The sequence below is a fragment of the Streptomyces sp. Wb2n-11 genome, from assembly GCF_001049855.1.
Classification (GTDB): Bacteria; Actinomycetota; Actinomycetes; order Streptomycetales; family Streptomycetaceae; genus Streptomyces; species Streptomyces altiplanensis.
Map to the genome: position 1 here is coordinate 3226268 of NZ_CVPB01000001.1, position 57671 is coordinate 3283938.

Sequence of the window (57671 nt, forward strand, 5' to 3'; positions counted from 1 at the left end):
CGGTTACGACCTGCGCCGGGACTTCTCCGTCAAGCTGCTGTTCGTCACGGGCGAGATGTGCACGCCGGCGCTCGCCCACAATCTGGAGACGGTCTGGGGCGCGGACGTCTACAACATCCTGTACGGGTCCCAGGAGGCCTTCGTCATCGCGACGGCCTGCCGCAACAAGCGCATGCACCTGTCCCAGACGAACTACCTCGTCGAGGTCGTGGACCCGGAGTCCGGCGTCTCCCAGGGCCCTCGCGGCCAGGGCGAACTGACCGTGACGATGCTGGTGGACGGTGTGAAACCGCTCGTCCGGTACCGCACGGGCGACGCGGTGGCCGTCGAGGAGTCGGACTGCGGCTGCGAGATGCCGGGCGACCTCGTCCGGATCGTCGGGCGCACCCTGGACCGGCTCGAACTCGGCGGCCGGCGGTTCACCGCGGGGCAGATCGAGACGGCCGTCATGACGGGGGTCACGGGGTCCGCCGGATACCAGGTCGTGATCGAGCGGGACGCCTCGGGCCAGGACCGCCTGACCGTGCGCCTCGAACTGCTCAAGGACCTGGTGGAGGCCCCGGGGAGCCTCGCCGACACGGTGCGGACACGCGCCGCCGAGGCCCTCGGGGTGCCCGTCGCCGTCGAACTCAGCGAAGGCCTCGACCCGATCGTGAGCACGGGCGCCTTCGTCAGCTGGAAGGCCGCACGCATCGTGGACCGGCGCAGCGCGCCCGACCACGAGACCCGGGTGGCCCGGAAGATGGCGGAGAACCGTGGCTATGAGAGCTGACGCGGTGGCGCCGCCGCTGCCCGGCGCGCTCGCCGAGGAGTACACCGCGCGATGGAGCGAGCTGGCCCGCCGGTGGGCGGCCCGGCCCGGGACCACGCTGGGCACGCTCGGCCCGGCCGGGACCTCCAGTGAGCTGGCGGCCCGCTTCCTCGCGGCGGAGCACGGCCTCTCGGTCGAGCTGTTCACCACCTTCGACGACGTTTTCGACCACCTCGTCGGGCGGAAGGTCGAGTTCGCCCTCGTCCCCAGCGCGTACGGGGGACTCACCCGCTTCCACTGGCACCGGGACCTGCGGTTGCGGGCGTTCTTCCCGCAGGCCACACCGGAGTACGGGATCGCGGCGGGGGCCGCCGGCTCCCCCGCGCCGGGCGACGGTCCGCTCGTGGTCGCCGCCATGTGGGAGGTCCGCCGGATCTACGCCGAGGTGGTGCCCCCGGAGCTCCGCGACCGCGAGGTCGCGTGGGTGGACGTCTCCTCGACCCAGCAGGCCGCGGAGGTCGTCGCCGGGGGCGGCGCGCAGCTCGCGGTCACCAACGCGCCCGGAGTACGGGCGCAGGGGCTGCGCTGGGTGGCCCGGCGTCCCGGCGCGGAGATCATCTGGACCCTCTTCGGCCGCGCGGAGGACGCGGAGGACGGGGAGGGCCCCGAACGCACCGGCGCCGCCGGCTAGCCGGCCCACCACGCGCGACAACCACCAGACGCAGCCGACACGGGAGATGTTCGACGTGCCACGCAAAACCCTGCTCCACCGCGCCACGGTCCAGGAGGGCCTGGGCCGGGCCTCGCTGCCCCGCCGCAGCGTGCTGCTCGACGGCGACCGCATCGAGGCGGTCCTGCCGGAGGGCCTCGCCCCGCTGCACTCGCCCGAGGTCGACGTACTCGACCTCGACGGGCGCACCGTGATGCCCGGCATGACCCTCGGGCACACCCACATCGCGTACCTGAACATCCTCGACGGGCGGGAGATGCTCTTCAAGTACTCCGTCCCCGAGGTCACCCTGGCCGCCGCCGAGAACACCACCGCCCTTCTCGGCCTCGGCTACACGGCCTTCGTCGGCGCGGGTTCGGTCGCCGGGATCGACATGGCGCTGCGCAGGGCCGTCGACTCCGGCCGCCTCCTGGGCCCCCGGATCACCCCGTGCAGCCGCGACCTGATGGTGTCCGGGCCCCCCGAGCGCCGCAATCCCGAGGTCAGGAAGCGCATCCCGTCGGACCTGATGCGCCTGGCGGACACGCCGGAGGAGATGGCGGAGTACGTCGCCGGGGAGATCGCGCAGGGCGCGGAGATCGTCAAGGTCTTCTCGTCGGGCGACGACACCTTCCCCAACGGCCGCTCCCACGAGCTGCTCTTCACCGCCGAGGAGCTGGTGGTCGCCGCGCGCACGGCCCACGAGCACGGGGCCAGGGTACGGGCCCACTCGCGCGGCCTGGAGGGCATCCGCAACGCGATCGCCGCCGGGGTCGACGTCATCGACCACGCGACGTACGCCGACGACGCGGCGCTCGACGCGATCGCCGAGCGGGGCATCTTCGTGGTGCCGAGCCTGTACCAGCCGCACATGCTGCTGACGACCGGGACCGAGCACGGCAAGACCCCGGAGTACCTGGAGACGCTGGAGTTCGAGGCCGAGGTGGCCAACACGCTGCGCATCCTGCCGCTCATGGTGGAGCGCGGCATCCCGGTCGTGGCCGGGGACGACTTCGGCTTCGCCTGGACCCCGCACGGCACGTACGCCAAGGAGCTGGAGCTGTACGTGACCATGGCGGGCATCCCCGCCCCCACCGTGCTGACCTGGGCCACCGCCAACGGCGCCCGGCTCGCGGGGCGCGGCGACGACGCGGGGACGGTCCAGGCGGGCCGGCTCGCCGACCTGGTCGTCACGGACGGCGACCCGGCGCGGGACATCACCGTGCTCAGCCGCCCGGGAGCGATCGAACTGGTGCTCCTCGGCGGCGCCGCCGTCGCGGGCGACGCCGGCGCCTTCCGGACCCGGGTCCCGGCAGGGGCCGCGTGATGGCCCGCACCCGGCCCGCACTGCCCGTGCTTCCGGTGCTCGCCGTCGGCGCCTTCGCCATCGGGACCGACACCTTCGTGGTGGCCGGTGTGCTGCCGGAGGTGGCCCGGGGCCTGGGGGCCGGACTCGCCGACGTGGGGTGGGTGAGCACGGTCTTCGCGCTCACCTACGCCGTCCTCGCGCCCGTGCTCGGCGCGCTCACCGGCCGGGTCGAGCGGCGCACCGTACTGGTGGTCTCCCTCGTGGTCTTCACACTCGGCAACGCGGCGTCCGCCCTCGCGCCGAGCCTCGGGACGCTGCTCGCCGCCCGGGTCGCGACCGCCGCGGGCGCCGCCCTCTACATCCCCGCCGCCTCCGCGTCGGCCGCCGCGCTGTCCCCGCCAAAGAGGCGCGGGCGCGCCATGGCCGTCGTCCTCGGCGGACTGTCCGCGGCGACCGTCGCGGGGGTGCCGTTCGGGACCTGGCTGGCCGCCGACCTGGGCTGGCGCTCGACGTTCTGGCTGCTCGCCGGGGTCGGCGCGCTGTGCGCCGCGGCGGTCGCCGGCGGACTGCCCGAGGTGCGGCTGCCCGCCGCGCCGGGGCTCGCGGCGCGGCTGGCCCCGGTGCGCGACCCGCGCGTGCTGTTCACCGTGCTCACCACGCTGCTGTTCATGACCGGCGGCTACCTCGCGCTGACCTACATCGGTGCGGTGCTCGCCCCGGCGACCGACGGCTCCGGTACGACGCTCGCGTTGCTGCTCCTCGTCTTCGGGGTGTTCGCGGTGGGCGGCACGGTGCTGGGCGGGCGCGCCACCGACCGGTGGGGGCCCACCCCCGTCCTGCTCGGCTCCGTCGCGGGGCTCGGCGTCGTCCTGGCGGCGCTGCCGCCGGCCCGGGGCGGGCTGTTCACCGCGGCCGTCGCCATGGCGGCCTGGGGGGTCACCGCGATGGCCACCCAGCCGCCGCAGCAGCACCGGCTGTTCGCGATCGCACCGGCCTCGGGCCCGCTGCTCCTCTCCCTGAACTCGTCGGCCACCTTCGCGGGGATCTCCCTGGGCGGGTTCGCCGGCGGCCTGGTCATCGAGCACGGCGGCGCGGACGGCCTGGACCTGCTGGGTCCGTACGGGGCCGGTCTCTCGGTGCTCGCGCTGGTGACGGCCCTGATCGGCGTACGGGTGAAGGCGCCGGCCCAGCCGGCCGGGCCGGCCCGCGGGGCGCCCGAACCGGCGGGGAAGACCGGCTGACCGGAGCGGCCCCCCGGAAGCGGCCTCTCGTAATTCCCCGGAATTGGCCACACCCGGGGGACCACCCGCTCCTTACCGTCAGTCGCGTCATCAGCGGACCACCGCACCGGACATGACCACCGGCACCGACACCGACACCGACACCGACACCGACACCGACACACCAACGAAGGATCACAGCCCATGGACAGCACCGCCGCCGGCATCCGCACCCTGACCGTCACCATCGACGCCCGGCTGTCGGCGCACGTTCCCGGCTATGTGCTCGGTCTGATCGCCGTGCCGGACATCGACGTCGTCGAGGACGCCCCGGCGGTGGCCGCGCAGCTCACCGCCGCCGAGGACAGCCTGCACGCCGAGCGGCTCACCAAGGCGGACGTCTCCGCGCTGCCGGCGATCGCCGCCTGGCGGGACGCCTACCGCGCCGTCGGCGTGAACCCCAACCGCTTCCCCTGCGCCGCCGAGTCGGTCCTGCGCAGGGTGGCCAAGGGGGACCGCCTCCCGCGGATCAACTCCCTCGTGGACCTGTGCAACGCCGTCTCCCTGGACAGCCGCCTCCCGGTGGCCTCGTGCGACGTGGGCGGCATCGAGGACGAACTGCACGTCCGTCTCGCCCACGGCACCGAGACCTACCTCCCGCTCGGGGCGCCCGAAACTCCCGAGCAGCCCGAGCCGGGCGAGGTCGTCTACGCCGACGGCCGGGGGCGCGCGCACTCGCGGCGCTGGAACTGGCGGCAGGGAGACGTGGTCAAGACCGGCACCGGGCGGCGCCGGATCCTGCTCACCGTGGAGTCGGCGCACGAGGGCGGCCGTGACGACGTCGAGCGGGCGCTCGGCCGGCTCACGGACACGCTCGCCGGGCTCGGTGCCGAGGCGGGGCGCCCTCTGGTGCTCGACCGGTCCACGCCGTCGGGGGAGGTGTTCGGAGCCCCGTCGGCCGCGACGGTCCGCTGACCCCGCACGCGTCGACGCGCGTGACTCGTACGACTCGCATGAGGAGCACCGCATGAACCGTTCCATCCTGGTGGTCTACCGGCCCGCCGCAGGCCGCTATGCCGCCCAGTTCCGCAGCGTCGTCGCGGCCGCCACCGATCTCGGCGTCCGGACGGTGGTGCTGCTGCCCGCCGGTGAACAGGCTCCCGAGGCCGCCGGCCTGCCCCAGTACCACGCGGACCTGGAGGACACCGCGTCCGTGCGCGCCGCGGTGGACCGGATCGTCGCCGAGCACCGCATCGAGCGGATCTTCCCGCTCTTCGAGGGCGACGTGCTGCCGGCCAGCCGCTGCCGCAGGGACCACGGCATCCCCGGTCTCACCCCGGACCAGGCGCTCAACTTCCGCGACAAGAACGTCATGCACCGCAGGGCCGAGGAGCTCGGGGTGCGGGTCGCCCGCTCCTGCCGCCCCGACACCGTGACCACGGTCGCCCGGTTCGCCGACGAGGTGGGGTACCCGGTCGTCGTCAAACCGTACGCCGGCTGGGCCTGCGGCAACACCTACCGGGTCGACAGCCGCGAGGAACTGGACCGCGTCTGGGAGGAGATGGGGGACGACCGGCACGAGTACCGGGTCGAGGAGTTCGTCCGCGGCACCGAGTTCCACGTCGACTCGCTGTTCCAGGGCGGCGAGGTCGTCTTCGAGCAGCTCTCCCAGTACACGTACTCCGTCCTGGAGTACCGCGACGAGCCGGGCGGCACCATCTCGCGCAAGTACGGCCTGTCCCCGCGCGAGCAGCGCATCCTGGAGCTGAACGCGGTGGTGCTCCGCGGCTTCGGGCTGAGCACCGGTGTCGTGCACGCCGAGTTCTTCCTGCTCGACGACGGCGAGGTCGTCTTCGGCGAGGCGGGCGCCCGGGCGGGCGGCGGCTCGATCGTGCCGGCCATCGAGGCGGGGCGCGGCATCAACCTCGCGGGCGAGTGGTGCAGGCTCGAACTCGACCCGGACCACCGGCCCGCGGCGCGCCTGGGCCCGGAGGTCGGCACCGAGTACCTGGCCTCCGGCGAGTACGGCCGGATCACCGCCATCACCACCCCCGCCGAACTGATGGCGCTCGACGCGGTGCTCGACGCCGACGTGTGGAAGAGCGTCGGTGACGTCCTCGCCCCGCCGACCCGCTCCAACGACGTGCTCGGCTGGTACGTGTGCGAGGGCACCGGCTTCGAGGACGTACGGACCCGCTTCAAGACCGTGCGGGACGCCTTCCGCGTCGAGACCGAGCAGGCGTAGTCATGTGGTGGACGCGGTTCAAGGAACTGCCGCTCCCGTTGCGGGTGCTCTTCCTCGCCTCCTTCGTCAACCGCGCGGGCATGTTCGTCTTCCCCCTGCTCGCCGTCTACCTGGTGCGCGGCGAGGGCCTCACCCCCGGCGAGGCGGGGCTGCTGATCTCCGTCGGCTCCACCGGGCTGCTCGTCGGCAGTCTGCTCAGCGGGCCGTTGTGCGACCGGCGCGGCCGCCGTACGGCGCTGCTCACCGCGCTGCTGCTGAACGCGGCGGGCTATCTCGGCCTCGCCGTGCTCGACGGACCGCCGTGGACGTACGCGGGCCTGCTCTTCGTCGCCCTGGTGGGAATGGGCATGTTCAGCCCGGCGTCCAACACTCTCGTCGCCGACCTCACCACGCCCGAACAGCGCCCTTTCGCCTACACGATCAGCTACGTCGGCAACAACCTGGGGATGGGCGTCGGCCCGCTGCTCGGCGGTGTCGCGGCGGCCTACTCGTACCACGTCATGTTCGCGGGGAACATCCTCGCGGGCCTGGTGTGCGCGGTGATGATCGCGGTCTGGGTGCCGAAGGACCGCGTGCGCGGCACCGCGGAACGCAGGGAGAAGAAGCGTTCCGGGCCGCTCGGGCACGGCCACGTGCTGCTGATCGTCCTGGTCTCCTTCTTCTACGTCGTGCCGCTGATCGGCCTCGAATACGCACTGCCGCTCGCCGTCACCACGGTGCTGCACGACTCGGCGAGCCTGGTCGGCGCCGTCTACACGATCAACAGCGTCGTCGTGGTGAGCCTCGGCCTGGTCCTGGAGAAGCACATCCGGGGGCACGGCACGAAGTTGCTGCTGCTGGTCGCGGGAGCGCTGTGGACGCTGGGCCTCGCCATGATCGTCGTCGGGTTCTCGCTGGCGGCCATCCTGCTGTCCACGGTGGTCTGGACGCTCGGCGAGATCATCGTGTCCGTCGTCGTGCCCACGTACATCGCCGACCACGTCGACAAGCGCCGGGTCGGCAGCTTCATGGCGCTGAACGGCTTCGTGCTCGGCCTCGCCCGGCTCGTCGTACCGGTCGGCCTCGGCGTGATCTGGACGGCCCACGGCCATCAGCCCGTCTTCCTCGTCCTCCTCGCGGCGCCGCTGGCCGGCATGGCGGCCTTCGCGCTGCTGCGGATCAGGCCCCCGGTCACCGCGAAGGACCCCGAATCCACTCCGGTTCCCCCGGCCGCCCCTGCCCAGGCGGCGGATGCGCCGGTCCCCGGCACCTAGGGGGCCCGGGACGGTATCCGCCGTCCCGGCCTCCGCACCGGTTCCACTCCACTCAAGGAAAGTGTTCATGTCTCAGACGAAGTTCCTGCTGTCCGAAGACCGCACCCCCACCACCTGGTACAACGTGGTCGCGGACCTGCCCAAGCCACTGGACCCGATGCTGCACCCCGGCACCCGGGAGCCGCTCACCGAGGCCGACCTGGAGCCCCTGTTCCCGGCCGCGCTGATAGCCCAGGAGTTCTCCACCGACCGCGAGGTGGACATCCCCGGCGCCGTCCTCGACGTGTACAAGCAGTGGCGGCCCAGCCCGCTGGTGCGGGCCCGCCGCCTGGAGAAGGCGCTGGACACCCCGGCCCGCATCTACTTCAAGAACGAGGGCGTCAGCCCGGCCGGCAGCCACAAGCCCAACACCGCCGTACCGCAGGCGTACTACAACAAGCAGGCGGGCGTGGAGCGGCTCACCACCGAGACCGGCGCCGGTCAGTGGGGCAGCTCCCTCGCCCTCGCCTGCCAGTACTTCGGCCTCGTCTGCGAGGTCTACATGGTCAAGGTGAGCTACCAGCAGAAGCCCTACCGCCGCGGCCTGATGGAGACTTTCGGCGCCAGCGTCACCGCCAGCCCCAGCGAGCTCACCGAGGCGGGCCGGGCCGCGCTCGCCGCCGACCCGGACTCCCCCGGAAGCCTGGGCCTGGCCATTTCCGAGGCGGTGGAGGCGGCCCTCGGCAGCGGTGGCACCGCCAAGTACGCGCTCGGCTCGGTGCTCAACCACGTACTGCTGCACCAGACGATCATCGGGCAGGAGGCCCAGCTCCAGATGGAGCTGGCCGAGGACTACCCGGACATCGTGATCGGCGCGGCCGGCGGCGGCTCCAACTTCGGCGGCCTCGCGCTGCCCTTCCTCGGCGAGCAGCTGAGGGGCGGACGCTCCGTGCGGGCCATCGCCGTCGAGCCGGCGTCCTGCCCGACCCTGACCGAGGGCAAGTACGACTACGACTTCGGTGACACCGCGGGCATGACGCCCCTCACGAAGATGCACACCCTCGGCCACGACTTCGTTCCGCCGAGCATCCACGCGGGCGGTCTGCGCTACCACGGCATGTCGCCGATCATCAGCGCGCTCAAGGAACTCGACTTCCTGGAGGCCCGCGCCGTCCCGCAGACCGCCTGCTTCGAGGCCGGGGTGACCTTCGCCCGGAGCGAGGGCATCGTGCCGGCGCCGGAGTCCACGCACGCCGTGCGCGCGGCCATCGACGAGGCGCTCGCCTGCAAGGAGTCCGGCGAGGAGAAGAGCATCCTGTTCTCCCTCTCCGGACACGGCCACTTCGACATGCAGGCCTACATCGACTACTTCGCCGGGAAGCTCAAGGACTGACCGGTACGAGGAGGGGCGGGCCCGACCGGCCCGCCCCCGCACCGCTAGCCAGTGACTCATGGGGGAGTTTCATGCAAGGCGTACACGGAGCAAGGCCTGTCATCCTCGGTATATCGGGGTCCGAACGTGCCGGGGGGAACACGGATCTGGCACTCGACTACGCGGGTGAACTGGTGCGGGAACGGAATGCCGTCTTCCGCCAGGTGCACCTGCGCGACCACCGCATCTCACCGTGCAGCCCGTGCGGTGACTGCAACAACCGGACCGACCCGTGCGCCCTCCAGGACGACATGCCCGCCGTCGTCGAGGAGATGAAGCAGGCCGACGGGATCATCTACGCCGTGCCCGTGCACGGCTTCGGTCTCGCCCATCTCATGCAGATCTTCATCGAACGGGCGGGCGTCGGCTATCTGCGGTTCGACCGGCCGCTGGCCAACAAGGTCGGCGGGATCATCGTCACCGGCCGCCGCTACAGCGACGCCTCCGTGCACAACCAGCTCGTGGACAACCTGCTGCTCAACCGGATGATCATGGTGGGCAGCGGCTTCCCCGCGCTGTTGCGCAACACCTCGCGGGAGCCGGGCCTGAACGACGCCGAGGGCCTGGACGCGCTGGAGCGCATGGTCCACCGGATGATCGACATGACCCTGCTGCTGCGCAGGGTCCGGGCGACCACCGGGGAACCACTGCTGCCCCTCGACGACCGCAACGAGCGGGTCGTACGCGAGCGTTCGGCGTCCTGAGACACACCACCCGCACCACCCACCCGCACCGCCTACCGAGGAGAGCTCTCCCCATGACCACCACCACTCCCGCCCTCGTCGGCATCGACTTCGACGCCATCCCCTGGGAGAAGTGGCACAAACCCGGCGCCGACGGCCGGGTGAAGATCGCGTACACCGGAGGTCTGCGGGTGCGCCTGATGGAGCTGCCCGCGGGCTTCAACGAGGAGGAGTGGTGCGAGCGCGGCCACCAGGGCTACGTGCTCCAGGGCGAGTTCACCATCCACTTCGACGACCGTTCGGTGCCGTGCCGCCCCGGCATGGGCTTCATCATCCCCGGCGACGAGCGGCACCGCTCCCAGGGCTCCGACGGCGAGCCCACCGTCGTGTACGTGATCGACGAGGTGCCCGCGCCATGACGGGCACGGCACGGATCGAGGAGCTGCGCGGTTCCATCGACGGCCTGGACCGCCAGATCGTCGCCCTGCTCGCCGCCCGCACCCGGGTGGTGCGGGAGCTGACCGAGTACAAGCGCGACGAGGAGACGGTGCGCTCGCCCGGCCGAGTCGACCAGGTGATCGCCAAGGTGCGCCGGCTCGCGGAGGAGCAGGGCATGCCGCCCGGCATCGCGGAGGCCACCTACCGCACGCTCATCGCCGAACTGACCGAGCTCCAGCTCGACCGGCTCGCCGAGCGACGGGCGGCGGCCCGGGAGGGCGTGACGTGACGCGCCGCCGCCTCGCGGACCTGCGCACCGCGCTCGCCGGACTCGATCCGATGCCCGGGGAGCTGGTGCGGGAGCGGGAGGAGGTCCCGGCCAGGTTCGGGGTCTCCTCCCGGTACGCGGCGTGGGCCGGGACACCCGCCCCGCCGCCGACGGGGCCGGGGCCCGCGGTCCTCTTCGAACGGGTCACGCCCAGTGCCGCGGGTGCCGAGGCACGGGCCGTGCTCATCGGCCTGTACGGCACCCGCCGCCGGGCGGCCGCGCTGCTCGGGACCACCCCGGCGCAGCTCCCGCACCGGCTGCTCGACGCGGTGGCGTCACCCGTGCCGCCGGTGAGGATCCGGGGCGAACGCGCCCCTGGCCGTACGGAGCTCGCGCCGGACCTCACGGCGCTGCCGGTGCCGGTACTCACCGACGCGGACGCGGGCCCCTACCTGACGCTCGGCGCGGTCCTCGCGACCCATCCGGAGACCGGGGTGCGCAACCTGTCCATCCACCGGATGTGCGTACAGGGCCCCGACCTCCTGTCGATCTGGATGGTGCCGGGACGGGACCTGGAGGCCGCCCATCTGGCGGCCCGGCGCCAGGGCCGGCCGCTGCCGGTCGCGATCCACCTGGGTCTCGGACCGGCCGTCCTGCTCTCCTCGTGCTGCCCGGCCTCCCTGGTTCCCGGGGGAGTCGACGAACTCGCCGTGGCGGGCGCGCTGGGCGGCGCCCCGGTGGAGCTGACGTCCTGCCGGACGGTGGACGCGGAGTGCATCGCGCACGCCGAGTACGTCCTGGAGGGCGAACTGCTGCCCGGTCCGGCGCCGGAGAACCCCCGGGGGCCCTATGCCACACCGGAGTTCCTCGGTTACCAGGGCCGGGCGCACCCCGGGCTGCCGGCCGTCCGGATCTCCGGGATCACGGCGCGCGAGGGAGCGATCCTGCAGACCGTCTCGGGCCCGGGGCACGAGCAGTCGGTGCTGCTCGGCTTCGGAATGGAGGCGGCGGTCCTCGGAAGGCTGCGGCAACTGGGCACACCGGCAAGGGCAGTGCACTGTCACACGGCGGGCGGCGGCCAGCTCATGGTGGTGATCCAGTGGCCGGCCAAGCGGTCGGCCGCCGACGACGAGGCGGTGCGCAAGGCCGCGGAGTCGGTCCTGGAGGAGTTCCGGATGGCCAAGCTCGTCGTCTCCGTGGACGAGGACGTCGACCTGGAGTCGGACGCGGACCTGTGGTGGGCGATGAGCACACGGCTGCAGGCCGACCGGGACATCTCGGTCCTGCCGGACCGGGAGGGCTTTCCCCTGGACCCGACGCAGTCCCCCGCGTACTCGGACACCCTGTCCGCCGAAGGCCGCACGGCGAAGGCCCACTTCGACTGCACCGTGCCGCACGCGCACCTCGCCCGCTTCCACCGCCCGCGCTTCACGGAGCCGGAGGGGCCGGAGGGGCCGGAGGGGCCGGAGGGGCCGGAGGCAGGTCCCGCCGGCGGCCCGCCGCCTCGCGCACCGCGGCGGCCAGCAGGGCGACGCCCTCGGTGATGCGGGGGGCGGGCAGGGCGGCGTACCCCATCAGGAACGTCGGTTCGGCCGGCGGGTCCTGGACGAAGTAGCCGGACGCGGGGTAGATCCGGACCCCGCGCCCGGCCGCCAGGCGGACGATCGTGTCCTCCGGAACGCCCCGCGCCCCGGTGAAGGTGACCAGGACGTGCAGGCCGGCCGCCTCGCCGGAAATGCGGACCTCCGCGCCGAAGTGCTCGTACAACGCCCCCAGGAGGCGGCGTCTGCGCTGCCGGTACAGGCGCGTCATGCGGCTGATGTGGCGGGCGTACGCACCGGTGGAGATGAAGTCGGCGAGCGCCTCCTGGGCCACCGTGGGCGTCAGCCGGTCGGTGATCCACTTGATGCCGAGGAAGGGCTGCACGAGGTGCGGCGGCAGTACCGCGTAGCCGATCCGCAGCGCGGGGAAGAGCGTCTTGCTGAAGCTGCCCACGTAGACGACGGTGTCCCGGTGGCGCTCGGCCGCGAGCGCGGGCAGCCGCTCGGCGGTGAACGTGAACTCGTTGTGGTAGTCGTCCTCCAGGACCGTCGCACCGTGCTCGTGTGCCCACTTCAGGAGCCCGCGCCGCCGCCCCTCGGACATGATGAACCCGGTCGGGAACTGGTGCGACGGCGTGACGTACACCAGCTTCACCCGCCCGGGATCGTGCCCCTGGGCCCGCACACAGGCGTCGATGTCGGCCACCCGCAGCCCCTCCTCGTCCACGGGGACCGGCACCACGGCCGCCTCGGAGCAGCCGAACACCTGGCGCAGCACGGTGTGGCTGGGGTCCTCGATCACCACCACGTCACCCGGCCTGACCAGCATCCGGACGAGGATGTCCAGGGCCTGGGTGGCGCCGCCGGTGACCATGATCCGGTCGGGGTGCGCGTCGAGGGCCCGGCTCTGCCGGACGAGGGCGGCGATCTCCGTACGCAGCGTCGGGGAGCCCTCGGCCGGGCCGTAGCCGAGCGCGGCGACGTCGGCACGGCCGTACGCGTCGTGCAGGGACTGCCGCCAGCGGGCGACGGGGAAGTCAGCGAGCGCCGGAGTGCCGTGCCGGAAGTCGAGTGCGACGCCCGGGTGGCGGGTGGGCGGCGGCTCCCAGGGCTGCCACAGCGCGTTGCCGCCGTCGGTGGCCCGAGGCGGCTGCGGGGCGAGCACCGTGGGCGCCTTCCGGGGCGGACGGGGCGAGCCCGCGCCGCTCGCGGGACCGGCGACCCTGGTGCCGGAGCCGCGCCGGGCCGTGAGGATGCCCTGGGCGCGCAGGAGTTCGTACGCGCGGGTGATGACGGTCCTCGACACGTCGAGCTGCCGGGCGAGCTCGCGGGACGCGGGCACGGCCTCGCCCGGCCGCAGCCGGCCCGACCGCACCAGGGCGGTGACCTGGTCGCACACCTGCTGCTGCAGTGGTGTGCCGCCGTCCCGGTCCAAGGCGATGAGCAACTCCGACGCCCCCACGTCCCCCTCCGTCTCCCCCGCCTGCGCCTCCACCTCCGCCGAGTCTGCCACGGGGGTGCGGCTTCGTTCCTCGGCTCTGTCCGGCCGGCCGGACGGAACCGGAGCCGTACGCCGTGCGGCGGGGCGGGAGTTCAGTCCGCCACGCCCCGCGGACGCCGCACGCCCGGCGGCCCGGCAGCAGTGCCGACGCGGCCCCGTACACGGCTTGTCCGACGGTTCGGGGCCGTACGCCAGGGGAGTCCGGGTCCGGGTACGCGTCGGCGGCCGGCGACGACCATGAACCCCCCGAGGACCGCGGCGAAGACGGTGACACCGTCCGCCAGTCCCACCACGTCGCTGAGACGCCCCGCCACCGGCATTCGGAGCCGCGTTGGCCTCGGCCGGATCCCACGGCGGAACGGCGGAGTCGAGCGGGGAGGGGCCACCGGGCCGGCCCGTGCCCCGGCCTGCGCCCACCAGTACGGCGGAGACGGCCGGGAGACCCGCTTCCCCGGCCTGCTCACCCCGGCGGCGCAGCGGGCCCTGCGACGCCGTCACCGAGCAGCACCACACGCAGAACCCGGCGCGGCTCCCACCGACGGCGCACGGCTCACCCCTGCGCACAGTCGCTGCGCGAGCGGCCACTCCCCGGGGTGCGAAAAAGCAAAAGCCCCAGGTCACGGCGAGTGAGTCCTGAGGCTTCCACAGAGCCGCCTTCGGGATTCGAACCCGAGACCTACGCATTACGAGTGCGTTGCTCTGGCCAACTGAGCTAAGGCGGCGCCGCTGCCGACACGATGGTGCGATCAGCAGCGGGCACAAGTCTACACAGTTTCGAGGGGTGCTCCGCACAGCCCCGTGCGGGCCGCCTTCGCGCAGGTCAGAGAGGGGTCAGGAGCACTTCTTGGCGTTCTTCGGAGGTGTGCCCTCCAGGAGATAGGTGTTGATCGCCGTGTCGATGCAGTCGCTGCCGCGGCCGTACGCCGTGTGGCCGTCGCCGTCGTACGTCAGGAGGGTGCCGGAGGCGAGCTGGTCGGCCAGGGACTCGGCCCACTTGTACGGGGTCGCCGGGTCGCGGGTGGTGCCGACCACGACGATCGGGGCGGCGCCCTCCGCCTCGATGCGGTGCGGGGTGCCGGTGGGCGCGGTCGGCCAGTACGTGCAGTTCAGGGAGGTCCAGGCGAAGCCCTCGCCGAAGACCGGGGACGCCTTCTCGAAGGCGGGGAGCCCGGTGCGGACCTGGTCGGGGCCGGTGAAGGCCGACGGGAGGTCCAGACAGTTCACGGCGGCGTTGGCGTACATGAGGTTCGCGTAGCTGCCGTCCTCGGAGCGCTCGTAGTACGTGTCGGCCAGCGCGAGCAGGCCGGCGCCGTCCCCGCCCATCGCGCGGGTGAGGCTCTCGCGCAGCTGCGGCCAGCCGGACTCGTCGTACATCGCGGCGATCACACCCATGGTCGCCAGGGACTCGCCCAGGGGACGGCTCTCGCCGGTGGGGACGGGCTCGGCGTCGAGCTCGTCGAAGAAGCCCTTCAGCCGCTTGCCCGCCTCGTCCGGCGTACCGGTGCCCAGCGGGCAGTCCTCGCGCTTGACGCAGTCCGCGGCGAACGACTGGAAGGCGGTCTCGAAGCCGGCCGTCTGGTCACGGTTCAGGTCGCGGGCGGGCAGGGACGGGTCCATCGCGCCGTCGAGTACGAGGCGGCCGCTGCGGCCGGGGAAGAGCTCGGCGTACGTCGCGCCCAGGAAGGTGCCGTACGACGCCCCGACGTAGTTCAGCTTCTCGTCGCCCAGCACCGCCCGCAGGATGTCCATGTCGCGGGCCGAGTCGACGGTGGAGACGTGCGGCAGGATCTCGGCCGAGCGCTTCTCGCAGCCGGCCGCGAAGTTCTTGAAGGACGTGACCAGCTTGTTGGTCTCCCCCCGGTCGTCGGGGGTCTGGTCGACCTGGGTGTACGCGTCCATCTCCTTGCCCGTCAGGCACTCGACGGGCTCGCTGCGGCCCACGCCGCGCGGGTCGACGGCCACCATGTCGTAGCGCGCGCGGACCGGCGCCGGGTACCCGATGGCCGCGTACGCCTGGAGGTAGCCGATCGCGGAGCCGCCGGGGCCGCCCGGATTGACCAGGAGGGAGCCGAGGCGCTTGCCGGGCCCGGTGGCCTTCTGCCGGGAGACGGCCAGCCCGATGTCGGACTTCTCCGGCTTCTTGTAGTCGAGGGGTGCCTTCACCGTGGCGCACTGGAAGCCGGGGGCACCGCACTCGCGCCACTTCGGTTTCTGCGCGTAGTACGGCTTGAGGGCGGCCGGGACCGCTTCCTGCGACGCGGAAGCCGAGGCACTGGGCGACGAACCTCCCGACGAGCATCCGGAGACGAGCAGCCCGGCGGTCACGAGGGCGGTGGCGGAGGTCCGGATCAGGTGCCTGGTGTCCATCCTCGGAGCGTAGTGCGGCGATGACGGATTGTGCGGGGAGCGGCTCGTACGAGTGAGTCGGTCAACCTCGGCGGTGGGGGTCAGCCGGCGCGCAGCGCCACCGTCATCGCCTCCACCGCGAGCAGCGGCGCGACATTGCGGTCCAGGGCCCGGCGGCAGGCGATGATCGCCTCTATCCGGCGCAGGGTGCGCTCGGGGGTCGAGCTCCGCGCGACGCGGTCGAGGGAGTCCCGTACGTCCTCGTTGGCGAGGGCGACCCGCGAACCGAGCTGCAGGGCCAGTACGTCGCGGTAGAAGCCGGTCAGGTCGGTCAGCGCGAGGTCGAGGCTGTCCCGCTGCGTACGGGTCGAACGGCGCTTCTGGCGGTCGGCCAGCTCCTTCATCGCCCCCGCGGTGCCGCGCGGCATCCGGCCGCCGGACGCCGCGCCGAGCGCCGCCTTCAGGTCGTCCGTCTCCTTGGCGTCGACCTCCTCGGCGACCTGCTTGGCGTCCTCGCCCGCCGCGTCGACCAGCTCCTGGGCCGCCTTCAGGCAGCCGCCGATGTCGGCGACGCGCAGCGGGAGTTTGAGCACGACGGCGCGGCGGGCCCGCGCGCGCTCGTCTGTGGCGAGCCTGCGGGCCCGCCCGATGTGGCCCTGGGTGGCGCGCGCGGCGGTCGCGGCCGTCCCGGGGTCGATGCCGTCGCGCCGCACCAGGACGTCGGCGACGGCCTCCACGGACGGGGTGCTGAGCGTGAGGTGGCGGCAGCGGGAGCGGATGGTCGGGAGCACGTCCTCCAGGGAGGGCGCGCACAGGAGCCAGACCGTACGGGGAGCGGGCTCCTCGATGGCCTTGAGCAGCACATTGCCCGCGCCCTCGGTGAGCCGGTCGGCGTCCTCCAGGACGATGACCTGCCACCGGCCGCCCGCCGGGGACAGCTGGGCCCGCCGGACGAGCTCGCGGGTGTCCTTCACGCCGATGGAGAGCTGGTCGGTACGGACGATCTCCACGTCGGCGTGCGTGCCGACCAGCGTCGTGTGACATCCGTCACAGAACCCGCAGCCCGGAGCCCCGCCCAGCGCCCGGTCCGGGCTGGTGCACTGCAGGGCGGCGGCGAACGCGCGGGCGGCGGTGGACCGCCCGGAGCCCGGCGGCCCGGTGAAGAGCCAGGCGTGGGTCATCTTCGACGCGGCGGGGGCGAGGGTGGCCCCGGAGCGGTCGGCGACGGCGGTCACGAGCGCGTCGGCGTCACGGGCGGCGGCGGCCAGTTGCGCCTGAACCCGCGCCTGCCCTACCAGGTCGTCCCATACGGCCATGGTGCTACCGCCTTCGCCGTGCGCTTGCGTTCTCGTGAAATCCCGACCGTCCCCATTGTGGCCGACCCCACCGACACCGGGGCCCCGGTCCCCCGGACCCCGGTCCGTCCGGCATTCGAGGACCGGGGGCCGGGGCCGTGGGACCGGGGATCGGAGACCAGGGCGGTGTCCCGCCGGGGGCTCAGCGGCGGCGGCCGCCCCGGCCCCACCGGTCGCCGTCGTCCTCGTCGGCGTCCGGGCCGCCCAGCAGTTCGTCCGCCAGCGACGGCAGGTCGTCGAGCGGCGTCTCCTCCGCCCAGTCCGACCGGCGGCGCCCACGCGCGGAGGCGCCCTGGCCCGCACCCGTGTGCGCCGCATCCGGATCCAGCCACGGCAGCTCGCGCGTACGGTCGTTGTCGTCGCCGCCGCGGTCGTCGGGCTGTTCGTCCCGGAAGAACCCCGGCGGCACCCGGTCCGAAGGCTCGTCCCGTACGGACGGCAGCGCCGCCGTCTGATCCGCGGGCCCCGCGTCACGCACCGGCGGCAGGACGGCGGTCTCGTCCATCGGCCTTGTGTCGCGCACCGGCGGCAGCACAGCGGTCTCGTCCATCGCGGGACCAGCCGGAGCAGCCGGAGCAGCGGGCGGCGTCGCGGAGGGCGCCGCGTCCTCCTTGCGCATGTCGACGCGCGGCCGCTCCACCGTCTGCGTCACCTCGTCGAGCCGGACGACCGGCGTGGGCACCGTCGTCTCCACGTCGGACGGCGGCTCGGCCGCGGCGGCGGCCGCCGACTCCGCGAGCCTGCGCGCCTCCTCCGCCCGCAGCAGTGCCTCCTCGGCCCTGCGCTGCTTCTCACGGCGGCGTTCCTCCGCCTCCGCCCGCAGCCGGGCCTCCTCCTCGGCCCGCTTGCGCAGCCGTTCCTGCTCGGCGGCCCGCGCCTTCTCCTCGGCCTCGCGACGCAGCCGCTCCTCCTCAGCGAGCCGGCGCGCCTCCTCGGCCCGTCGCCGGGCCTCCTCCGCCTGCCGTTCGACCTCGCGCTGCCGCGCCTCCTCGATCTCGCGGCGCTTGCGCTCCTCCTCCTCGGCGCGGAGCTTGGCCAGCTGTTCCTGCCGCTCGCGCTCCAGACGCTCTTCCTCCGCCTTGCGCGCGGCCTCTTCCTCGGCCCTGCGGCGCGCCTCTTCCTCGGCGGCCTTCCGCGCCTCCTCCCGCGCCTTCACCTCGGCGTCGGAGAGCGGCAGCATCTGGTCGAGACGGTGGCGTACGACCGTGGTGACCGTTTCCGGGTCCTGGCCGGCGTCCACCACCAGGTAGCGACCGGGATCGGCGGCGGCCAGGGTCAGGAAACCGTGGCGCACGCGCGCGTGGAACTCCGGCGGCTCCGACTCCAGCCGGTCCGGCGCCTCCGTGAACCGCTCGCGCGCCGTCCGGGGCGAGACGTCGAGCAGAACCGTCAGATGCGGTACGAGCCCGTCCGTCGCCCAGCGCGAAATACGGGCGATCTCGGTCGGCGACAGGTCACGGCCCGCACCCTGGTAGGCCACGGACGAGTCGACGTACCGGTCGGTGATCACGACCGCTCCGCGTTCCAGCGCCGGGCGTACGACGGAATCGACGTGCTCGGCGCGGTCGGCGGCGTACAGCAGCGCCTCGGCGCGGTTCGACAGGCCCGCGCTCGACACGTCCAGCAGGATCGACCGCAGCCGCTTGCCGATCGGTGTGGCACCGGGCTCGCGCGTGACGACGACCTCGTGGCCCTTGTTGCGGATCCACTCGGCGAGCGCCTCGACCTGGGTGGACTTGCCGGCCCCGTCGCCGCCCTCCATCGCGATGAAGAAACCGGTCGCGGCGGGTGCCTGGCCGGGCTCGCCACCCTTGAGCGCCTCGCGCAGGTCGCGGCGGAGCGGGACGCCCTGCCGGTCGTCGGCCTTGGCGAGCACGATCGCGGCCACCGGCAACAGCAGCGCGCCGACGAGCATCAGCGTGAAGGCGGCGCCGCCGTGGGCGAAGACGAAGCTGCCGCCACTCAGGTGGTGCGGGCCGATCGCGGCGGCGAGCACCGGGGCGAGGACCACGCCGAGGGCCACATAGATCCGTACGACGGCGTGCAGGTGCTCCGTGGTGCGTCCCCGCCGGAACTCCTCGGTCTCCTGGTCGAGCAGCGTGTGCCCGGTGTTCGCGGCGACTCCGGCGGAGAAGCCCGCGAGCAGAGTGACCATGAGCACGGTCGCCGTGTCGGGCACCAGGCCCATGGCGAGCAGTGCGACGCCCGTGACGGCGATCGCGAGCGACAGCAGCCGGCGCCGGGACAGCGTGGGCAGCACCTTCTGCGCGCTGCGGATGCCGATGACGGTGCCGCCGGTCAGGGCGAGGAAGAGCAGGGCGAAGGTGACGGGACCGCCGCCGAGGTCCTTCGCGTGCAGTACGGCGACGGCCGCCGCGGCGGCGACGGCTCCGGCGACCGTGGCGCAGGCCACGACGAGGAGCCGGATCGCGCCCGTGCGTCCCTTGTCGAAGCCCGTGCCGGTCCTGGGCCGGCGCCAGCCTTCCAGGGGGGAGCGCGCGCGGGGCGTCTGCGCGTCGGGCAGCTCCAGGAAGTACAGCGTCGACACGGACGCGGCGAAGAGCCCCGCGGCGACGTACGACCCGAGGGCCGCCTGGTGCTGCGAGAACCAGGCGATGCCGGAACCGAACAGATTGCCGACCAGCGTCGCCGTCAGCAGCACGGCGGCAGCCGCGGGAAGGGCGGCGAAGCTCGTACGCAGCGACAGCCGGTGCAGCGCGTCCAGGTGGTCCGGCAGCGGCCGCACCGACGCGCCCTCCGGAGGCGGCGCGGGCAGCAGTGCGGGGGCGGCGCTCTCCTTGGCGACCGCCCAGAAGCGCTCGGCGACACCGGCGACGAAGACGGTGCTCAGGAGTACGGCCTGGGCCCTGTCCGGGGTCCAGTCGATCCACAGCGGTGCGACGACCAGCAGGGCGAGCCGCAGCCCGTCCGCCCCGATCATCGTCCAGCGGCGGTCGAGTGGTCCCGACGGCGCGGTCAGCGTGGAGACCGGGCCCAGGAGGAGGGCTCCGAAGAGGAAGGTGGCAAGGATCCGAGCCCCGAACACCGCGGCGACCGCGAAGGCCGCACCGCGATAACCACCGCCGAACGACCCTTCCGAAATCGCCGCCTGAAGCGACAGCAACAGCAACACGAGAAGGGCGAGGGCGTCGCCGGTACTGCCGACGAGCTGTGCGCTCCACAACCGCCTGAGCGGAGGAAGGCGCAGCAGGGCTCGTACGGCTCGCTCGCGTGAGTCTGCGGCTAGTGCGTCGGAGGTGGGGCTCACGACCGTTGGCTGCTCGGCTCGCGTCATCCGCCCAGCCTATCCGGAGCCCACCGCCCGCCGGAGGCCTGCCCGAACAAGCGTCTGTTCACGGGCGTCCCGGCCGTCGGCAGGAGGGTGCCCCGGCTCCGTACTGGCGCCGGGGACACCCCCACAGACGGTCCTCCGGACCGCCACCTGCCGAATGACGGGACCGACCGCCCGGTCACCCGACCGCCCGGTTACTCGTCTGCTCGGTTACTCGTCCGAAGCCGACGCGCTCTTGGCTGCCGTCGTCTTCTTCGCCGCCGTCTTGGCCGTCGTCTTCTTGGCCGCCGCGGTCTTCGCCGTGGCCGTCTTCTTGGCGACGGTCTTCTTGGCCGTGGCCTTCTTCGCCGGGGCCTTCTTGGCGGTCTTCTTCTTCACCGGGCCCTTGGCCCGCTTCTCGGCGAGGAGCTCATAGCCCCGCTCCGGGGTGATCTCCTCCACGCTGTCGCCCGTGCGCAGCGTGGCGTTCGTCTCGCCGTCCGTGACGTACGGGCCGAAGCGCCCGTCCTTCACGACCACCGGACGCTCACTGACCGGGTCCGTGCCCAGTTCCTTGAGCGGCGGCTTGGCGGCCGCCCGGCCCCGCTGCTTGGGCTGGGCGTAGATCGCCAGCGCCTCGTCGAGGGTGATCGAGAAGAGCTGGTCCTCGGTCTCCAGGGAGCGCGAGTCCGTGCCCTTCTTGAGGTACGGGCCGTACCGGCCGTTCTGCGCGGTGATCTCGACGCCCTCGGCGTCCGTGCCGACGACGCGCGGCAGCGACATCAGCTTGAGGGCGTCCTCCAGCGTCACCGTGTCCAGGGACATCGACTTGAAGAGCGACGCCGTCCGCGGCTTGACCGCGTTCTTGCCGGTCTTCGGAGTGCCCTCGGGAAGGATCTCCGTGACGTACGGGCCGTACCGGCCGTCCTTCGCCACGATCTGGTGGCCCGTCGCCGGGTCCGTGCCCAGCTCGAAGTCACCGCTCGGCTTGGCCAGCAGCTCCTCGGCGTACTCGACGGTCAGCTCGTCCGGCGCCATGTCGTCCGGCACGTCGGCGCGCTGGTGGTTCTCGTCGTCCTTCTCGCCGCGCTCGACGTACGGACCGTAGCGGCCGACGCGCAGCACGATGCCTTCGCCGACCGGGAAGGAGGAGATCTCACGGGCGTCGATGGCACCGAGGTCGGTGACGAGCTCCTTGAGACCGCCGAGGTGGTCGCCGTCGCCGTTTCCGGCGTCCGCGGCGCCTCCCGGCGCGACACCGGCGTCGGCGTCGCCCTCGCCGAAGTAGAAGCGCCGCAGCCACGGCACGGCCTGGGCCTCGCCCCGCGCGATGCGGTCGAGGTCGTCCTCCATCTTCGCCGTGAAGTCGTAGTCGACGAGCCGGCCGAAGTGCTTCTCCAGCAGGTTGACCACGGCGAAGCTCAGGAAGGACGGCACGAGCGCCGTGCCCTTCTTGAAGACGTACCCGCGGTCGAGGATCGTGCCGATGATCGAGGCGTACGTCGACGGACGGCCGATCTCGCGCTCTTCGAGCTCCTTGACCAGCGAGGCCTCGGTGTAGCGGGCCGGCGGCTTGGTCGCGTGCCCGTCGACCGTGATCTCCTCCGACGACAGCGCGTCTCCCTCGGCGACCTGCGGGAGCCTGCGCTCGCGGTCGTCGAGCTCGGCGTTCGGGTCGTCGGCGCCTTCGACGTAGGCCTTCATGAAGCCGTGGAAGGTGATCGTCTTGCCGGAGGCGGAGAACTCGGCGTCGCGGCCGTCGCTCGCCCGGCCACCGATCTTCACCGTCACGCTGTTCCCGACGGCGTCCTTCATCTGGGAGGCGACCGTGCGCTTCCAGATCAGCTCGTAGAGCCGGAACTGGTCGCCGCTGAGGCCCGTCTCGGCAGGCGTGCGGAAGCGGTCGCCCGAGGGGCGGATCGCCTCGTGCGCCTCCTGCGCGTTCTTGACCTTCCCGGCGTACGTGCGCGGCCTGTCCGGCAGGTACTCGGCGCCGTACAACTGCGTGACCTGGGCACGGGCCGCCCGGACGGCGGTGTCGGAGAGCGTCGTGGAGTCCGTACGCATGTACGTGATGAAGCCGTTCTCGTACAGCTTCTGCGCGACCTGCATGGTGGCCTTGGCCCCGAAGCCCAGCTTGCGCGAGGCCTCCTGCTGCAGGGTCGTCGTACGGAACGGGGCGTACGGCGAGCGGCGGTACGGCTTCGACTCGACCGAGCGGACGGCGAACGACGAGTCGGCGAGGGCGGCGGCCAGGGCGCGGGCGTTCGCCTCGTCGAGGTGCAGGACGTCACTCTTCAGTTGTCCCACGGAGCTGAAATCGCGGCCCTGGGCGATACGCCGGCCGTCGACCGTCGTCAGGCGGGCGACCAGAGAGGACGGATCGGAGGCGTCACCGGTGCGTCCCGTGGAGAACGTGCCGGTCAGGTCCCAGTACTCAGCAGAACGAAAAGCGATGCGCTCGCGTTCCCGGGCGACGACGAGTCGTGTGGCGACGGACTGGACACGGCCGGCGGACAGCCGGGGCATGACCTTCTTCCACAGGACCGGCGAGACCTCGTAGCCGTACAGACGGTCCAGGATGCGGCGCGTCTCCTGAGCGTCGACCATGGGCTTGTTCAGGTCGCGCGGGTGGGACACGGCTTCGCGGATCGCGTCCTTGGTGATCTCGTGGAAGACCATCCGGTGGACCGGGACCTTGGGCTTGAGGACTTCCTGGAGGTGCCACGCGATGGCTTCGCCCTCGCGGTCCTCATCAGTGGCGAGGAAGAGTTCGTCGGACTCCGCGAGGAGCTCCTTGAGCTTCTTGACCTGCGCCTTCTTGTCGGCGTTGACGACGTAGATCGGCTGGAAGTCGTTCTCCACGTCGACGCCGAGGCGGCGTACCTCGCCCGTGTACTTGTCGGGCACCTCGGCGGCACCGTTCGGGAGGTCGCGGATGTGCCCGACGCTCGCCTCGACGACATAGCCAGGGCCGAGGTAGCCCTTGATCGTCTTCGCCTTGGCGGGCGACTCGACGATGACGAGTCGGCGGCCGCCGTGTGCGGTCTCGCTGGTCGGGGACAACTTGGCTCTTCTCTCCGGTCGACACTCGGTGTTCTCTAGGTGACGCTGCGGAGTGTGACGGTACAACCCGCCCCCGTGTCAAACGGCAAAAGCCCGCAACGGCCACTCGAACGGTAACCCGACTCCCGGCATTCCTGCCGCCCGGACCGCTCGACCACCCCTGCGGGACTCCGCCTGAGACGTCGCGTGGATCTCTTCCGATCAGATACGGCCGAAACACCACACTCCGAGAACGACGAAGGCCGTTCCGAACACAGTCGCCAGCGCGAAAGAGATCGCGGGGCTCACTCCGTACGCCACCGGCGCACGGTGCACGGTACGCGCTCCCGTCCACCACAGCAGCCCGGCCCCGAACAACGTGAACGCCGCTCCGGCGAAAACCGCCGGTCCGCTCTCCATCCCCGTACCCCTCACCCTCACCGTCCGTCGGCCTGGTTCCCCGGACGGTGAGGCTGGCACCCCCGGAACACCGGCCGCCGACCTGGAAACGAACTCCGGGTGAACGGATCACCGGCTGAACGGATCACCGGGCGGACCGGAAAAGCCGGGGCGCGCGGACGCCGGGGCCCTGCCGGACCCCGTCGTCACCGGACCCCGTCGTCCAGCGGCTCCAGGAATCCCTGCTCGACCAGCAGCCTGATCGACTCGGGCGTACGGTCGCGCAACAGCACCGGGTCCTCGCCGAGGAGCTGGGCGATGGCGTCGAGGATGCGGCCCGCGCCGAGCGCCCCGTCGGACACCCCGGCGAAGCCCGCGCCGACCGTGTCGACCTTCGTCGCGCGCCGCATGCCGCGGTTCTGGCGGAGTACCACGTACTCCGGGTCCTCCGCGCCCGGCAGCCCGATCTGCTCCTGCACGATCTCGTCGGCGAGCTTGAAGTGGCCGGCGAGCAGCGCCGCGTCGTCGTGCGTCCGCAGGTAGTCCTGGCGTTCGAAATGGGCTCGCACGACAGGACCGAGAGGCTGTTCGACGGGATGCGGCCACTCCTCGATGGTGATCGAGGGGTTCTCGGCGCCGGATTTGCGCAGCGTGATCCACCCGAAGCCGACGGCCTTGGTCTTGCGGGCCTCGAACTCGTCGAGCCAGGCGTCGTACCGCGCGGCGTACTCCGCGGGGTCGGTGCGGTGATCGCCGCTGTCGCGCAGCCACAGTTCGGCGTACTGCGTGACATCCTGCACCTCGCGCTGCACGATCCACGCGTCGCACCCGGCCGGCACCCAGGAGCGCAGCCGCTCCTGCCACTCCTCACCGTCCACGTGCTGCCAGTTGGCGAGGAACTGCGCGTACCCCCCGTCGTTCAGCCGCTCCCCCGCTCCCTGGACGAGCGTGCGGCACAGATCGTCCCCGCCCATCCCGCCGTCGCGGTACGTCAGCCGCGCGCCCGGCGAGATGACGAAGGGCGGGTTGGACACGATCAGGTCGTACGTGTCCTCGCCCACCGGGTCGTAGAGCGAGCCCTGGCGCAGGTCGGCCTCGGGCGCCCCGGAGAGCCCGAGCGTGAGCCGTGTGAAGTGCAGGGCACGCGGGTTGAGGTCGGTGGCGGTGACCCGGACGGCGTGCTGCGCGGCGTGCAGCGCCTGGATGCCGGATCCGGTGCCGAGGTCGAGCGCGCTGGTGACCGGCGTGCGGACGGTGATGCCGGCGAGCGTGGTGGACGCGCCGCCGACCCCCAGGACCACCCCCTCGTCGCGGGTGCCCGCGCCGCCGGCGCCGCCGACCGCGCGGCCGAGGTCGGAGACGATGAACCAGTCCTGGCCCTCCTCCCCGCCGTAGGGCCGTACGTCCACAGTGGCCCGTACGCCGCCGCCCCCGTCCGCCACCCCTTCCCGCACCAGCCAGCCGTCGGCCAGGCACTGCTCCAGGGGCAGCACGGCCCCGGCGCGGGCGGCCGGCACCGGCTGCTGGAGCAGGAAGAGCCGCACGAGCGTTTCGAGCGGGCCGGCGCCGCGCGTGGCCCGCAGCGCGGGCACCGTCTCGCTGCGGGCGAGCGCGGCGTACGCGGGCGCGCCGAGCAGCTCCAGCAGCCCGTCGGCGGTGAAGTCGGCGGCGAGGAGCGCTTCGCGGAGGCGGGCGGAGCTTTCGGGCGCGGGGAGGCTGGTCGTACTCACTGGGCCATTGTCACCGCTCGCACTGACAAAAGCCGCGCGGCCCGGTCCCCTTCCGGGGGGCCGGGCCGCGCGGAAGGGCGTGCGCGCCGCGATCACGGCTTCGCGGTCACGGCTTCGCGGCCGGCGAGACGGAGTTCGTCGCGCCCGGCTTCTGGCAGCCGGGCTGCTTGGCCATCGCCGTGCCCACCTCGCCGGACTGGAGCTTCTGGAGCGCCTGGTCACCGCTTCTGCTGATCTTGCTCAGCTCTTCCGCGATTCCCTTGAGGCCGTCCGCGAACTCCGCCTGGTCCTTGGTGTTCAGCCCGTCGACCTGCTTCTTCAGACCGGCGTACGCCGCGGAGGACTCATTGAGCTCCTTGACCGCCGCCTTCTGGGTCGCCTCACCGTCGCCGACGGGCGGGGCGCCCGCCTTCCCCACGGCGGCGCCCATCGCCTTGTAGGCGTCCGAGATCTGCTGGAAGGCCGCGGAGTCCGTCTTCTGGACGTCGGCCGGCTTGCTGTTGTCGGCGGTCTGCTTCTGGATGGAGGCGTTGGCGTCCGAGATCTTCTTCAGCTGGGGCTGCACCTGGTCGCAGACCGACTTCGCCCAGTCGTTGACCTTGTTGTCGCTGTCGTCGTCGCTGCAACCGGACAGTGCCATTACCAGTACCGCACCGCCGGACAGCGCGGCCGCACACTTCTTGTTCACCGGATTGGTCCCTTCCAAGGCTCTCGGCCCCGGAACATACACGCCAAGTGGGCGACGACCGCATGCCGTACGTCCGTTCCATAACCTATTGAAGCCATTTGCACCAAGGGAGAGACAGCTCACGGAACTGCCCGCGCAGCAGCGGCGACGGGCGGACGCCGCGTCAGGAAACAGCGCCTGCCCGCCTGCTGAGCAGGTGTGACGAGTACGACGAAGTCCTACGGCGTGGCCTTGGGCGCCGCTGCCGGGCCCGCCGGTCTCGGCACCCGTCCGGATCCGCCCCCGGGACCGTCCTCGTCGCCCACGGCGACGGGCCGCCGCCTGGAGACGTACACCGCGCCGACGATGACGGCGACGGCGAGCGTCGCCACCACTGCCCGCACCCCGGCACTGGCGTCGTCGCCGTAACCGAACCGCACCACCGCCGGGGCGATGAGCAGCGCCACCAGGTTCATCACCTTCAGCAGCGGGTTGATCGCGGGTCCCGCCGTGTCCTTGAACGGGTCGCCGACCGTGTCGCCGATGACGGTCGCGGCGTGGGCCTCGCTGCCCTTGCCGCCGTGGTGGCCGTCCTCGACGAGCTTCTTGGCGTTGTCCCACGCGCCACCGGAGTTGGTGAGGAAGACGGCCATCAGCGTGCCGGTGCCGATGGCGCCCGCGAGGAACGAGCCGAGCGCGCCGACGCCGAGCGAGAAGCCGACCGCGATCGGCGTCAGCACGGCGAGCAGACCGGGCGTGGTCAGCTCGCGCAGCGCGTCCTTGGTGCAGATGTCGACCACCCGGCCGTACTCCGGCTTCTCCGTGTAGTCCATGATCCCGGGATGCTCGCGGAACTGCCGCCGCACCTCGAGGACCACCGCGCCGGCCGACCTGGACACCGCGTTGATCGCCAGCCCCGAGAAGAGGAAGACGACCGCGGCGCCGAGCATCGGGCCGACCAGGTGGTCGGGCTGCGAGATGTCCATCCGGAGGCCCAGCCCATCGGCCTTCGCGCCGACCTCCTGGCGCGCCGTCTCGATGGCGTCCCTGTACGAACCGAAGAGCGCCGCCGCCGCGAGGACGGCGGTGGCGATGGCAATGCCCTTGGTGATGGCCTTGGTGGTGTTGCCGACGGCGTCCAGGTCGGTGAGGACCTGCGCGCCCGCGCCCGTGACGTCGCCGGACATCTCGGCGATGCCCTGGGCGTTGTCGGAGACGGGGCCGAAGGTGTCCATGGCGACGATGATGCCGACGGTGGTGAGCAGACCGGTGCCGGCCAGGGCCACCGCGAAGAGGCGAGGACGATCGACGTACCGCCGAGCAGGAACGCGCCGTACACGCCGAGGCCGATGAGCAGCGCGGTGTAGACGGCGGACTCCAGGCCGATGGAGATACCGGCGAGGACGACGGTGGCGGGGCCCGTCAGCGAGGACTTGCCGATGTCCCTGACGGGGCGCCGGTTCGTCTCGGTGAAGTACCCCGTCAGCTGCTGGATCAGGGCGGCCAGGACGATGCCGATGGTGACGGCTGCGAACGCCAGCACCCGCGGGTCGCCCCCGTGCCCCTTGACCGCGGCGTCGGTGACGCCGTCCGGGCCGGCGTACGAGGACGGCAGGTGGACGAGGACGGCCACCGCCACCAGGACGAGGGAGATCACCGCGGAGATGAAGAAGCCGCGGTTGATGGCGGTCGTTCCGCTGCGGTCGGCGCGCCGCGGGGCGACCGCGAAGATGCCGATCACCGCGGTGACCACGCCGATCGCCGGAACGATCAGTGGAAAGGCCAGTCCCGCGTCGCCGAAGGCGGCCCTGCCGAGGATGAGCGCCGCGACGAGCGTCACGGCGTACGACTCGAAGAGGTCGGCCGCCATGCCCGCGCAGTCGCCGACGTTGTCGCCCACGTTGTCGGCGATGGTCGCGGCATTGCGCGGATCATCCTCCGGGATGCCCTGTTCGACCTTGCCGACGAGGTCGGCGCCGACGTCGGCGGCCTTGGTGAAGATGCCGCCGCCGACCCGCATGAACATCGCGATGAGCGCGGCGCCGAGCCCGAAGCCCTCCAGCACCTTGGGCGCGTCGGCCGCGTAGACGAGGACGACGCAGGAGGCACCGAGCAGGCCGAGGCCCACGGTGAACATGCCGACCACACCGCCCGTACGGAAAGCGATCTTCATTGCTTTGTGTGCGACGGTCGTCAGATCTTTTCCGGCAGATCTTTTTCCGGTTCACCCTCGGCCGGGGTCGCTTCACGCGCGGCGGCCGCCACGCGCACATTGCTTCGTACGGCCAGCCGCATCCCGATGTAACCGGTCGCCGCCGAGAAAAGAGCGCCGACCAGGAAAAGCACGGAACGCCCCGCACGCTGCGACCAGTTGTCGGCCGGAAGCAGGAAGAGCAGGAAGAAAACCACGACGGCGAAAACACCGAGTGTGCGCAACTGCCGAGCGAGATAGGCATTCGCGCCTTCCTGCACCGCCGCCGCGATCTCCTTCATCCTGTCGGTGCCTTCGCCGGCCGCCAGGACCTGACGTACCAGCAGCTGAGCGACGACCAGGGCCGCCAGCGCCACTGCGGCGACGACGATCACGACGATCCGGTTCTCGTCGGTGAGTACCGCGGCCGCGAGAGTAGAGGGGTGGTCCAGCTGTTCTGAGGTGAAGAGCCCCGTCATTCGTCCTCCTTGACGCTCAGAGCTCAAGACGTGGACGGATTGCAGGGAGTGGAACCCGATCAAAACAGAGTGCCGCGAACGCAATTGACCTTCGCCGGCCACTCAGTAAATGATCGCGTTCCCGTAAACTCGCCAAAATCGGTAACGGGACAAACGCATTGATGATCAGGGAACGATCTCCCGCAAAGATCCAAGGAAATAAGAAAGGCCCTGCTCAGCAGGGCCTCACGGAAAAGACCGGCCCCCTGGGGCCGGAACGGGGATCAGGGGAGCACGGTCGCCAGTGCCGTCGGCCAGCTCATGCGGATGACACCGCCGGACTCACCGGTGACGACCTCGACATCGTCGACGAGTCCGCTGATGACCGCCAGCCCCATTTCGTCCTCGTCGTCGGAATCGGCGTCGGAGCCCGCGCCGGATCCCGCGGACGGGGACCCGGACACGGAGTCGGGCCCCGCGGTGCCACGCACCCCGGGAACCGATCCGGCCGTACCGCCCGAACCGGGGACCTCGTCCCCGACCTCGATGGAGAAAGCCTTCTCCTCCTCGGTCAGGGCGACCCGGACCGGGGCGGAGATGCCGTGGCTGCGGTGGAGTCCCACCGCACGGCTACACGCCTCGCCGACCGCGAGTCGGACTTCGTCCAGCACCGCCTCGTCCACCCCGGCCCTGCGCGCCACGGCGGCCGCCACCAGACGTGCCGTCCTGACGTGCTCGGGCTGGGCGCTGAAGCGGAGTTCAACGGTGGCCATGTGCGGTCCCCCTCGGACGTTCGGGCGTGCTTCTCAGGGGCCCGGGCCGACAGCCCGGAGCCCCTGCTCTTCCTTCCGGTTCCCGGAAGCCGTCAGTCGGTGGCCGCGACGGCTTCGTCGACCGAGGTGTGAATGGGGAACACCTTGGTCAGTCCGGTGATCCGGAAGATCTTGAGAATGCGCTCCTGGTTGCAGACCAGTCGCAGCGAGCCCTCATGGGCCCGGACGCGCTTGAGTCCGCCCACGAGCACGCCGAGTCCGGTGGAGTCGAGGAAATCCACGCCCTCCATGTCGACGACCAGGTGATAACTGCCGTCGTTCACCAACTCGACCAACTGCTCGCGCAGCTTGGGCGCGGTATACACATCAATCTCGCCACCGACCTCGACGACCGTACGGTCGCCACCAGGTCCGGACACATTGCGAGTCGACAGGGACAGGTCCACGGATCCTCCAGCACCTTGCTATCGAGCGGCCGCCCCCCTGAGGTCTCCCCGGCGGAGCCAGAGGACGGAACGCCAGCCGCAATGGCATTCAATCACTTACCAGCATGCATGCACGACGCCTTGGGAGCATTGTCCGTCACGCCAGTGACACACTCGGTGCCGATGGCCAAGAATCACCGTCCCAGTCGACCTCCGGAGAACGCGGGTGCGCGCCCCTCTCCCGGTACGGTCCTCGACCGGCTCACCGCAGGGGAGAGCCGGTCCTCGCGCATCACTCATACGGAGCACTTGCCCCCACGTGCGGGTTCCCATGCAGTCTGGCCCGACCGCATCCGTGCGGAAGTGATCGCGGCCATCCAGTCCGCCGGGATCGAGCATCCGTGGACCCACCAGGCGCAGGCCGCGGAACACGCCCTTGACGGCGATTCCGTCGTCATCGCCACCGGTACCGCGTCCGGCAAGTCGCTCGCCTATCTCGCCCCCGTCCTCAGCACCCTCCTCGACGGCTCCGAGGCGCCGAACGGGCGTGGCACGACGGCCCTCTACCTCGCCCCCACCAAAGCCCTCGCGGCCGACCAGCGCCGTGCGGTGAAGGCGCTGGCCGCGCCGCTGGGCAACGCCGTCAGGCCGGCGGTCTACGACGGCGACACGCCGGTCGAAGAGCGCGAATGGGTGCGTCAGTACGCCAACTACGTCCTGACCAACCCGGACATGCTGCACCGCGGAATCCTTCCTTCCCACCCCCGCTGGGCCTCCTTCCTGCGCGCCCTGCGCTACGTCGTCGTCGACGAGTGCCACACCTACCGCGGCGTCTTCGGCTCGCACGTCGCCCAGGTCCTCCGGCGCCTGCGCCGCCTGTGCGCCCGTTACGGCGCGAACCCCGTCTTTTTGCTCGCCTCCGCCACCTCCGCACAGCCCACCGTGGCCGCGGCCCGCCTCATCGGCCTCCCCGTCCAGGAGGTCGCCGACGACGCCTCCCCGCGCGGCGAACTGGTGTTCGCGCTCTGGGAGCCGCCGCTCACCGAACTGCACGGTGAGAAGGGCGCGCCCGTACGCCGTACCGCCACCGCCGAGACCGCCGACCTCCTCACCGGTCTGACCGTGCAGGGCGTCCGCTCGGTCGCTTTCGTACGCTCCCGGCGCGGCGCCGAGCTGATCGCCCTCATCGCCCAGGAACGCCTGGCCGCCGTCGACCGTTCGCTCCCGCCCCGGGTCGCCGCCTACCGCGGCGGCTACCTCCCCGAGGAACGCCGCGCCCTGGAACGCGCCCTGCACTCCGGCGAACTCCTCGGCCTCGCCGCGACCACCGCGCTCGAACTCGGCGTCGACGTGTCGGGCCTGGGCGCCGTAGTCATCGCCGGCTACCCCGGCACCCGCGCCTCCCTCTGGCAGCAGGCGGGGCGGGCCGGGCGGTCGGGCGAGGGCGCCCTGGCGATCCTCGTGGCCCGGGACGACCCGCTGGACACGTACCTGGTCCATCACCCCGATGCGCTCTTCCGGCAGCCGGTGGAGTCCACGGTCCTCGATCCCTCCAATCCGTATGTCCTCGCCCCCCATCTGTGCGCCGCCGCCGCCGAGCTCCCGCTCACCGATGCCGACATGGAGCTCTTCGGTCCCGCTGCCCCCGGGCTGATGCCGCAACTGGAGGCCGCCGGCCTGCTCCGCCGCCGGGGCAAGTCCTGGTACTGGACCCGCCGGGAACGGGCCGCCGACCTCACCGACATCCGGGGCGAGGGCGGCCGGCCCGTGCAGATCGTCGAGGCGGACACCGGCCGGCTGCTCGGCACGGTCGACGCGTCCGCCGCCCACACCTCCGTCCACGACGGCGCCGTCCACCTCCACCAGGGCCGTACGTACCTGGTGAAGCGCCTGGACCTGGACGACCCGTACGGCGCCGTCGCCCTGGTCGAGGAGGCGAATCCGCCGTACTCCACCACCGCCCGCGACACCACCGCCATCTCCGTCCTGGAAACCGACATCGAGGTTCCCTGGGGCGAAGGCCGCCTCTGCTTCGGATCCGTCGAAGTCACCAACCAGGTCGTCTCCTTCCTCCGTCGCAAACTCGTCACCGGCGAAGTGCTCGGTGAGACCAAGCTCGACCTCCCTGCCCGCACGCTCCGGACCCGCGCCGTGTGGTGGACGGTGACCGAGGACCAGCTCGACGCCGCCCGCGTCAATCCGGAGCAGCTGGGCGGCGCCCTGCACGCCGCCGAGCACGCCTCCATCGGGATGCTCCCGCTCTTCGCCACCTGCGACCGGTGGGACATCGGCGGCGTCTCGGTCCCGCTCCACCCGGACACCCTGCTGCCGACCGTCTTCGTGTACGACGGCCATCCGGGCGGCGCGGGCTTCGCCGAGCGGGCTTTCCACACGGCCCGCCAGTGGCTGACCGCCACTCGTGAGGCCATCGCCTCCTGCGAGTGCGAGGCGGGATGTCCCTCCTGCATCCAGTCGCCCAAGTGCGGCAACGGCAACGACCCCCTCGACAAACGGGCTGCCGTCCGCCTCCTGACCGTCCTTCTCAGGGAAGCCCCGGACGACCCGGCCGTGTCGGACGCTCCGGATGCCCCGCGGCCTCCTGCTCCCCCGGCACCCCCTGCTCCCCCGGAGGCTCCTGCTGCCGCTGAGCGGCCCGGGGAGTGAGCCCGGAGGCCACGGGTCCGGCGGGTCCGGCCCGGGCCCTCACCGTCACGTTGTACGGCCCGGCGCCGGCCTCTGCCGTGACGTCGGAGACCTCGCCGTACACGGAGCAGCTGATCAGACGCGTCCGCTGAGCCGCCGCCACCTCGGCCGCCTCATCACAGGCGGCGGCCTGGCCCCGCATCCAGTGCGCCGCCGCCGCGAGGGCCGCCAGGTCCGCCGCGCCACCGGCCCGGTGCCGGGCCAAGGCCGCCTGCCCCATGGCCAGCGCTCCCGCGAACACCACCCCGAGCACGGCCACCGCCACAACAGCCCACACCGTGGCCGACCCCCGGTCGCTCTCTCCTCCTCCCCTCCCCCTCATGCCACCACCCCCACGCTCTCTTCCGCCTGCGCGACCGCCTCGGCCCGCAGCGTCAGTGACAGCACGCCGGGCCCCGGTGCGGGTGCCTCGACGGCCACCCGCACCAGATCGCCCTCCCTACCGAGGGTGACGCGCGCCCCGCGCGGCGCCGCCTGCCGGGCCGCCGCCACCGAGGCGTCCTCCGGCTCCTGGCGCGCGGCGGCCCTGGCACCCGCCCTCGCCGCGTCCACGCACTGGATCTGCGCGGAAGTCGCCATCAGTGCCCAGACCAGCGCCATGGTGAAGAGCACCAGGGCAGGCACCACCACGGCAGCCTCCGCCGTGACATAGCCCCGGTCACCGCGTCCCCCGGCCTCAGAACGGCACATGGAGAGCCCTCCCCACGACCGCTTCCAGGGCCGACGACACCATGCCGCTCGTGACGACCTTGTAGAGCACCGCCGCGAAGGCGCATGCCGCGATCGTCCCCATCGCGTACTCGGACGTCGTCATTCCCGCGTCCCCGCCGCCGGCCGCCCTGCGCACCAGCGCCGACGCCTGTGCCCGCATCCGCTTCCACACCCGCATCTCGACCCCCAAGGTCAGTTGCCGTTCATCAGTCCGCTCGCCAGTCCGATCACCACGGGCACCACTCCGACCACCAGGAAGGCGGGCAGGAAGCACAGCCCGACCGGCCCGACCATCAGCACGCCCGCCCGCTGGGCCCGGGCCGCCGCCTCCCGCGCCCGCTCCGTCCTGAGCCCCTCGGCCAGCCGGGACACGGGATCGGCCGCCGGAGCCCCGGTGGCACCCGCCCGTTCCAGACAGCGGGCCAGCCCCGCGGCGCCAGGTATCGCGCCCAGCCGAGCCCAGGCGTCCGCGGGTTCACCCCCGAGCCGCAGTTCGGCGGCCGCCCGCGCCAGCCGCTCACCCACCGGTCCGCCGAGCGAGTCCCCGACCGCCTCCGCCGCCTCGCGCGGCCCGGCGCCCGCAGAAACGCAGGCCGCCAGGAGGTCGGCGGCGAGCGGAAGCTGGCGCGTGTCGACGGGGCCCTCCTCGCGCGGCTTGCGCCTGCGTTGCCATCGCACGGCCCCGTACGCCGCGACCGCCCCGACCGCGCACCCGCTCACGCCGCCGACCAGCACATAGCCGGTGACCACGGCCCCCAGAGGCGGCCCCCAGCGCAGTGCCCGCTCCCCGTACCCGGGCCGCCACCGCCACCACTCGAAGCCCGTCCCGGTCACCCCTGCCGCCTCCACGGCCAGCAGCGCCGCCAGCCGCCTGCGCAGCAACCACTCCCGCCGTCGTCCGGCCAGCGCGAGCACCAGCCACACCGCGGTGGCCGCGGCCGACACCACCACCCCCAGCCTGTGGACAACATCCCCGCTCAACACGAGCCCTCCCCCTGTCGTACGATCCGCCGGGCCCAGAAGAGACCCGCGCCCTCCAACAGCCCGCCGACCAGCAGGCACCCCATTCCGGCCGGGGTGTGCAGCAGCACCCGCAGCGGTCCGGCCCCCAGTGCGCTGCCGATGAGCAGCCCCGCCACCGGAAGCAGCGCCAGGAGCGCCACCGTCGCCCAGGCACCCGTCAGCTGCGCCCGGAGGTTCTCCCGCTGGTCCCGCTCGGCCCGCAGCGCGCCCTCCAGCCGGTCGAGCCCGGCCGCGAGACCGGCTCCGCCGTCCACCGCCACCCGCCAGCACGCGGCGACCCCGGCAAGCCCCTCCGCCCCCGGCTCCCGGGCCGCTCTCCTCAGCGCGTCCGGTACGTCCCCGCCGAACCGCGCCGCCGCCATCACGTCGGCCTCCGCCCCGCCCAGGCCGTCGGTGCCCGCCGCGGCAGCGAACAGCGCCTGCCCCGGCTGCCTGCCCGCCCGCAGCTCGCCCGCCACCGCCCCGCACAGCGCGATGACCGCCTCCGCCCTCCTCTCCCGCTCCCGGCGCCGCTCCCCGGCCCGCAGCCGGCGTCCCACCAACGGCACCGCCACCGCTCCCGCGGCCAACGGCAGTACCGACTCGCCCAGTACAGCCACGAGCACCGCCACCGGCACGCACAGCCACTCCCGCCGCAGCCGCCCCCGCACCGGCGCCGTCAGCCGCTCCCACAGCGCGCTCGCGCCCTCCGGATCCACCGCTCCGCCCGCGAGCATCAACCGCGCCCGCCGCAGGTCCCGGTCGCGCCCGGCCAGCAGCCAGGCAGCCGCTCCCGCGCACATCACCGCCGCATACACCGGTGCCGCTCCCGCTCCGGCCCCCGTCACAGCGCACCCCCGGTCAGCTCACGCAGCCGGGGCCAGCCGCGCTCGTACGAGAAGGCCTGCGCACCCCACCGCAGCGCCGGCACGGTCACCACGAGCCCCGCCGCGTCCCGCTCCAGCACATGGACCTCGGCGACCCGCCGCAGCCCGCCCCGGCCGCGTACGAGATGGACCACCACCGACAGGGCCGCCGCCAGCTGGCTGTGCAGCGCCGCCCGGTCGAGCCCCGCAGCCGCGCCGAGCGCCTCGAGCCGCGCCGGGACGTCCGTGGCCGCGTTGGCGTGGACGGTCCCGCATCCGCCCTCGTGTCCGGTGTTGAGGGCGGCCAGGAGTTCGGTGACCTCGGCGCCACGCACCTCGCCGACCACCAGCCGGTCGGGCCGCATCCGCAATGCCTGCCGCACGAGGTCCTGCAGCGTGACCTGTCCGGCGCCCTCCTGGTTCGCGGGCCGCGATTCCAGGCGCACCACATGCGGATGATCGGGCCTCAGCTCCGCCGAATCCTCGGCCAGCACGATCCGCTCCCGCTTCCCGACCAGGCCGAGGAGGGTCGACAGGAGCGTGGTCTTCCCCGTGCCCGTGCCTCCGCTGATCAGGAACGAGAGCCGGGCCTCGACGAGCGCCCGCAGCACCCGGTCGCCGCCGGGCGGCACCGTCCCCGCTTCGACCAGCTCCGCCGGCGAGAACGCCTTGGGCCGCACCACCCGCAGCGACAGGCACGTGGATCCGACCGCCACCGGTGGCAGGACCGCGTGCATCCGCGTCCCGTCGGGCAGCCTGGCGTCCACCCACGGCCTCGCGTCGTCGAGCCGACGCCCCGCCACCGCCGCGAGCCGCTGCGCGAGCCTGCGCACCGCCGCCGCGTCGGCGAAGGAGACGCCGGTGAGCTCGAGCCCGCCTCCCCGGTCCACCCACACCCGGTCGGGCGCGGACACCAGTACGTCCGTCACCGAGGGATCGGCGAGCAACGGCTCCAGGGGCCCCGTCCCCACCAGCTCGCACCGCAGCTCCTCGGCCGCTCCCAGCACCTCCGCGTCACCCAGCAGCCGCCCCTGGGCCCGCAGCGCGGCCGCCACCCGGGCCGGCGTCGGTTCGGCGCCGCTCTCCGCGAGCCGCTGCCTCACGGCGTCCAGCATTCCCGCGCTCATGAGACACCGCCCCCGGCGAGCGCCTGCTCCCAGAACGCCGTGCAGAAGCGGGCCAGTGGTCCGCGCGCGCTGCCGCCCGGCGGCGTCCCGCACGCCTGCGCCTCCAGCAGTCCCGGCTCCACCGGCAGCTCACCGGCCAGCGGAAGCCCCAGCAGCCTCGCCACCGACTCCTCGTCCAGACCCGCGGCGTACGGCCCGCGCACCACCGCACGCAGGTCCCTCAGCACCATGCCGGCCGTCGACGCCACCCGGCTCGCCGCCGCGACGGCCCGCAGCTCCGCCGGCACCACCAGCAGTCCGAGATCCAGCTGGGCCAGGGCCTCCGCCACGGCCTCGTCGATCCGGCGCGGCAGGTCCACGACCACCACCCCGCCACGCCGTCGCGCGGCGGCCAGCACCGCGCGCATCGCTTCCGGCGGGATCACCACACGGTCGCCCCGGTCCCAGCTCAGCACGCGCAGCGCATGCAGTTCCGGCAGCGATTCCTCGAGCGCGCCGCTGCCGACCCGTCCCCTGGATTCGGCGAAATCCGGCCACCGCATGCCTTCCGCGGCCTCCCCGCCGAGCAGTACGTCGAGTCCGCCGCCCAGTGGGTCACCGTCGATGAGCATCGTGCGCCGGCCCGTCCGGGCGGCGGCCACCGCCAGCGCGCACGCCAGGGTCGAAGCCCCTGCCCCGCCCCGTCCGCCGAGCACTCCCACGGTCAGGGCCTGACGCCCCACGCCCTCCGCCACATCGGCGATGCGCTCGACGAGCCAGTTCTCGGCGTCGGGCAGCCGCAGCACATGGTCGGCGCCGATCTCCACCGCCCGCCGCCACACTCCCGGGTCGTCCTGGTCCTTGCCCACGAGCAGCACGCCGCGTCTGCGCGCACCGCCGCGCCCGAGCACCGCCCGGCGCACCCGGTCGGCGGCGTCGTCGCCCACCAGGATCAGCGGCGCGCTCTCCCAGGTGCCTCTGCGTTCGGGCACCGCGTGGTGGACTTCCGGTTCAACGCCGGCGGCGGCACACAGCCGCAGCAGATCGTCGAGCAGGTCGGCGTCCTCGGTGACGATCAGCGGTCCGCCCTGCCGCACTCCGGCGGCCGGCGGTCGGTCGGGTGTGATGGATCCGGCCACGATCTCCGCCCCCTCTCACTGCGATTCCTTCGGTCCGCGAACTTCGTGGACGGAATCACCGTGCGGGGATCTGGAAAATCGTGTGGATCTTGCTAAAAAATTGGGGACAACCCGTCGGTTGTGAATATCCCGCTCACCTATACCAGTGACTTCCGGAGAGCGGCGGAACCGCTACGCACCGTCACGAGTCTCATCAGCAGGAGGTCGACGCCGAGGCGGCCCTGAGGGGGAGAAATGATCGGATCCGGAGGGCGAAAATGCGTCCGGACATGCGACGACCCCCGTCGGGGGGGAGAACGGGGGTCGTCTCCACGGCCGACTCGGGGGGGGAGGAGTCGGACCGGGGTAGCACGGTCGCGAACGATCCGTGACTTCCATGGTGTACCCGAGAGCCTTCTCAGGCAAACCCACACGCCACAGCGTACGCCGAATGGCGGGCGCCTATGCTCGCCTCGTGGAAAACCACTCCTTGCCCCGAACAGCCGCCTTCTTCGATCTCGACAAGACCGTCATTGCGAAGTCGAGCACGCTGACCTTCAGCAAGTCCTTCTATCAAGGCGGACTGATCAGCCGTGGGGCCGCTCTCCGCGCCGCCTATACCCAGTTCGTCTTCCTCGCCGGCGGCGCGGACCACGACCAGATGGAGCGCATGCGCGACTACCTCTCCGCACTCTGCAAGGGCTGGAACGTCCAGCAGGTCAAGGAGATAGTCGCCGAGACCCTGCACGACCTGATCGATCCGATCATCTACGACGAGGCGGCCTCTCTCATCGAGGAGCACCACACCGCCGGCCGCGACGTCGTGATCGTCTCCACCTCCGGCGCAGAGGTGGTGGAGCCGATCGGTGAGCTCCTGGGGGCCGACCGGGTCGTGGCGACCCGGATGGTCGTCGGTGACGACGGCTGCTTCACGGGCGAGGTGGAGTACTACGCGTACGGCCCCACCAAGGCCGAGGCGGTCAAGGAGCTCGCCGCGTCCGAGGGGTACGACCTGGCACGCTGTTTCGCGTACAGCGATTCGGCGACCGACATCCCGATGCTCGAGTCCGTCGGCCACCCCTTCGCGGTCAACCCGGACCGGGCGCTGCGCCGTGAGGCACTCGCCCGCGGATGGCCGGTTCTCGTCTTCAACCGGCCCGTCCGCCTCAAGCAGCGGCTGCCCGCCTTCTCCATGCCGCCCCGTCCCGCGCTCGTCGCCGCGGCCGCGGTGGGAGCGGCCGCCGCCACCGCGGGCCTGGTCTGGTACGTCAGCCGCAGACCCGGCCGACGGGCACGCCCTCCGCGAGCCGGCCAACCATACGAAAACTTTGCCCGGATTTAAACCAAAAAGTAAAGAAGCGCCTCCAGGGGTTCCGCTTCACCGGCCCGAGGAGTACAAAGGACTCAACGGCCCGCGAGACCAAGGACATCCGAGAGGATGACCTCTGATGCACGAAGGCCCCACGGACCGAGCATGAAAGCCGAGCACCCACGCGACGTCGACCCGTCGATTACGGGTCAGCCGCACCAGGCGGCGGGCAAAGCTCCCGGCCTGATGGGCGAAATTCGAGGACGCATGGTAACCCGGCGGACGTGCCAGCGGCGGTACCGCTCAGCGGTACCGCCGCAACCCTTTGCCCGCTCGCTCCCCTGCCCGTCCGCCCGCGCGGGCGCGCGGGTCCGGTGGGCGAGTTCAGGCAGCTCCGCGCTGGAGCGCCTCGCACACGGCCGTCGACTCCCTGGCGCCCAGCTCCACCGCGCGTCCGCAGTGCGCGATCCACGCCGCCACGCCCTCCGGCGTCCCCGACACGTAGCCGTCCAGCGCCGCCACGTACGCCGCTCGCCCCAGCTCCCCGTGTCCGACCTCCGCCGGGCAGACCGACTTGGGGTCGAGACCGCTGCCGATCAGGACGATCCGCTCGGCGGTACGCGCCACCAGGCCGTTGTGCGAGCCGAACGGGCGCAGAGCCAGCAGCTCGCCGTGCACCACGGCCGCCGTCACCAGCGCCGGCGCGGAACCGCCCGCGATGACGAGTTCCGAAAGCCCTTCGAGCCGGCCCGCCACCTCGTCGGCGCCCGGCAGCGGAAGTTCGACCAGGGGCTCGTCCACCGGCTCGCCCGCGAACCGCGGCCGACCCACCAACTCGTCCGACACGCCCGCACCGCCCGCCGCCACCAGATGCAGCCGGGCCAGCACCCGCAGCGGCGACTGCCGCCAGATGGACAGCAGCTGTCCGGCCTCCGCGGTCAGCCGCAGCGCCGCGCCGACCGTCCGCGACTCCCCGTCGATGCTGAAGTCGGTACGCCGCCGCACCTCCTCCAGCGCCCAGTCCGCACCCGAGAGCGCAGCCGAGCCGCGCGCCCCGCGCAGCGCCGCCTCCGCGGTGATCTCGTTACTGCGGCGCCGCATGACCCGGTGCCCGTATACCCGGTCGACGGCCTTGCGTACGGAGTCCACGGCCTCGGGCACACCGGGCAGCGCGCCGAGCGCCGCGAGGGGATCAGCGTTCGTACTCATAAGTAAGGACCCTACGCATTCCCAGCCCCCGCCCCACCTTGGAGTGGTCTTCTTCACTCGGGGTGCGCACAAGGCGCAATCATGAGATTACCCTTGGTGAACATGAAGATCGCTTTCGTAGGGAAGGGCGGCAGCGGCAAGACGACGCTGTCCTCGCTCTTCATCCGCCACCTCACCGCCAACGAGGCCCCGGTCATCGCCGTGGACGCCGACATCAACCAGCACCTGGGCGCCGCGCTCGGTCTCGACGAGACGGAAGCCGCCGCGTTGCCCGCGATGGGCGCGCACCTCCCCCTCATCAAGGAGTACCTGCGCGGCACCAACCCCCGTATCGCCTCCGCCGAGACGATGATCAAGACAACGCCGCCGGGCGAGGGCTCCCGCCTCCTCCGGGTGAGCGAGGACAATCCCGTCTACGACGCGTGTGCCCGTACCGTGCGGCTCGACGACGGCGAGATCCGGCTCATGGCCACCGGCCCCTTCACCGAGTCCGATCTGGGTGTCGCCTGCTACCACTCCAAGGTCGGCGCGGTCGAGCTGTGCCTCAACCACCTCGTCGACGGTTCGGACGAGTACGTCGTCGTCGACATGACGGCCGGCTCCGACTCCTTCGCCTCCGGCCTGTTCACCCGCTTCGACATGACCTTCCTGGTGGCCGAACCGACCCGCAAGGGGGTCTCCGTCTACCGCCAGTACAAGGAGTACGCCCGGGACTACGGCGTGTCCCTCAAGGTCGTCGGCAACAAGGTGCAGGGGCAGGACGACATCGACTTCCTGCGGGAGCAGGTGGGCGACGACCTCCTGGTGACCGTCCGCGCGTCCGACTGGGTCCGCACGATGGAGAAGGGCCGCCCTTCACGCTTCGAGCTGCTGGAAGCGGACAACCGCCTCGCCCTCCAGACCCTGCAGAACGCCGCGGAGGACTCGTACGCGCACCGCGACTGGGATCGCTACACGCGCCAGATGGTGCACTTTCACCTGAAGAACGCGGAGAGCTGGGGCAACGCGAAGACGGGCGCCGACCTGGCCGCCCAGGTCGACCCCGCCTTCGTACTCGATGAGCGTCTCGCGGAGGTCGGTGCCGCTCAGCCGGCGTGACCGGGAAGGTCGTCCCGGCGCTCGGGCGAGCGGCTGTCCGGGTGGGCGGCGCCCGGCCGGACACTGCTCGGGGTGGCCGCCGGCTGGGCGGCCAGGAATGACGCCCAGCCCCCCTTCGGGGCCTCGCCGACCCCCAGGGTGCGCATCTTCGCCAGCACCTTCGGGTCCTGCGCGTCCAGCCAGTCGACGACCTGCCGGAAGGAGACGCAGCGCACGTCCCGCTGTACGCAAACCGTCTTGATCGTCTCCTCGATGGCGCGCATGTACGTGCCGCCGTTCCAGGACTCGAAGTGGTTGCCGATGATCAGCGGGGCGCGGTTTCCGTTGTACGAGCGGTCGAAGGCCTTCAGCAGGCCGTCACGCATCTGGTTGCCCCAGAACTCGTGCTGGGACGGGTCACCCTTGACCGTTCCCGACTGGTTGACCATGAAGTTGTAGTCCATCGAGAGCGTCTCGAAGGCCCGTCCCGGCACCGGGACCAACTGGAGCGGAATGTCCCACAGGCCCTGGGTCTTCTTCGGCCACACCTGCTTGCCGACACCGCTCGAGTCGTAGCGGAAGCCCAGCTCCTTTCCGGCCCGCATCATGTTCTTCTGCCCTTCCAGGCAGGGCGTGCGGGCGCCGATGAGCTCCTTGTCGTAGTCGAAGGGCAGCGGCTTCGCCTCCTGCAGGCCCGAGTTGGTCTTCCAGCGCTTCACGAACGCCTTGGCCTGCGCGATCTCGCTCTTCCACTCCCCCGCGGACCAGGTTCCGACGCCGCCGTCCTTGCCGCAGAAGTGGCCGTTGAAGTGCGTGCCGATCTCGTTGCCGTCCAGCCACGCGCCGCGCAGCTGGTCCACGGTGTCGCTGATTCCCGCGATGTCGTTGAAGCCGATGTCGGAACGGCCCTGCGAGTGCTGAGGAGGGTCGTAGAGGTGCCGCTTCTCCTCCGGCAGCAGGTACACGCCGCTGAGGAAGTACGTCATCGTCGCGTCGTACTTCTTGCCGACCTCACGGAAGCGGGAGAAGAGCCGCTGGCTGTCCTCCCCCGCCCCGTCCCAGGAGAACACCACGAACTGCGGCGGCTTCTGGCCCGGCTTCAGCCGCTGGGGCCTGGGCAGGTGCGGCTGCTTGCCCGTGTACGCCGTGGAGCCGTCGCCGATCAGGCGCACCGCGTTCTCGGGCGCCGCGGCGGGGGTCCCCTCCTTCTCCCCGTGGGCGCCCCCCTCGGCCTGGGGGGGTTCCGGCCCGACGGGTCCGGAACAGGCGGCGAGCACACTCACCATGGTCATTGCGGCGACGCCGAAGGCGATCCTCTTCGCGGCGGCCATCATCCGCCCACCCTCTTCCCTCAGGTTTCCTGCGCTGAAGTGCCGACATTGCGCCGCAAACTTCGCACGTTCCGAAGGGGAAGAAAGTACGACAAGCCGCTTAAATTTTTTATGCGCTGAAATGGGTGAACTTCTAGACCATTTGCACCTAATCACCCCCTTGATTCTTTACTCTGCATTACCATTCGTTTACTGAGAGTTGAAAATCCCGCCGCTGCACGCCGTGACCCACGGCCGCGTCCCACATTCCGCGACCGCGCTGCCCCGGAGGAGACGGGAACCATGTCCGCTTGCGCCCCCACCCGCACCGACCACTCTTCGCGCACCACGCGCGCATCCCGATTCCGACGCCTCCACAGCCCCCCGCCGGGCGACGGCGGCAACCGCCCCCGCCGATTCCGTATCGCGGGAGCCGACTTGTCAGCCTCGATCTCCGTCTTCCTGATCGCACTGCCGCTCTCCCTGGGAATCGCCCTGGCCACCGGCGCCCCGCTCCAGGCCGGCCTCGTCGCCGCCGCCGTCGGCGGCATCGTCGCCGGTCGACTGGGCGGAGCTCCGCTCCAGGTCAGTGGGCCGGCCGCGGGACTCACGGTGGTCACGGCCGAGCTGATCCTGCAGTACGGCTGGCGCACCACCTGTGCCATCACCGTCCTCGCCGGCTTCGCCCAACTGGCGCTGTCAGCAGTGCGCGTGGCCCGTTCCGCCCTAGCCGTCAGCCCGGCGATCGTGCACGGCATGCTGGCCGGCATCGGCGCCACCATCGCCCTGTCCCAACTTCACATCGTCCTCGGCGGCACACCGCAGAGCTCCGCCGTCGACAACGCGCGCGGCCTGCCGGCCCAGTTGGCCGACCTCCACGGGCCGGCCATTCTGGTGAGCGCCCTCACCGTCGCCGTGCTTCTCTTCTGGCCGCACATTCCTGGACGCGCAGGACAGATCGCCCGGACGGTACCGGCCGCCCTCGTCGCGGTGGCTGCCGCCGCCGTGCTCGCGGTACTGACCGGGATGAAGGTGCCGCGCGTCGACCTGCCGTCCTGGAGCAGCCATGCGCTGCCGGGGCTTCCGGAAGGGCCGGTGCTCGGGATCGCCGCGGCCGTGCTCACGGTCACGCTGGTCACGAGCGTGCAGTCACTGCTTTCGGCCGTAGCCGTCGACAAGCTGGTGTCCGCGCGCAAGGAGCCGCGCACCGGCGGAATGCGCGCGGACCTGGATCGCGAACTGACCGGGCAGGGAGCCGCGAACATCGTGTCCGGAGCACTCGGCGGGCTGCCGGTCGCCGGTGTCGCCGTACGGAGCGTCGCCAATGTGTCGGCGGGCGCGGTCAGCCGGCACTCCACCATGCTGCACGGCCTGTGGATCGTCCTGGCCGCGCTCTTCCTCGTCCCGGTCATCGACCTGATCCCGCTGCCCGCGCTCGCCGCGCTGGTGATGGTCATCGGTTTCCAGATGGTGAACGTCACGCACATCCGCAGCGCCTCCCGCCACCGGGAGGTAGTGGTGTACGTGGTGACGGTCACCGGGGTCGTTCTCCTCGGTGTGCTGGAAGGTGTGGTGATGGGGATCGCGGTCGCGGTCGCGGTTGCGCTGCACCGGCTGGCCAAGACTCACGTCACCGCGGAGGCGACGGCGGACGGCACCCACCACATCAGGGTGCGGGGTCAGTTGACCTTCCTGGCGGTGCCCCGGCTGAGCCGTGCGCTGAGCCAGGTACCCCAGGGGGACGACGCGGTCGTCGAGTTGGAGGGGTCCTTCATGGACCACGCTGCGTACGAAACACTCCAGCACTGGCGGGACGCGCATGTCGCGCAAGGGGGCCGGGTCGAAATCACCGGGCGTTCGGGCCACCGGTTCACCGAGCCGGACTCCGGCACCGGCTCCGCCGGCCTTCCCGGCTCTGCCGACTCCACGCACTCCGTCCGCTCCGCCCGCTCCACCCACTCCACTCGCTTCACTCGCTCCGCCCACACCTGCTGCCGGCCGTGGACCCCCTGGCGCAACCACCACTGCGACGACCACGCCGCCGTGCCGTCCCTCACGCCGGGCCTGGCGAGCGCCGGCGCCGGCGCCGGCCAACTGGCCACCGGGCTCAGCGCCTTCCAGCGGAACACGGCGCCGCTGGTGCGCGAGGAGCTGGCCCGGCTTGCCCGCGAGGGACAGACGCCGTCGCAACTCTTCATCACCTGCGCGGACTCCCGACTGGTCACCAGCATGATCACGTCCAGTGGCCCCGGTGACCTCTTCACCGTACGGAATGTGGGCAACCTCGTTCCGCCACCCGGTACGGAGAGCACGGACGACTCGGTCGCGGCGGCCATCGAATACGCCGTGGACGTACTGAAGGTCCAGTCCATCACCGTCTGCGGGCACTCCGGCTGCGGCGCGATGCAGGCCCTGCTCACCGCACCTCAGGACGGAGCCGAGACGCCGTTGCGGCGCTGGCTGCGGCACGGCACACCCAGCCTGGAGCGGATGAGGAGCAGGCGCCACTCCTGGGCGAGGATCTCGGGACGGATGCCGGCCGATGCGATCGAGCAGCTCTGCCTGACCAATGTGGTCCAGCAGTTGGAGCATCTGCGCACGCACGAGGCGGTGCGCCGCCGGCTCGCCGAGGGCACGCTCGAACTGCACGGCATGTACTTCCATGTCGGCGAGGCCCAGGCGTATCTGCTGAAGGACGGCGTCCGGGCCGACGGAACCGGGGAAGTCTTCGACCGGGTCGGCCCTTCGGATACGGAAGGCGGGACGGGAAACGAGACGGAAGGCGAGGCGGAAGGCGCACTCCAGGAATCGCGCGCCTGAACCGATCCGCCTCCGCGTCCGTGAGACCGTATGGCCCCTCCCCGCGCCGCCCTGCGAAGAGGGGCCGCACGCCGCCGCAAACACCGGCCGAATGCGACCCGCCCCAGCTCACAGGTCTAAACCAATTCCCGGAAGGCTCTTGTCACCCGGGCACGAGACTGATGAGCTAGGGCACGGGACACATCGGACGCCCTGGGAATGGGAGATGTCGTGAGCAACGAAAGCCTGGCCAACCTCTTGAAGGAGGAGCGCCGTTTCGCGCCGCCCGCCGAGCTGGCAGCGAACGCCAACGTCACGGCGGAGGCGTACGAACAGGCCAAGGCGGACAGGCTGGGCTTCTGGGCCGAGCAGGCCCGGCGGCTCACCTGGGCCACCGAGCCGACCGAGACACTCGACTGGTCGAACCCGCCCTTCGCGAAGTGGTTCGCCGACGGGAGGCTCAACGTCGCGTACAACTGCGTGGACCGCCACGTCGAGGCCGGCCACGGCGACCGCGTCGCCATCCACTTCGAGGGCGAGCCCGGCGACAGCCGCGCCATCACCTACGCCGAGCTCAAGGACGAGGTCTCACGCGCCGCCAACGCCCTCACCGAGCTGGGTGTCGCCAAGGGCGACCGGGTCGCCGTCTACCTGCCGATGATTCCCGAGGCTGCCGTGGCGATGCTGGCCTGTGCCCGCATCGGCGCCGCGCACTCGGTCGTCTTCGGCGGTTTCTCGGCCGACGCCATCGCCTCCCGCATCCAGGACGCGGACGCCAAGGTCGTCATCACCTCGGACGGCGGCCACCGGCGGGGCAAGCCCTCCGCCCTCAAGCCCGCCATCGACGAGGCCGTCGCCAAGTGCCCGCAGGTGGAGCACGTCCTGGTCGTACGCCGCACGGGCCAGGACACCGCGTGGGACGACAGCAAGGACGTCTGGTGGGACGAGATCGTCGCCCGCCAGTCCGCCGAGCACACCCCCGAGGCCTTCGACGCGGAGCACCCGCTCTTCATCCTCTACACGTCCGGTACCACGGGTAAGCCCAAGGGCATCCTGCACACCTCCGGCGGTTACCTCACCCAGGCGGCCTACACCCACCACGCCGTCTTCGACCTCAAGCCGGAGACCGACGTCTACTGGTGCACGGCCGACATCGGCTGGGTGACCGGGCACTCGTACATCGTGTACGGCCCGCTGGCCAACGGCGCGACGCAGGTCATGTACGAGGGCACGCCCGACACTCCGCACCAGGGGCGCTTCTGGGAGATCGTGCAGAAGTACGGCGTCACGATCCTCTACACCGCGCCGACCGCGATCCGCACGTTCATGAAGTGGGGGGACGACATCCCCGCCAAGTTCGACCTGTCCTCGTTGCGGATCCTCGGCTCGGTCGGTGAGCCGATCAACCCCGAGGCCTGGATGTGGTACCGCAAGCACATCGGCGCCGACACGTGTCCGATCGTGGACACCTGGTGGCAGACCGAGACCGGCGCGATGATGATCTCGCCGCTGCCCGGCGTCACCGCGACCAAGCCCGGATCCGCCCAGCGCGCGCTGCCCGGCATCAGCGCGACCGTCGTCGACGACGAGGCGAACGAGGTGCCCGACGGGGGCGGCGGCTACCTGGTCCTGACCGAGCCGTGGCCGTCCATGCTCCGTACGATCTGGGGCGACGACCAGCGCTTCATCGACACCTACTGGTCCCGCTTCCCCGGCAAGTACTTCGCGGGCGACGGCGCCAAGAAGGACGACGACGGTGACATCTGGCTGCTCGGCCGGGTCGACGACGTGATGCTGGTCTCCGGCCACAACATCTCGACCACCGAGGTCGAGTCGGCACTCGTCTCGCACCCGTCCGTCGCCGAGGCGGCGGTCGTCGGCGCGAACGACGAGACGACCGGCCAGGCCATCGTCGCCTTCGTGATCCTGCGCGGTACGGCGTCCGAGACGGAGACCCTCGTCGCCGAGCTCCGCAACCACGTCGGCGCCACCCTCGGCCCGATCGCCAAGCCCAAGCGGATCCTCCCGGTGGCCGAGCTGCCCAAGACCCGCTCCGGCAAGATCATGCGGCGACTGCTGCGCGACGTCGCCGAGAACCGGCAGCTGGGCGATGTCAGCACGCTCACCGACTCCTCGGTGATGGACCTGATCCAGACCAAGCTGCCGAACGCCTCCAGCGAGGACTGAGAGCGGGCGCCGACGCCCCGGGGGCCACGCCGTTCGTCGGTCCCGTCGGCTCATCGGTCCATCGGTCCATCGGGCACGACCGTGTTAGTACGACCCCAGAGCGGGCACCCGGCTCCCCGAGCCGGGTGCCCGCTCTGCCCGTAAAGTGATGATCACCGGATTTCGTCCTTGCACGCCCCCGGTAGAGTGGGTGCCCGCGTCAGGAACGCGTCAATAGTCCACAGGTGTGCCGGGAAGTCTGGTCGGCAATGTGCTCCATGCTGCCCACCGACCGGAGGTTTTCACCCGTGGCCGCACCTGCTTCGACCACCCCGCCCACCCCGTCCGGCCCGCCCGGCCCGCGCAAGTTCCTCGGACGGCTCTCACTTCCCGAACGTACGTTCGTGACGGATGCCCTGCGGACCGAGACCGTGGGCGGCGTACTGCTCCTCGTAGCCGCGATAGCCGCGCTGATATGGGCGAACACCGGGCTCAGCGACAGCTACGCGTCGATACGCAACTTCCACTTGGGGCCCGCCTCGCTCGGCCTCGACCTCTCCGTCCAGCACTGGGCGGCCGACGGCCTGCTCGCCGTCTTCTTCTTCGTCGCGGGCATCGAGCTGAAGCGCGAACTGGTCGCCGGTGAGCTGCGCGATCCCAAGGCCGCCGCGCTGCCCGTCGTAGCCGCCCTCAGCGGCATGGTGATGCCGGCCCTGGTGTACGTCCTGGTCAACGTCCTCGGGGACGGGTCCCTGGGCGGCTGGGCCGTCCCGACCGCCACCGACATCGCCTTCGCGCTCGCCGTCCTCGCGGTGATCGGCACCTCGCTGCCGTCCGCGCTGCGCGCCTTCCTGCTCACCCTGGCCGTCGTCGACGACCTGTTCGCGATCCTGATCATCGCGGTCTTCTTCACCAGCGACCTCGACTTCCTCGCGCTCGGCGGCGCGGTCGTGGGTCTCGCCGTGTTCTGGCTGCTGCTGCGGGGCCGTGTGCGCGGCTGGTACATCTACGTACCGCTCGCCCTGGCCATCTGGGCCCTGATGTACAACAGCGGCGTACACGCCACCATCGCCGGTGTCGCAATGGGCCTGATGCTGCGCTGCAGCCGGAACGAGAACGAGGCACACTCCCCGGGCGAGCGCATCGAGCACCTCGTGCGTCCCCTTTCGGCGGGGATCGCCGTGCCGCTGTTCGCCCTCTTCTCCGCCGGTGTCTCCATCTCCGGCGAGGCGGCCGGCGACGTGTTCACCCGGCCCGAGACCCTCGGCGTCGTCCTCGGCCTGGTGGTCGGCAAGGCCGTCGGCATCTTCGGCGGCACCTGGCTGGCGGCCCGCTTCACCAAGGCCGAACTCAACGACGACCTGGTCTGGCCCGACGTCTTCGCCGTCGCCTCGCTGGCCGGCATCGGCTTCACCGTCTCGCTGCTCATCGGCGAACTCGCCTTCACCGGGAACGCCGCGCTGACCGACCAGGTCAAGGCCTCCGTGCTCATCGGGTCGCTGATCGCCGCCGTGATCTCCGGGATCCTGCTCAAGCTTCGGGTACGCAAGTACCGCGCGATGGTCGAGGACGAGGAGCGCGACGACGACCACGACGGCATCCCGGACATCTACGAGCTCGACCAGCCCGAGTACCACCTGCGGATGGCCGCGATCTACGAGGAGAAGGCCGCGGCCCACCGCAAGCTCGCGGAACTCGCGGGGGCATCCGGCAGCAAGGGCGACGGTCCGGCATGATCTGACATCAGATCCACCGAAACAGCAGACGTAGAAGAGGGAGAGAGCGATGAGTGACCCCGCCCGCACCACTGACAGCGTCCGCACCGCTGACACCGTCGACCGCAGCCTCGGCCAGTTGGTCGCCTCGGCGACCGCCGAGATGTCCGCGCTCGTGCACGACGAGATCGCGCTGGCCAAGGCCGAGCTGAGGCAGGACGTCAAGCGCGTCGGTATCGGCGGCAGCGCCATCGGTGTCGCGGGGGTGTTCGCGCTCTTCTCCCTGCCGGTGCTGAGCTTCGCCGCGGCGTACGGCATCCACAACCTGGGGTTGGGTCTCGCCTGGTCCTTCCTGATCGTCGGCGGCGCGTTCCTGCTGCTGGCGGGTCTGCTGGCGCTGATCGCCGTGTCGAAGTTCAAGAAGGTCAAGCCGCCGGAGAAGAGCATCGCCTCGGCCAAGCAGACGGCGGCCGTGCTCCAGGGCGCCAAGCCTCATCCCCGCCAGGTCGGTGACAAGGCAGTGGCTGTGGCACGCTCGTCCACATGACGGCCCCTGATTCCGACTCCGGCGCTCCCGCGCCCGCACCTGCGCCCGTGCCCGCACCGACACCCTCTTCTGTCGTACGTCCCGACGGGCCGTGGACCCACCGCGAGGTCGCGGCCAACGGCGCGCGCTTCCACATCGCGGAGGCAGGGGACGGCCCGCTGGTGCTGCTGCTGCACGGCTTTCCGCAGTTCTGGTGGACGTGGCGGCACCAGCTGACCGCGCTCGCCGAGGCCGGGTTCCGGGCCGTCGCGATGGACCTGCGGGGCGTGGGCGGCAGCGACCGTACGCCGCGGGGTTACGACCCGGCGAACCTCGCGCTCGACATCACCGGCGTGGTGCGTTCGCTCGGCGAGCCGGACGCGGCGCTCGTCGGACACGACCTCGGCGGGTACCTGGCGTGGACGGCGGCCGTGATGCGGCCCAAGATGGTGCGCCGGCTCGTGGTCTCCTCGATGCCGCACCCGCGCCGCTGGCGCTCGGCGATGCTCTCCGACGTGTCCCAGACGCGGGCCGGATCGTACATCTGGGGATTCCAGCGCCCGTGGCTGCCCGAGCGTCAGCTGGTCGCGGACGACGCGGCGTTGGTGGGGCGGCTGATCCGCGACTGGTCGGGTCCGCGGCTGCCGGACGACGAGGACGTCGACGTGTACCGGCGGGCGATGTCGATCCCGTCGACGGCGCACTGCTCGATCGAGCCGTACCGATGGATGGTGCGGTCGATGGCACGACCGGACGGCATCCAGTTCAACCGGCGCATGAAGCGGCCGGTGCAGGTGCCGACGCTGCATCTGCACGGCTCGCTCGACCCGGTGATGCGCACGCGCAGCGCGGCGGGTTCCGGCGAATACGTCGAAGCCCCGTACCGGTGGCGGCTGTTCGACGGGCTGGGGCACTTCCCGCACGAGGAGGACCCGGCGGCTTTCTCGACCGAGCTGGTCAACTGGCTGAAGGATCCCGAGCCGGACCGCTGACCGACCACCCAGCCACCGGAACGCTTGTCCTACGAACAGCCAATTGCCTGACGCATAGGCCAATTGGCTGCCCCCGGCGCGATTACGGACCATGGGGTACGGGCACACGTCGGGTATGGGCTGGACGCACGACTACGGTGACGCAGCACGCAATCGCCGCTCGGCCACCGCGCTGAGCACCCAGGAAAGGGGCGGTCCGCAGGACCAGAGCCACGGCCACGGCCCGCCTTCCCGCACGATCGGGATTCCCCGCATTCTCCGCCGACGGGCCCGCTGGGTCTCGGCGCGGTTGCGTCATCCCCGCGACTGACGCGACGTACGCGACAAGAACAACCGGCACACCTGACGCGGCCGAAACCGCTGGAGCTACCGCGCCCCGGACTTGAGATAGGCGAGTCCGGGGTGCGCGCTCCGGTAGCCGTCGAGCAGTCTTCGTGCCACTGTGACCGAGTCGACGAGCGGATGCAGGGCGAACGCCTTCACCGCCGCTCGCGCCGACCCGCTCTCCCCCGCCTGGAGTACACACCGCTCCACCGCCTTGACCGCCGCCACCAGGCCCGCCTCGTGGCCGGTCAGCGGTGACACGGCGAGGGGGTGGGCGCCGGCCGCGTCGACCCGGCACGGGACTTCGACGACGGCCGCGTCGTCGAGCAGCGGCAGCGTGCCCCGGTTGCGGACGTTGAGGATGAGCGTGGCGCGTTCGTCGCGGGCGATGGCCCGCATCAGCGCGAGCGCGACGTATTCGTACCCGCCGGACTCCAGGTCGTCGGCGGCGCGCTCGCCCGCGCCCGCCGCCTCCCGGTTCTCCGCCATGTACGTGGCTTCGCGCTCGGCGCGGGTACGGTCCCACGCGGCCAGGGCGCCCGACGCCGACGTGCGGTCCGCCATGCCGTCGTAGAAGCGTGCCTGCTGGTCGCGCAGGAACGCGCCGCGGGTCTGCTTCGCCTCACGGTAGGCGGTGACCGTCTCGCGGTTGAAGTAGTAGTAGTGCAGGTATTCGTTCGGGACGGAGCCGAGCGAGCGCAGCCACTCGGCTCCGAAGAGCCTGCCCTCCTCGAAGGAGGTCAGGACGCGCTCGTCGTCGAAGAGGGCCGGGAGCAGGTTTCGGCCGGGCTCGTCGTCGGCGTACACCCCGTGCAGCCAGCCGAGGTGGTTGAGGCCGGTGTAGTCGAGCCGCACCCGCGCCGGGTCGGCGACGCCGAGCGCGTGGGCGACGCGGCGCCCGAGGCCCACGGGCGAGTCGCAGATGCCGATGACGCGCTCGCCGAGGTGGCGGGACATGGCCTCGGTGACGAGGCCGGCGGGGTTGGTGAAGTTGATGACCCACGCGTCGGGGGCGAGCCGCGCCACGCGCCGCGCGATGTCGACGGCCACCGGGACCGTACGCAGTCCGTAGGCGATGCCGCCCGCGCCGACCGTCTCCTGGCCCAGGACGCCCTCGGCGAGGGCGACACTCTCGTCGGCGGCCCTGCCCTCCAGGCCGCCGACCCGGATGGCGGAGAAGACGAAGTCGGCGCCGCGCAGGGCGTCGTCGAGGTCGGTGGTGACGGATACGGCCGGCGCGTCCGGGACGCCGGCGGCCTGGTCGGCCAGGACGTGGGCGACGGCGCTCAGGCGGGCGCGGTCCAGGTCGTGGAGGGTGACGTGGGTGACGCGGCCCTCGGCGCGGTCGCGCAGGAGCGCTCCGTACACGAGGGGGACGCGGAAGCCGCCGCCGCCGAGGATCGTCAGACGCATGTGAGGGTGAACCGGCCTCTCGGAATCGTCAGCGTGTCGGAGTCGTCAGAGCGCGCATTCCTGACTGTCGACCTGCTGGTTGGCGGCGCTGCCGAGGCGGATGTCCTCGCGGACCTCGTCGGCCGTCAGGGCGTACCCCGTGTCGGCGTCGTCGAGGGACTTGGCGAAGACGACGCCGTAGACCTTGCCGTCGGGCGTCAGCAGCGGGCCGCCCGAGTTGCCCTGGCGGACGGTCGCGAAGAGCGAGTAGACGTCGCGCCGGACCGTGCCGTGGTGGTAGATGTCCGGGCCGTCGGCGTTGATTCGGCCGCGGACGCGGGCGGATCGGACGTCGTAGGAGCCGTTCTCCGGGAAGCCCGCGACGATCGCGCTGTCGCCGCTGCGCGCGTCGTCGTCGGGGCCCATGAACTCCAGCGCCGGGGCGTCGAGGTTCGGAACGTCCAGTACGGCGATGTCGCGCTCCCAGTCGTAGAGCACCACCGTGGCGTCGTACCGGCGGCCTTCTCCGCCTATCTGCACGGTCGGCTCGTCGACGCCCCCCACGACGTGAGCGTTCGTCATGACGCGGCGGTCGTCGAAGACGAAACCGGTGCCCTCGAGGACCTTGCCGCAACTCGGGGCCGTACCGACGACCTTGACGATGGACTTCTTCGCGCGGGCGGCGACGGGGCTTCCCGCGAGCGCCGGGTCCGGGGCCTCGACCTCGGTGATGGGCTCGTTGGAGAAGGGGCTGAAGACCTGGGGGAAGCCGTTCTGCGCGAGGACCGACCTGAAGTCCGTGAACCACATGTTCGCCTGGTCGGGCATCACGCGCGAGACGCCGAGGAGCACCTTGGAGTTGCGGACCTCCTTGCCCAGCGTGGGCAGCGAGGTCTGCGCGAGCATGGAGCCGATCAGCCAGGCGACCAGGAGCATCGCGACGACGTTGACCAGCGCGCCGCCCGAGGCGTCCAGGACGCGCGCGGGCGACCAGGTGATGTATCTGCGGAGTTTGTTGCCGAGGTGGGTGGTGAAGGCCTGGCCCACCGAGGCGAAGACGATCACGATGACGACCGCGACGACGGCGGCCGTCGAGCTGACTTCCGATCCGTCGGTCAGCTGGTCCCACGCGAGGGGCAGCAGGTAGACCGCGACGAGACCACCGCCGAGGAAGCCGATCACCGACAGAATGCCGACGACGAATCCCTGTCGGTACCCGACGATCGCGAACCACACCGCCGCGACCAGCAACAAGATGTCCAGGACGTTCACATGGCCACCCTGTCACGCGTGCCAGTCGAGCGGGACCTGCCGGGAGCGGTCCCAGGGACGCTCCCAGCCCGCGTAGTGCAGGATCTTGTCGATCACACCCGCGGTGAAACCCCAGACCAGCGCCGGCCCGACCAGGAACGCCGGACCGCTGTGGCCGCGCGGGTGCACACTCGTCACGCGGTTGGCCGGATCCGTGAGATCCGCCACGGAGACCGTGAACACGCTCGCGGTCTCGGCGGGATCGACGACCCCGACCGGGCTCGGCTCGCGCCACCAGCCGAGGACGGGCGTCACGACGAAGTCGCTGACGGGGATGTAGAGGCGGGGCAGTACGCCGAAGACCTGGACGCCCGAGGGGTCGAGTCCGGTTTCCTCTTCGGCCTCGCGGAGCGCGGCGCGCAACGGGCCTGCCGATTTCGGATCGCCGTCGGCGGGGTCGAGGGCGCCGCCGGGGAAGCTCAGCTGTCCCGCGTGCGAGCGCAGGCTGCCCGCCCGCTCCATGAGCAGCAGCTCGGGGCCCTTCTCGCCCTCGCCGAAGAGGATCAGCACGGCCGACTGGCGCCCGGCGCCGCTCTCGGGCGGCAGGAAGCGGCTGAGCTGCTCGGGGCGCACGGACCGGGCGGCCTCGGCCACCGGATCGAGCCATCCGGGCAGCCCGGTGCTCGTCACGGCGATCTCGGGCAGGCCGCCCGCCTCCACCGTCCCGGCCGCTCCGCTGTCGTACGTCTCGCTCCTACGCGCCATGGGCACCCCCGTCGTCACAACGCCCGAAGCGGGCCTGTTCGTTCCACGCCATCCCGTACACCCGTCACCCGGCGGTCCCCAGCGGGGGCGCCGGCTCTCCCGGGAAGCCCGGCGGGGGCTTCAGCCGCTGCCCCGGGTGGCCGCCCATCTCGTACTTGAGGAGCTTCTTCGCCTTCTCCGGGTCCGTCTCGCCCTCGCCGTAGGACGGGCACAGGTGCGCGATCGGGCAGGCGCCGCAGGCCGGCTTGCGGGAGTGGCAGACACGGCGGCCGTGGAAGATGATCCGGTGCGAGAGCATCGTCCACTCGCGCTTCGGGAAGATCGCGGCGATGTCCGCCTCGACCTTCTCCGGGTCCTCGTGCTCAGTCCATTTCCAGCGGCGCACAAGCCGTCCGAAGTGGGTGTCGACCGTGATCCCCGGGACGCCGAACGCGTTGCCCAGCACGACGTTGGCGGTCTTGCGGCCGACGCCGGGCAGCGTGACCAGGTCCTCCAGACGGCCGGGGACCTCGCTGCCGAAGTTGTCCCGCAGGGCCGTGGACAGGCCGAGCAGGGAACGGGCCTTGGCGCGGAAGAAACCCGTCGGCCGGATGATCCGCTCCAGCTCCTCGGGGGCCGCGGCCGCCATGGCCTCGGGCGTCGGGTACGTGGCGAAGAGGGCCGGGGTGGTCTGGTTGACCCGCAGGTCGGTGGTCTGGGCGGAGAGGACCGTGGCGACCAGCAGCTCGAACGGGTTCTCGAAGTCCAGCTCGGGATGGGCGTACGGATAGACCTCGGCCAACTCGCGGTTGATCCGGCGGGCGCGGCGGACCATGGCCAGGCGCGACTCCGACCCGGCGACCTTCACAGGCTTCACAGCTTTGGGCGTTTTATCCTCTTTTTTGGCTTTTCTGGGCTGGGTCGGCACTTGTTCGCCCACAGCAGAATTATGGGCTTCGGTCACCTGTTCGGCCCCCTTGGCCTGCACTCTCACCGGCGATTTGGACACCCGGCCAGCCTAAAGCCCGGCACTGACATCCGCCCCGGTCACAGCCAATTGCCAACCCAATCGGCCCCCTGCCGCACGGTCAGGCACGCCGGTACGTCAAACTTGTGATTGATCGCACTAGTTTTACCGTCCGGCATCATGGTGATCACGGTTTCTGTGAGCAGGTCGACAAGGAGAGAACTCGTGGACGACGTTCTGCGGCGCGCCCCGCTCTTCGCGGCGCTCGATGACGAGCAGGCCGCGGAGCTCCGCGCCTCGATGAGTGAGGTGACGCTCGCTCGCGGCGACGCCCTCTTTCACGAGGGCGACCCCGGCGACCGCCTGTACGTGGTGACCGAGGGCAAGGTGAAGCTGCACCGCACCTCCCCCGACGGCCGCGAGAACATGCTGGCCGTCCTCGGTCCCGGTGAGCTGATCGGTGAGCTGTCGCTCTTCGACCCGGGCCCGCGCACCGCCACCGCGACCGCCCTGACGGAGGTCAAGCTGCTCGGCCTCGGCCACGGCGACCTCCAGCCCTGGCTGAACGCCCGCCCGGAGGTGGCCACGGCGCTCCTGCGCGCCGTGGCCCGCCGGCTGCGCAAGACCAACGACCAGATGTCGGACCTGGTCTTCTCCGACGTGCCGGGCCGTGTCGCCCGTGCGCTCCTCGACCTGTCGCGCCGCTTCGGCGTGCAGTCGGAGGAGGGCATCCACGTCGTGCACGACCTGACGCAGGAGGAGCTGGCCCAGCTGGTCGGTGCGTCCCGCGAGACGGTCAACAAGGCCCTCGCCGACTTCGCGGGCCGCGGCTGGCTGCGCCTGGAGGCGCGGGCCGTGATCCTGCTGGACGTGGAGCGCCTGGCGAAGCGCTCGCGCTAGTACGAGTTGGTACGACTGCCGGAAGGGCCACCCCGCCAAGGGGTGGCCCTTCCGCGTTTCCGGCCCGGGTGTCAGCGGCAGCGGCAGCGGCCACTCTGTGCACACGGCCGGTGACGGGCGAGGGGGCGGCGACGAGCGTCAGGGGCGGCGTGCCGCGGCGCGTGAGGCCTCCGCGTACGGCGAGACCGTCGCCCTCCGCCCGGAGGACGGGCCGGCCGTCCCCGTCCCACCGATCGGTTCAAGCGCGAGGAGGCCCGACCGGGCCGCCGGGCCCGGACAGCTCCGTACTAGATCAGGCCGTGCTCCCGCAGGTACTCCAGCTGCGCCCGCACCGAGAGCTCGGCCGCCGGCCACAGTGACCGGTCCACGTCCGCGTACACGCGGGCGACGACCTCGGACGCGCTGACGTACCCGTCCTCGACGGCCGTCTCGACCTGCGCGAGCCGGTTCGCGCGGTGGGCCAGGTAGTACTCGACCACGCCCTGCGCGTCTTCCAGGACGGGCCCGTGCCCGGGCAGCACGACCTGCACCCCGTCGTCGACCGCCAGCGAACGCAGCCGCCGCAGCGAGTCGAGGTAGTCGCCGAGCCGCCCGTCCGGGTGCGCCACGACCGTCGTGCCGCGCCCGAGGACGGTGTCGCCCGTCAACACGGCCCGGTCGGCGGGCAGGTGGAAGCAGAGCGAGTCGGCGGTGTGCCCCGGCGTCGCCACCACGCGCATCTCCAGCCCCCCGGTGGTGACGACGTTCCCCGCCGAAAGCCCCTCGTCCCCGAGCCGCAGGGCCGGGTCCAGGGCCCGTACGGGCGTACGCGTCAGCTCGGCGAAGCGCGCAGCGCCCTCCGCGTGGTCGGGGTGCCCGTGGGTGAGGAGGGTCAGCGCGACCCGCTTGCCCGCCTCCTCCGCGGTGGCGATCACCGCCCGCAGGTGTACCTCGTCGAGCGGCCCCGGGTCGACGACGACCGCCAGGCCGGAGCCGGGCTCGGAGACGATCCAGGTGTTGGTGCCGTCGAGGGTCATCGCGGAGGCGTTCGGGGCCAGGACGTTGACGGCGCGTGCGGTGGCGGGCCCGGAGAGCACGCCGCCGCGGGGCTGTCCGGGAAGCGCTGCCGCGTCGGTCATGCGGTGCCTCCTGCGCTCTCGGTACGGTCGCTGCTCCCCGTGGTGTTCCCGACGCGCTTCGTGAACTCCTCGTGGCCCGGCCAGCTCAGCACCAGCTCGTCACCCTCCAGGCGGGCCCGCGCGAGCACCGGCGCCAGGTCCTGGTCCGCCGCGCCCGCGAGGGCCTCGGCAGCCGTGGCGTACGGCTGGAGCGTACGCAGCGTCGAGATCGTCGGCGGCATCATCAGCAGCTCGCCCCTGTCGTAACCCGCGGCCGCCTCCGCCGGGCTGATCCACACCGTGCGGTCCGCCTCCGTCGAGGCGTTGCGGGTCCGCTGGCCGGCCGGCAGCGCGGCGACGAAGAACCAGGTGTCGTACCGCTTCGGCTCGAACTCGGG

The 57671-nt window shown here is 71.8% G+C and carries 46 protein-coding genes, 1 tRNA gene and 2 pseudogenes (2 of these 49 running past the window's edge); 22 read left to right on the plus strand and 27 right to left on the minus strand.

All coding sequences use genetic code 11. The annotated features are described in order from the left end of the window. The 12 genes from BN1555_RS14625 to BN1555_RS14680 all read left to right on the plus strand — a co-directional run. On the plus strand, positions 1 to 772 hold the 3' portion of the coding sequence (locus tag BN1555_RS14625; protein WP_093799791.1) for a phenylacetate--CoA ligase family protein. The gene continues 650 nt to the left of window position 1, outside the view; only the last 772 of its 1422 coding nucleotides appear in the window; its start codon lies off the left edge, out of view; the stop codon is at positions 770 to 772. Next, a complete protein-coding gene (locus tag BN1555_RS14630; RefSeq protein WP_218058188.1) occupies positions 756 to 1442 on the plus strand; it encodes a type 2 periplasmic-binding domain-containing protein in 687 nt (228 codons plus the stop codon). The genes BN1555_RS14625 and BN1555_RS14630 overlap by 17 nt, the downstream gene beginning before the upstream one ends. A gap of 55 nt (positions 1443 to 1497) precedes the next feature. Next, positions 1498 to 2787: an amidohydrolase family protein gene (locus BN1555_RS14635; RefSeq protein WP_218058189.1), complete on the plus strand. Its 1290-nt coding sequence runs from the start codon at positions 1498 to 1500 to the stop codon at positions 2785 to 2787. After that, positions 2787 to 4010: an MFS transporter gene (locus tag BN1555_RS14640; RefSeq protein ID WP_093799794.1), complete on the plus strand. Its 1224-nt coding sequence runs from the start codon at positions 2787 to 2789 to the stop codon at positions 4008 to 4010. The genes BN1555_RS14635 and BN1555_RS14640 overlap by 1 nt, the downstream gene beginning before the upstream one ends. A gap of 183 nt (positions 4011 to 4193) precedes the next feature. Next, positions 4194 to 4964, plus strand: coding sequence for a B3/B4 domain-containing protein (locus tag BN1555_RS14645; protein ID WP_093799795.1), 771 nt, complete (start codon positions 4194 to 4196; stop codon positions 4962 to 4964). 52 nt (positions 4965 to 5016) lie between these two features. Beyond that, the gene (locus BN1555_RS14650) at positions 5017 to 6234 is read left to right on the plus strand and encodes an ATP-grasp domain-containing protein (RefSeq protein ID WP_093799796.1); all 1218 of its coding nucleotides are present in this window, start codon (positions 5017 to 5019) and stop codon (positions 6232 to 6234) included. Between the two features lie 2 nt (positions 6235 to 6236). Continuing rightward, positions 6237 to 7487 (plus strand): MFS transporter, encoded by a 1251-nt coding sequence (locus tag BN1555_RS14655; protein WP_093799797.1) that lies wholly within the window; start codon positions 6237 to 6239, stop codon positions 7485 to 7487. A gap of 67 nt (positions 7488 to 7554) precedes the next feature. After that, entirely contained in the window at positions 7555 to 8859 is a 1305-nt protein-coding gene (locus BN1555_RS14660; RefSeq protein WP_093799798.1) for a TrpB-like pyridoxal phosphate-dependent enzyme, read from the plus strand. Between the two features lie 71 nt (positions 8860 to 8930). Next, positions 8931 to 9602 carry a flavodoxin family protein gene (locus tag BN1555_RS14665; RefSeq protein ID WP_093799799.1) on the plus strand — a complete coding sequence of 224 codons (672 nt, stop codon included), beginning with the start codon at positions 8931 to 8933 and terminating at the stop codon, positions 9600 to 9602. 53 nt (positions 9603 to 9655) lie between these two features. Then, the gene (locus BN1555_RS14670) at positions 9656 to 10000 is read left to right on the plus strand and encodes a cupin domain-containing protein (protein WP_093799800.1); all 345 of its coding nucleotides are present in this window, start codon (positions 9656 to 9658) and stop codon (positions 9998 to 10000) included. Further along, complete coding sequence (locus BN1555_RS14675) at positions 9997 to 10308, plus strand: chorismate mutase (protein ID WP_093799801.1); 312 nt, start codon at positions 9997 to 9999, stop codon at positions 10306 to 10308. Before BN1555_RS14670 ends, BN1555_RS14675 begins: the two co-directional genes overlap by 4 nt. Next, positions 10305 to 11831, plus strand: coding sequence for a UbiD family decarboxylase (locus BN1555_RS14680; protein WP_218058190.1), 1527 nt, complete (start codon positions 10305 to 10307; stop codon positions 11829 to 11831). Before BN1555_RS14675 ends, BN1555_RS14680 begins: the two co-directional genes overlap by 4 nt. On the opposite strand, the gene BN1555_RS14685 is transcribed toward BN1555_RS14680, so the two are convergent. From BN1555_RS14685 to bldG, 12 genes and pseudogenes are all read right to left on the minus strand, one after another. Beyond that, positions 11716 to 13341 (minus strand): MocR-like pyridoxine biosynthesis transcription factor PdxR, encoded by a 1626-nt coding sequence (locus BN1555_RS14685; RefSeq protein WP_218058191.1) that lies wholly within the window; start codon positions 13339 to 13341, stop codon positions 11716 to 11718. The genes BN1555_RS14680 and BN1555_RS14685 overlap by 116 nt on opposite strands. Positions 13342 to 13977: 636 nt before the next feature. Then, positions 13978 to 14051 (minus strand) — tRNA-Thr (locus BN1555_RS14690). Positions 14052 to 14160: 109 nt separating this feature from the next. Next, entirely contained in the window at positions 14161 to 15696 is a 1536-nt protein-coding gene (locus tag BN1555_RS14695) for an alpha/beta hydrolase (RefSeq protein ID WP_093799802.1), read from the minus strand. Positions 15697 to 15776: 80 nt separating this feature from the next. Beyond that, positions 15777 to 16991 carry a DNA polymerase III subunit delta' gene (locus tag BN1555_RS14700; RefSeq protein ID WP_093799803.1) on the minus strand — a complete coding sequence of 405 codons (1215 nt, stop codon included), beginning with the start codon at positions 16989 to 16991 and terminating at the stop codon, positions 15777 to 15779. A 181-nt stretch (positions 16992 to 17172) separates the two neighbouring features. Next, positions 17173 to 20325: a dTMP kinase gene (gene tmk / locus BN1555_RS14705; protein ID WP_093799804.1), complete on the minus strand. Its 3153-nt coding sequence runs from the start codon at positions 20323 to 20325 to the stop codon at positions 17173 to 17175. A gap of 207 nt (positions 20326 to 20532) precedes the next feature. Further along, complete coding sequence (topA, locus tag BN1555_RS14710) at positions 20533 to 23367, minus strand: type I DNA topoisomerase (RefSeq protein WP_093799805.1); 2835 nt, start codon at positions 23365 to 23367, stop codon at positions 20533 to 20535. A 201-nt stretch (positions 23368 to 23568) separates the two neighbouring features. Then, a complete protein-coding gene (locus BN1555_RS40345) occupies positions 23569 to 23766 on the minus strand; it encodes a hypothetical protein (RefSeq protein ID WP_093799806.1) in 198 nt (65 codons plus the stop codon). A 185-nt stretch (positions 23767 to 23951) separates the two neighbouring features. Beyond that, complete coding sequence (locus BN1555_RS14720) at positions 23952 to 25475, minus strand: DUF7059 domain-containing protein (protein WP_093799807.1); 1524 nt, start codon at positions 25473 to 25475, stop codon at positions 23952 to 23954. 106 nt (positions 25476 to 25581) lie between these two features. Further along, on the minus strand, positions 25582 to 26163 hold the full coding sequence (locus tag BN1555_RS14725) for a small secreted protein (RefSeq protein WP_093799808.1): 582 nt from the start codon (positions 26161 to 26163) through the stop codon (positions 25582 to 25584). A gap of 218 nt (positions 26164 to 26381) precedes the next feature. Continuing rightward, positions 26382 to 28812 (minus strand): annotated as a pseudogene (locus tag BN1555_RS14730) (sodium-translocating pyrophosphatase). Positions 28813 to 29075: 263 nt separating this feature from the next. Beyond that, entirely contained in the window at positions 29076 to 29564 is a 489-nt protein-coding gene (locus tag BN1555_RS14735; RefSeq protein ID WP_093799809.1) for an ATP-binding protein, read from the minus strand. Positions 29565 to 29656: 92 nt separating this feature from the next. Continuing rightward, positions 29657 to 30010 (minus strand): anti-sigma factor antagonist BldG, encoded by a 354-nt coding sequence (gene bldG / locus BN1555_RS14740; protein WP_093799810.1) that lies wholly within the window; start codon positions 30008 to 30010, stop codon positions 29657 to 29659. 81 nt (positions 30011 to 30091) lie between these two features. Between bldG and BN1555_RS14745 the strand changes: the two genes are divergently transcribed. After that, the gene (locus BN1555_RS14745; protein WP_093799811.1) at positions 30092 to 32653 is read left to right on the plus strand and encodes a DEAD/DEAH box helicase; all 2562 of its coding nucleotides are present in this window, start codon (positions 30092 to 30094) and stop codon (positions 32651 to 32653) included. 16 nt (positions 32654 to 32669) lie between these two features. Here the strand turns inward: BN1555_RS14745 and BN1555_RS40350 are convergent. The 7 genes and pseudogenes from BN1555_RS40350 to ssd form a co-directional block, all read right to left on the minus strand. Then, positions 32670 to 33014, minus strand: a pseudogene (locus BN1555_RS40350) (Rv3654c family TadE-like protein); the annotation flags it as partial. Beyond that, a complete protein-coding gene (locus BN1555_RS14755; RefSeq protein ID WP_093799813.1) occupies positions 33011 to 33382 on the minus strand; it encodes a TadE family type IV pilus minor pilin in 372 nt (123 codons plus the stop codon). The pseudogene BN1555_RS40350 and the gene BN1555_RS14755, both read right to left, overlap by 4 nt. Then, on the minus strand, positions 33369 to 33563 hold the full coding sequence (locus BN1555_RS14760) for a DUF4244 domain-containing protein (RefSeq protein WP_255306414.1): 195 nt from the start codon (positions 33561 to 33563) through the stop codon (positions 33369 to 33371). Before BN1555_RS14760 ends, BN1555_RS14755 begins: the two co-directional genes overlap by 14 nt. A gap of 32 nt (positions 33564 to 33595) precedes the next feature. Then, on the minus strand, positions 33596 to 34384 hold the full coding sequence (locus tag BN1555_RS14765; protein ID WP_093799814.1) for a type II secretion system F family protein: 789 nt from the start codon (positions 34382 to 34384) through the stop codon (positions 33596 to 33598). Continuing rightward, positions 34381 to 35208 (minus strand): type II secretion system F family protein, encoded by an 828-nt coding sequence (locus BN1555_RS14770; RefSeq protein WP_093803409.1) that lies wholly within the window; start codon positions 35206 to 35208, stop codon positions 34381 to 34383. Before BN1555_RS14770 ends, BN1555_RS14765 begins: the two co-directional genes overlap by 4 nt. A 41-nt stretch (positions 35209 to 35249) precedes the next feature. Then, positions 35250 to 36398, minus strand: a complete 1149-nt coding sequence (locus BN1555_RS14775; protein ID WP_093799815.1) for a TadA family conjugal transfer-associated ATPase — start codon at positions 36396 to 36398, stop codon at positions 35250 to 35252. Beyond that, on the minus strand, positions 36395 to 37516 hold the full coding sequence (gene ssd, locus BN1555_RS14780) for a septum site-determining protein Ssd (protein ID WP_093799816.1): 1122 nt from the start codon (positions 37514 to 37516) through the stop codon (positions 36395 to 36397). Before ssd ends, BN1555_RS14775 begins: the two co-directional genes overlap by 4 nt. A gap of 430 nt (positions 37517 to 37946) precedes the next feature. Here ssd and BN1555_RS14785 point away from each other — a divergent pair, with 430 nt between their 5' ends. After that, positions 37947 to 38837, plus strand: a complete 891-nt coding sequence (locus BN1555_RS14785; protein ID WP_093799817.1) for an HAD family hydrolase — start codon at positions 37947 to 37949, stop codon at positions 38835 to 38837. Positions 38838 to 39188: 351 nt separating this feature from the next. Here BN1555_RS14785 and BN1555_RS14790 read toward each other — a convergent pair whose 3' ends face one another. Then, positions 39189 to 40013, minus strand: coding sequence for a Fic family protein (locus BN1555_RS14790; RefSeq protein WP_093799818.1), 825 nt, complete (start codon positions 40011 to 40013; stop codon positions 39189 to 39191). 96 nt (positions 40014 to 40109) lie between these two features. On the opposite strand from BN1555_RS14790, the gene BN1555_RS14795 reads away from it, so the two are divergent. Then, a complete protein-coding gene (locus BN1555_RS14795; RefSeq protein ID WP_093803410.1) occupies positions 40110 to 41111 on the plus strand; it encodes an ATP-binding protein in 1002 nt (333 codons plus the stop codon). Here BN1555_RS14795 and BN1555_RS14800 read toward each other — a convergent pair. Further along, entirely contained in the window at positions 41099 to 42424 is a 1326-nt protein-coding gene (locus tag BN1555_RS14800; protein WP_093799819.1) for a polysaccharide deacetylase family protein, read from the minus strand. The genes BN1555_RS14795 and BN1555_RS14800 overlap by 13 nt on opposite strands. 279 nt (positions 42425 to 42703) lie before the next feature. Between BN1555_RS14800 and BN1555_RS14805 the strand changes: the two genes are divergently transcribed. From BN1555_RS14805 to BN1555_RS40355, 6 genes are all read left to right on the plus strand, one after another. Next, a complete protein-coding gene (locus BN1555_RS14805) occupies positions 42704 to 45220 on the plus strand; it encodes a bifunctional SulP family inorganic anion transporter/carbonic anhydrase (protein ID WP_093799820.1) in 2517 nt (838 codons plus the stop codon). Positions 45221 to 45418: 198 nt separating this feature from the next. After that, positions 45419 to 47386, plus strand: a complete 1968-nt coding sequence (gene acs / locus BN1555_RS14810) for an acetate--CoA ligase (RefSeq protein WP_093799821.1) — start codon at positions 45419 to 45421, stop codon at positions 47384 to 47386. Between the two features lie 257 nt (positions 47387 to 47643). Further along, a complete protein-coding gene (nhaA, locus tag BN1555_RS14815) occupies positions 47644 to 49101 on the plus strand; it encodes a Na+/H+ antiporter NhaA (protein ID WP_255306040.1) in 1458 nt (485 codons plus the stop codon). A 49-nt stretch (positions 49102 to 49150) separates the two neighbouring features. Then, entirely contained in the window at positions 49151 to 49627 is a 477-nt protein-coding gene (locus BN1555_RS14820; protein ID WP_093799823.1) for a phage holin family protein, read from the plus strand. Continuing rightward, on the plus strand, positions 49624 to 50598 hold the full coding sequence (locus BN1555_RS14825; protein WP_255306041.1) for an alpha/beta fold hydrolase: 975 nt from the start codon (positions 49624 to 49626) through the stop codon (positions 50596 to 50598). Before BN1555_RS14820 ends, BN1555_RS14825 begins: the two co-directional genes overlap by 4 nt. 115 nt (positions 50599 to 50713) lie before the next feature. Further along, positions 50714 to 50908 carry a hypothetical protein gene (locus BN1555_RS40355; RefSeq protein ID WP_093799825.1) on the plus strand — a complete coding sequence of 65 codons (195 nt, stop codon included), beginning with the start codon at positions 50714 to 50716 and terminating at the stop codon, positions 50906 to 50908. A gap of 56 nt (positions 50909 to 50964) precedes the next feature. Here BN1555_RS40355 and BN1555_RS14835 read toward each other — a convergent pair whose 3' ends face one another. The 4 genes from BN1555_RS14835 to nth form a co-directional block, all read right to left on the minus strand. After that, positions 50965 to 52335: a 6-phospho-beta-glucosidase gene (locus BN1555_RS14835; RefSeq protein WP_176710040.1), complete on the minus strand. Its 1371-nt coding sequence runs from the start codon at positions 52333 to 52335 to the stop codon at positions 50965 to 50967. A gap of 45 nt (positions 52336 to 52380) precedes the next feature. After that, positions 52381 to 53586 carry a MarP family serine protease gene (locus BN1555_RS14840; RefSeq protein WP_093799826.1) on the minus strand — a complete coding sequence of 402 codons (1206 nt, stop codon included), beginning with the start codon at positions 53584 to 53586 and terminating at the stop codon, positions 52381 to 52383. A 12-nt stretch (positions 53587 to 53598) separates the two neighbouring features. Further along, positions 53599 to 54330 (minus strand): NUDIX hydrolase, encoded by a 732-nt coding sequence (locus BN1555_RS14845; protein ID WP_093799827.1) that lies wholly within the window; start codon positions 54328 to 54330, stop codon positions 53599 to 53601. A gap of 64 nt (positions 54331 to 54394) precedes the next feature. Beyond that, positions 54395 to 55144, minus strand: a complete 750-nt coding sequence (nth, locus tag BN1555_RS14850; protein WP_255306415.1) for an endonuclease III — start codon at positions 55142 to 55144, stop codon at positions 54395 to 54397. 357 nt (positions 55145 to 55501) lie between these two features. On the opposite strand from nth, the gene BN1555_RS14855 reads away from it, so the two are divergent. After that, entirely contained in the window at positions 55502 to 56176 is a 675-nt protein-coding gene (locus BN1555_RS14855) for a Crp/Fnr family transcriptional regulator (protein WP_014046869.1), read from the plus strand. Between the two features lie 287 nt (positions 56177 to 56463). Here the strand turns inward: BN1555_RS14855 and BN1555_RS14860 are convergent, their stop codons facing one another. Together BN1555_RS14860 and BN1555_RS14865 are read right to left on the minus strand one after the other, a co-directional pair. Next, entirely contained in the window at positions 56464 to 57294 is an 831-nt protein-coding gene (locus tag BN1555_RS14860; RefSeq protein WP_093799829.1) for an MBL fold metallo-hydrolase, read from the minus strand. After that, positions 57291 to 57671, minus strand: the final stretch of a protein-coding gene (locus BN1555_RS14865) for an NUDIX hydrolase (protein ID WP_093799830.1). It continues 519 nt past the right edge of the window; the window shows 381 of its 900 coding nt (coding positions 520-900); the start codon falls outside the window, past its right edge; its stop codon occupies positions 57291 to 57293. Before BN1555_RS14865 ends, BN1555_RS14860 begins: the two co-directional genes overlap by 4 nt.

What these genes read in the sequence shown, in the direction of transcription:
- BN1555_RS14665 (WP_093799799.1), top strand. Translation starts at nt 8,931, where the DNA reads ATGCAAGGCGTACACGGAGCAAGGCCTGTCATCCTCGGTATATCGGGG.
- BN1555_RS40345 (WP_093799806.1), bottom strand. Translation starts at nt 23,766, where the DNA reads ATGGAGAGCGGACCGGCGGTTTTCGCCGGAGCGGCGTTCACGTTGTTC.
- BN1555_RS40355 (WP_093799825.1), top strand. Translation starts at nt 50,714, where the DNA reads ATGGGCTGGACGCACGACTACGGTGACGCAGCACGCAATCGCCGCTCG.
- BN1555_RS14760 (WP_255306414.1), bottom strand. Translation starts at nt 33,563, where the DNA reads ATGCGGGCACAGGCGTCGGCGCTGGTGCGCAGGGCGGCCGGCGGCGGG.
- BN1555_RS14745 (WP_093799811.1), top strand. Translation starts at nt 30,092, where the DNA reads ATGGCATTCAATCACTTACCAGCATGCATGCACGACGCCTTGGGAGCA.
- tmk (WP_093799804.1), bottom strand. Translation starts at nt 20,325, where the DNA reads ATGACGCGAGCCGAGCAGCCAACGGTCGTGAGCCCCACCTCCGACGCA.
- nth (WP_255306415.1), bottom strand. Translation starts at nt 55,144, where the DNA reads ATGGTCCGCCGCGCCCGCCGGATCAACCGCGAGTTGGCCGAGGTCTAT.
- nhaA (WP_255306040.1), top strand. Translation starts at nt 47,644, where the DNA reads ATGCTGCCCACCGACCGGAGGTTTTCACCCGTGGCCGCACCTGCTTCG.
- BN1555_RS14835 (WP_176710040.1), bottom strand. Translation starts at nt 52,335, where the DNA reads ATGCGTCTGACGATCCTCGGCGGCGGCGGCTTCCGCGTCCCCCTCGTG.
- acs (WP_093799821.1), top strand. Translation starts at nt 45,419, where the DNA reads ATGGGAGATGTCGTGAGCAACGAAAGCCTGGCCAACCTCTTGAAGGAG.
- BN1555_RS14845 (WP_093799827.1), bottom strand. Translation starts at nt 54,330, where the DNA reads ATGGCGCGTAGGAGCGAGACGTACGACAGCGGAGCGGCCGGGACGGTG.
- BN1555_RS14675 (WP_093799801.1), top strand. Translation starts at nt 9,997, where the DNA reads ATGACGGGCACGGCACGGATCGAGGAGCTGCGCGGTTCCATCGACGGC.
- BN1555_RS14670 (WP_093799800.1), top strand. Translation starts at nt 9,656, where the DNA reads ATGACCACCACCACTCCCGCCCTCGTCGGCATCGACTTCGACGCCATC.
- BN1555_RS14735 (WP_093799809.1), bottom strand. Translation starts at nt 29,564, where the DNA reads ATGGCCACCGTTGAACTCCGCTTCAGCGCCCAGCCCGAGCACGTCAGG.
- BN1555_RS14755 (WP_093799813.1), bottom strand. Translation starts at nt 33,382, where the DNA reads ATGTGCCGTTCTGAGGCCGGGGGACGCGGTGACCGGGGCTATGTCACG.
- BN1555_RS14650 (WP_093799796.1), top strand. Translation starts at nt 5,017, where the DNA reads ATGAACCGTTCCATCCTGGTGGTCTACCGGCCCGCCGCAGGCCGCTAT.
- BN1555_RS14785 (WP_093799817.1), top strand. Translation starts at nt 37,947, where the DNA reads ATGGCGGGCGCCTATGCTCGCCTCGTGGAAAACCACTCCTTGCCCCGA.
- BN1555_RS14645 (WP_093799795.1), top strand. Translation starts at nt 4,194, where the DNA reads ATGGACAGCACCGCCGCCGGCATCCGCACCCTGACCGTCACCATCGAC.
- BN1555_RS14800 (WP_093799819.1), bottom strand. Translation starts at nt 42,424, where the DNA reads ATGATGGCCGCCGCGAAGAGGATCGCCTTCGGCGTCGCCGCAATGACC.
- BN1555_RS14770 (WP_093803409.1), bottom strand. Translation starts at nt 35,208, where the DNA reads ATGTGCGCGGGAGCGGCTGCCTGGCTGCTGGCCGGGCGCGACCGGGAC.
- BN1555_RS14660 (WP_093799798.1), top strand. Translation starts at nt 7,555, where the DNA reads ATGTCTCAGACGAAGTTCCTGCTGTCCGAAGACCGCACCCCCACCACC.
- BN1555_RS14820 (WP_093799823.1), top strand. Translation starts at nt 49,151, where the DNA reads ATGAGTGACCCCGCCCGCACCACTGACAGCGTCCGCACCGCTGACACC.
- BN1555_RS14695 (WP_093799802.1), bottom strand. Translation starts at nt 15,696, where the DNA reads ATGGACACCAGGCACCTGATCCGGACCTCCGCCACCGCCCTCGTGACC.
- BN1555_RS14805 (WP_093799820.1), top strand. Translation starts at nt 42,704, where the DNA reads ATGTCCGCTTGCGCCCCCACCCGCACCGACCACTCTTCGCGCACCACG.
- BN1555_RS14775 (WP_093799815.1), bottom strand. Translation starts at nt 36,398, where the DNA reads ATGAGCGCGGGAATGCTGGACGCCGTGAGGCAGCGGCTCGCGGAGAGC.
- BN1555_RS14640 (WP_093799794.1), top strand. Translation starts at nt 2,787, where the DNA reads ATGGCCCGCACCCGGCCCGCACTGCCCGTGCTTCCGGTGCTCGCCGTC.
- BN1555_RS14655 (WP_093799797.1), top strand. Translation starts at nt 6,237, where the DNA reads ATGTGGTGGACGCGGTTCAAGGAACTGCCGCTCCCGTTGCGGGTGCTC.
- BN1555_RS14700 (WP_093799803.1), bottom strand. Translation starts at nt 16,991, where the DNA reads ATGGCCGTATGGGACGACCTGGTAGGGCAGGCGCGGGTTCAGGCGCAA.
- BN1555_RS14790 (WP_093799818.1), bottom strand. Translation starts at nt 40,013, where the DNA reads ATGAGTACGAACGCTGATCCCCTCGCGGCGCTCGGCGCGCTGCCCGGT.
- BN1555_RS14860 (WP_093799829.1), bottom strand. Translation starts at nt 57,294, where the DNA reads ATGACCGACGCGGCAGCGCTTCCCGGACAGCCCCGCGGCGGCGTGCTC.
- BN1555_RS14825 (WP_255306041.1), top strand. Translation starts at nt 49,624, where the DNA reads ATGACGGCCCCTGATTCCGACTCCGGCGCTCCCGCGCCCGCACCTGCG.